The organism is uncultured Mobiluncus sp. (assembly GCF_902488535.1).
Classification (GTDB): domain Bacteria; phylum Actinomycetota; class Actinomycetes; order Actinomycetales; family Actinomycetaceae; genus Mobiluncus.
In genome coordinates this window covers 1-53513 of record NZ_CABTWO010000016.1, presented here as the reverse complement: position 1 = coordinate 53513, position 53513 = coordinate 1, and the positions used below count along the sequence as shown (strand labels likewise).

46 protein-coding genes are annotated in these 53513 nt (G+C 57.8%); 43 read left to right on the top strand and 3 right to left on the bottom strand.

From position 1 onward, the window contains the following. From RDL66_RS06855 to RDL66_RS06775, 17 genes are all read left to right on the top strand, one after another. Window positions 1–831, top strand: an 831-nt coding sequence (locus RDL66_RS06855) for a Rib/alpha-like domain-containing protein (RefSeq protein WP_308536100.1), incomplete at its 5' end; no start/stop codon positions are given. Between the two features lie 347 nt (window positions 832–1178). Further along, window positions 1179–3188 carry a threonine--tRNA ligase gene (gene thrS, locus RDL66_RS06850; protein WP_308536098.1) on the top strand — a complete coding sequence of 670 codons (2010 nt, stop codon included), beginning with the start codon at window positions 1179–1181 and terminating at the stop codon, window positions 3186–3188. A 1-nt stretch (window position 3189) separates the two neighbouring features. Then, window positions 3190–3747, top strand: coding sequence for an HIT domain-containing protein (locus RDL66_RS06845; protein ID WP_308536096.1), 558 nt, complete (start codon window positions 3190–3192; stop codon window positions 3745–3747). A 42-nt stretch (window positions 3748–3789) separates the two neighbouring features. Continuing rightward, complete coding sequence (gene ybaK, locus RDL66_RS06840; RefSeq protein WP_299293972.1) at window positions 3790–4263, top strand: Cys-tRNA(Pro) deacylase; 474 nt, start codon at window positions 3790–3792, stop codon at window positions 4261–4263. A 61-nt stretch (window positions 4264–4324) separates the two neighbouring features. Next, window positions 4325–5224, top strand: coding sequence for a pyridoxal 5'-phosphate synthase lyase subunit PdxS (gene pdxS, locus RDL66_RS06835; protein WP_282921644.1), 900 nt, complete (start codon window positions 4325–4327; stop codon window positions 5222–5224). 42 nt (window positions 5225–5266) lie between these two features. Then, window positions 5267–5893 (top strand): pyridoxal 5'-phosphate synthase glutaminase subunit PdxT, encoded by a 627-nt coding sequence (pdxT, locus tag RDL66_RS06830; protein ID WP_308536094.1) that lies wholly within the window; start codon window positions 5267–5269, stop codon window positions 5891–5893. 30 nt (window positions 5894–5923) lie between these two features. After that, window positions 5924–6556 (top strand): NUDIX domain-containing protein, encoded by a 633-nt coding sequence (locus RDL66_RS06825; RefSeq protein ID WP_308536092.1) that lies wholly within the window; start codon window positions 5924–5926, stop codon window positions 6554–6556. Window positions 6557–6736: 180 nt separating this feature from the next. Continuing rightward, on the top strand, window positions 6737–8176 hold the full coding sequence (locus tag RDL66_RS06820; protein WP_308536090.1) for an L-serine ammonia-lyase: 1440 nt from the start codon (window positions 6737–6739) through the stop codon (window positions 8174–8176). Window positions 8177–8325: 149 nt separating this feature from the next. Continuing rightward, window positions 8326–9087 carry a YebC/PmpR family DNA-binding transcriptional regulator gene (locus RDL66_RS06815; RefSeq protein WP_296183013.1) on the top strand — a complete coding sequence of 254 codons (762 nt, stop codon included), beginning with the start codon at window positions 8326–8328 and terminating at the stop codon, window positions 9085–9087. Between the two features lie 8 nt (window positions 9088–9095). Beyond that, entirely contained in the window at window positions 9096–9737 is a 642-nt protein-coding gene (gene ruvC, locus RDL66_RS06810; RefSeq protein ID WP_308536087.1) for a crossover junction endodeoxyribonuclease RuvC, read from the top strand. Window positions 9738–9773: 36 nt separating this feature from the next. Next, window positions 9774–10358: a Holliday junction branch migration protein RuvA gene (gene ruvA, locus RDL66_RS06805; RefSeq protein WP_308536086.1), complete on the top strand. Its 585-nt coding sequence runs from the start codon at window positions 9774–9776 to the stop codon at window positions 10356–10358. Then, window positions 10351–11388, top strand: a complete 1038-nt coding sequence (ruvB, locus tag RDL66_RS06800) for a Holliday junction branch migration DNA helicase RuvB (protein ID WP_299293991.1) — start codon at window positions 10351–10353, stop codon at window positions 11386–11388. The genes ruvA and ruvB overlap by 8 nt, the downstream gene beginning before the upstream one ends. A gap of 71 nt (window positions 11389–11459) precedes the next feature. Further along, window positions 11460–11948 (top strand): preprotein translocase subunit YajC, encoded by a 489-nt coding sequence (yajC, locus tag RDL66_RS06795; RefSeq protein WP_308536084.1) that lies wholly within the window; start codon window positions 11460–11462, stop codon window positions 11946–11948. Window positions 11949–12002: 54 nt separating this feature from the next. Continuing rightward, window positions 12003–14180 (top strand): protein translocase subunit SecD, encoded by a 2178-nt coding sequence (secD, locus tag RDL66_RS06790; protein WP_308536082.1) that lies wholly within the window; start codon window positions 12003–12005, stop codon window positions 14178–14180. Beyond that, complete coding sequence (gene secF / locus RDL66_RS06785) at window positions 14177–15292, top strand: protein translocase subunit SecF (protein ID WP_308536080.1); 1116 nt, start codon at window positions 14177–14179, stop codon at window positions 15290–15292. Before secD ends, secF begins: the two co-directional genes overlap by 4 nt. Next, window positions 15289–15834, top strand: coding sequence for an adenine phosphoribosyltransferase (locus RDL66_RS06780; protein WP_308536079.1), 546 nt, complete (start codon window positions 15289–15291; stop codon window positions 15832–15834). The genes secF and RDL66_RS06780 overlap by 4 nt, the downstream gene beginning before the upstream one ends. 129 nt (window positions 15835–15963) lie before the next feature. Next, a complete protein-coding gene (locus RDL66_RS06775; RefSeq protein WP_308536078.1) occupies window positions 15964–18306 on the top strand; it encodes a bifunctional (p)ppGpp synthetase/guanosine-3',5'-bis(diphosphate) 3'-pyrophosphohydrolase in 2343 nt (780 codons plus the stop codon). Window positions 18307–18355: 49 nt separating this feature from the next. Here RDL66_RS06775 and RDL66_RS06770 read toward each other — a convergent pair whose 3' ends face one another. Then, entirely contained in the window at window positions 18356–19906 is a 1551-nt protein-coding gene (locus tag RDL66_RS06770; protein WP_308536076.1) for a DUF349 domain-containing protein, read from the bottom strand. 150 nt (window positions 19907–20056) lie between these two features. On the opposite strand from RDL66_RS06770, the gene RDL66_RS06765 reads away from it, so the two are divergent. The 6 genes from RDL66_RS06765 (at window position 20057) to RDL66_RS06740 (ending at window position 28352) form a co-directional block, all read left to right on the top strand. After that, a complete protein-coding gene (locus RDL66_RS06765; protein WP_308536074.1) occupies window positions 20057–20767 on the top strand; it encodes an MBL fold metallo-hydrolase in 711 nt (236 codons plus the stop codon). A 19-nt stretch (window positions 20768–20786) separates the two neighbouring features. Further along, complete coding sequence (gene hisS / locus RDL66_RS06760; protein ID WP_308536072.1) at window positions 20787–22106, top strand: histidine--tRNA ligase; 1320 nt, start codon at window positions 20787–20789, stop codon at window positions 22104–22106. Beyond that, complete coding sequence (locus RDL66_RS06755) at window positions 22099–23793, top strand: dynamin family protein (protein ID WP_308536071.1); 1695 nt, start codon at window positions 22099–22101, stop codon at window positions 23791–23793. The genes hisS and RDL66_RS06755 overlap by 8 nt, the downstream gene beginning before the upstream one ends. Then, window positions 23793–25667 carry an ABC transporter gene (locus tag RDL66_RS06750; protein ID WP_308536070.1) on the top strand — a complete coding sequence of 625 codons (1875 nt, stop codon included), beginning with the start codon at window positions 23793–23795 and terminating at the stop codon, window positions 25665–25667. The genes RDL66_RS06755 and RDL66_RS06750 overlap by 1 nt, the downstream gene beginning before the upstream one ends. Window positions 25668–25810: 143 nt before the next feature. Continuing rightward, window positions 25811–27628, top strand: coding sequence for an aspartate--tRNA ligase (gene aspS, locus RDL66_RS06745; protein WP_308536069.1), 1818 nt, complete (start codon window positions 25811–25813; stop codon window positions 27626–27628). 100 nt (window positions 27629–27728) lie between these two features. Next, the gene (locus RDL66_RS06740) at window positions 27729–28352 is read left to right on the top strand and encodes an L-threonylcarbamoyladenylate synthase (RefSeq protein WP_308536068.1); all 624 of its coding nucleotides are present in this window, start codon (window positions 27729–27731) and stop codon (window positions 28350–28352) included. A gap of 1 nt (window position 28353) precedes the next feature. On the opposite strand, the gene RDL66_RS06735 is transcribed toward RDL66_RS06740, so the two are convergent. After that, window positions 28354–30705 (bottom strand): MMPL family transporter, encoded by a 2352-nt coding sequence (locus RDL66_RS06735; protein ID WP_308536066.1) that lies wholly within the window; start codon window positions 30703–30705, stop codon window positions 28354–28356. A 41-nt stretch (window positions 30706–30746) separates the two neighbouring features. On the opposite strand from RDL66_RS06735, the gene RDL66_RS06730 reads away from it, so the two are divergent. From RDL66_RS06730 to nusB, 14 genes are all read left to right on the top strand, one after another. Then, window positions 30747–32084: a replication-associated recombination protein A gene (locus RDL66_RS06730; RefSeq protein ID WP_308536064.1), complete on the top strand. Its 1338-nt coding sequence runs from the start codon at window positions 30747–30749 to the stop codon at window positions 32082–32084. A 139-nt stretch (window positions 32085–32223) separates the two neighbouring features. Continuing rightward, window positions 32224–32844 (top strand): 30S ribosomal protein S4, encoded by a 621-nt coding sequence (gene rpsD, locus RDL66_RS06725; RefSeq protein WP_299294023.1) that lies wholly within the window; start codon window positions 32224–32226, stop codon window positions 32842–32844. A gap of 117 nt (window positions 32845–32961) precedes the next feature. Beyond that, a complete protein-coding gene (locus RDL66_RS06720; RefSeq protein ID WP_308536062.1) occupies window positions 32962–33318 on the top strand; it encodes a DUF948 domain-containing protein in 357 nt (118 codons plus the stop codon). Between the two features lie 8 nt (window positions 33319–33326). Then, entirely contained in the window at window positions 33327–33620 is a 294-nt protein-coding gene (locus tag RDL66_RS06715) for a hypothetical protein (protein WP_308536061.1), read from the top strand. Between the two features lie 104 nt (window positions 33621–33724). Then, complete coding sequence (gene alaS, locus RDL66_RS06710) at window positions 33725–36412, top strand: alanine--tRNA ligase (RefSeq protein WP_308536060.1); 2688 nt, start codon at window positions 33725–33727, stop codon at window positions 36410–36412. 60 nt (window positions 36413–36472) lie between these two features. After that, window positions 36473–36934, top strand: a complete 462-nt coding sequence (gene ruvX / locus RDL66_RS06705) for a Holliday junction resolvase RuvX (RefSeq protein WP_308536058.1) — start codon at window positions 36473–36475, stop codon at window positions 36932–36934. A gap of 21 nt (window positions 36935–36955) precedes the next feature. Continuing rightward, the gene (gene mltG / locus RDL66_RS06700; RefSeq protein ID WP_308536057.1) at window positions 36956–38434 is read left to right on the top strand and encodes an endolytic transglycosylase MltG; all 1479 of its coding nucleotides are present in this window, start codon (window positions 36956–36958) and stop codon (window positions 38432–38434) included. 6 nt (window positions 38435–38440) lie between these two features. After that, window positions 38441–39283 (top strand): shikimate dehydrogenase, encoded by an 843-nt coding sequence (locus RDL66_RS06695; RefSeq protein WP_308536056.1) that lies wholly within the window; start codon window positions 38441–38443, stop codon window positions 39281–39283. A 78-nt stretch (window positions 39284–39361) separates the two neighbouring features. Then, the gene (locus RDL66_RS06690; RefSeq protein ID WP_308536055.1) at window positions 39362–40045 is read left to right on the top strand and encodes a prepilin peptidase; all 684 of its coding nucleotides are present in this window, start codon (window positions 39362–39364) and stop codon (window positions 40043–40045) included. Between the two features lie 71 nt (window positions 40046–40116). Next, window positions 40117–41361, top strand: coding sequence for a chorismate synthase (aroC, locus tag RDL66_RS06685; RefSeq protein ID WP_374042910.1), 1245 nt, complete (start codon window positions 40117–40119; stop codon window positions 41359–41361). After that, entirely contained in the window at window positions 41361–42971 is a 1611-nt protein-coding gene (aroB, locus tag RDL66_RS06680; RefSeq protein WP_308536054.1) for a 3-dehydroquinate synthase, read from the top strand. The genes aroC and aroB overlap by 1 nt, the downstream gene beginning before the upstream one ends. After that, window positions 42968–43414 carry a hypothetical protein gene (locus RDL66_RS06675; protein ID WP_308536053.1) on the top strand — a complete coding sequence of 149 codons (447 nt, stop codon included), beginning with the start codon at window positions 42968–42970 and terminating at the stop codon, window positions 43412–43414. The genes aroB and RDL66_RS06675 overlap by 4 nt, the downstream gene beginning before the upstream one ends. 70 nt (window positions 43415–43484) lie before the next feature. Further along, complete coding sequence (gene efp / locus RDL66_RS06670; RefSeq protein WP_308536051.1) at window positions 43485–44048, top strand: elongation factor P; 564 nt, start codon at window positions 43485–43487, stop codon at window positions 44046–44048. Between the two features lie 71 nt (window positions 44049–44119). Beyond that, on the top strand, window positions 44120–44695 hold the full coding sequence (gene nusB, locus RDL66_RS06665; protein ID WP_308536050.1) for a transcription antitermination factor NusB: 576 nt from the start codon (window positions 44120–44122) through the stop codon (window positions 44693–44695). A 9-nt stretch (window positions 44696–44704) separates the two neighbouring features. Here nusB and RDL66_RS06660 read toward each other — a convergent pair whose 3' ends face one another. Next, window positions 44705–44923 (bottom strand): hypothetical protein, encoded by a 219-nt coding sequence (locus RDL66_RS06660; RefSeq protein ID WP_299294046.1) that lies wholly within the window; start codon window positions 44921–44923, stop codon window positions 44705–44707. A 182-nt stretch (window positions 44924–45105) separates the two neighbouring features. Here RDL66_RS06660 and pyrR point away from each other — a divergent pair, with 182 nt between their 5' ends. The 6 genes from pyrR to pyrF all read left to right on the top strand — a co-directional run. Then, complete coding sequence (gene pyrR / locus RDL66_RS06655) at window positions 45106–45675, top strand: bifunctional pyr operon transcriptional regulator/uracil phosphoribosyltransferase PyrR (protein ID WP_374042909.1); 570 nt, start codon at window positions 45106–45108, stop codon at window positions 45673–45675. A gap of 5 nt (window positions 45676–45680) precedes the next feature. Next, window positions 45681–46649: an aspartate carbamoyltransferase catalytic subunit gene (locus RDL66_RS06650; RefSeq protein WP_299294050.1), complete on the top strand. Its 969-nt coding sequence runs from the start codon at window positions 45681–45683 to the stop codon at window positions 46647–46649. Next, complete coding sequence (locus RDL66_RS06645; protein ID WP_308536045.1) at window positions 46646–47956, top strand: dihydroorotase; 1311 nt, start codon at window positions 46646–46648, stop codon at window positions 47954–47956. Before RDL66_RS06650 ends, RDL66_RS06645 begins: the two co-directional genes overlap by 4 nt. 70 nt (window positions 47957–48026) lie before the next feature. Next, entirely contained in the window at window positions 48027–49232 is a 1206-nt protein-coding gene (gene carA, locus RDL66_RS06640; protein ID WP_308536101.1) for a glutamine-hydrolyzing carbamoyl-phosphate synthase small subunit, read from the top strand. Next, window positions 49232–52561: a carbamoyl-phosphate synthase large subunit gene (carB, locus tag RDL66_RS06635; RefSeq protein WP_308536043.1), complete on the top strand. Its 3330-nt coding sequence runs from the start codon at window positions 49232–49234 to the stop codon at window positions 52559–52561. Before carA ends, carB begins: the two co-directional genes overlap by 1 nt. Before the next feature lie 71 nt (window positions 52562–52632). Continuing rightward, window positions 52633–53513: orotidine-5'-phosphate decarboxylase (gene pyrF, locus RDL66_RS06630; RefSeq protein WP_308536042.1), on the top strand; the 881-nt coding region annotated here is incomplete at its 3' end.

Below are 53513 nucleotides of genomic sequence, written 5' to 3'. Positions count from 1 at the left end.
CCCGCCGGTACTGCTCCTGGCGATTATCCGGTGACGGTTAAGGTCACGTATCCGGACGGGACGACGGAGAACACCACGGTCACGATTCACGTGGCTCAGCAGAAAGAGGTGTATGACCCGAAGTATTCAGATCCGAAGCCTGGTGAGGCGGGGAAGACCCTCGTGGTTCCCGGACCGAAGAACAGTGACGGGAAACCGCTGCCGGGAGGCACTAAGTATTCTAAGGTCGACGGGCCTGATTGGGCGACGGTGGATCCCAATACGGGCGCGGTTACCGCTAATATTCCCGCCGATGCGACTCCCGGTGATTATCCGGTGACGGTTAAGGTCACGTATCCGGACGGGACGACGGATAACACCACGGTCACGATTCACGTGGCTAAACAGGACGTGGTTTACGATCCGAGGTACCGCAACCCGTCTCCGACCCCAGCTGGTGGGTCGGTAAAGATTCCTTCGCCTCAGGACTCTCACGGCGCACCCATTCCTGCAGGAACGACCTATACCAAGGTTCAAGGTCCCGATTGGGTTTCCGTGTCCGCTGACGGTTCGATTACCGCAAATATTCCGCTAAACGCCGCCCCCGGCAGCTATCGCGTTGGAATCAGGGTGGATTATCCGGACGGCACTTCCGAGACGATATATACCGATATCAAAGTGGGCGCTGTGAAAGCCAAAACCATAATTGGCATGCTGAGCAATACGGGCAGCAGCACCGCAGTCATCCTGCCCGCAGTCATGCTGTTGGTTCTGTGCGGAGCGTCTGCGATGGTGCTCTCGCGCCGGATGCGCAGGCTGGCTTCAGCCGGGAAGCATTGCCTAGCGTCCTAGGATATATTGGTCGGATTGGTGCAGGGTTATCCCGGCACCAATCCGATCTTTTTAGGTAGTGTGGCGGTTCGATTTGCCTCCTCAGATAGGAGGTTCTGTGACCCTGCTCGCTCGCAAGACGGTTGTGTGCTGGCGGCTTTATCCGAGGCCAAGGAAGTGGCGCGCAATTTTGCGGAGCAAAATTGCTGGCACTGCGGCGTGGCCTGCAAGCAAATTTGCGCGGTCTAATTCCCGAATTCCGTGTCTTTCCCGGTCATGTCGTTAGAGGACTGGAGCTAAATCTTTTTTCGTTTAATTCTCTCGCGTATAAGATTATCTCTGTAAACCCAGACTGAGAAAGGCGCAAAGTGTCCGAAATCAACGTCACTATTGACGGGAAAGCAACCCAAATTGAATCCACCATCACCGGCGAGGACCTGTACCGCGACCGCAAAGAAGTCATTGCTTACTTCATCAACGGTCAGGCCCGCGACCTGTATCGCGAACTTCACGACGGGGACACAGTCGAAGCCATCACTATTGAATCCGAGATGGGCTTGAACATTCTGCGCCACTCCTGCACTCACGTGATGGCCCAGGCCGTCAAGCAGGTTCGCCCGAACGTAAAGTACGGCATCGGCCCCTTCATTGAAAACGGCTTTTATTACGATTTCGGCGTCGATGAGCCTTTCACCCCGGAGGACTTGAAAGCCATTGAAAAATACATGGCGCGGATTTGTAAAGAAGACCAAAAGTTTGTGCGCCGGGTCGTCACCGAAGAGGAAGGTCGCCAGGAACTTGCCGATCAGCCTTACAAGCTGGAATTGATTGGCTTGAAAGGAACGGATGCAGATAATGACCAGGCTGCTGCCGGGGCTTCGGTGGAAGTCGGCGGCACCGAACTGACGATTTACGACAACGTGCGCAAGAACGGTGAGGTAGCCTGGAAGGACTTGTGCCGCGGCCCGCACGTACCTTCGACCCGACTGCTGAACGGGGTGTTTAAGCTGATGAAGGTGTCAGCCGCATACTGGCGCGCCGACCAGGCCAATGACTCCCTGCAACGCATCTACGGCACCGCTTGGGCGACCAAAGACGACCTGAAAGAATACGTGACCCGCATGGAGGAAGCCGCCAAACGCGACCATCGCCGGCTGGGCAATGAGCTCGACCTGTTCAGTTTCCCGGAGGAAATCGGTTCCGGCTTGGCCGTGTTCCACCCCAAGGGCGCGATGGTGCGCATGGAGATGGAAAACTATTCTCGGCGCCGCCACCTCGAGGAGGGGTACTCGTTCGTCTACACTCCGCACGTCACCAAGGGGCAACTGTTTGAAACGTCAGGGCACCTGGAATGGTACAAAGACGGCATGTTCCCGCCCATGCGTGTGGACGAGGAATGCGACGACCAGGGCAACGTTACGAAGGAAGGCTTCGACTACTACTTGAAGCCCATGAACTGCCCTATGCACAATCTCATCTATAAATCCCGTTCGCGTTCCTATCGAGAGCTGCCGCTACGTTTGTTCGAATTCGGGACCGTATACCGTTACGAAAAATCCGGTGTGGTTCACGGCCTGACCCGCGGACGCGGCTTTACCCAGGACGACAGTCACATCTATTGCACGCGCGAACAGATGAAAGACGAGTTGACGAAACTGTTGAACTTTGTGCTGGATTTGTTGAAGGACTACGGCCTGGACGATTTTTACCTGGAGCTGTCCACGAAAGATCCGCACAAGTTCGTGGGCACCGACGAGATCTGGGAGGAAGCGACCAATACGCTGGCCGAAGTCGCCACAGCCTCGGGCTTAGAGTTGGTGCCGGATCCCGAAGGGGCGGCGTTCTACGGTCCCAAGATTTCCGTGCAAGCTCGCGACGCGATTGGGCGGACCTGGCAGATGTCGACCATTCAGCTGGACTTCAACCTGCCCGAGCGTTTCGATTTGGAATACACCGCAGCCGATGGCACCCGGCAGCGTCCCGTCATGATTCACCGCGCTTTGTTCGGTTCTATCGAGCGCTTCTTTGGGGTGCTCACCGAACACTACGCCGGAGCGTTCCCGGCTTGGCTGGCGCCGGTGCAGGTACGTTTGGTGCCGGTGGCAGAGGCGTTCAACGACTACTGCGACGACATTGCGAACCGGCTGCGGGCGGAAAATGTGCGAGTCGAAGTCGATGAGACAGACGATCGCTTCGGCAAGAAGATCCGCAACGCCGCCAAGGACAAGATTCCTTTCACCCTCATTGCCGGCGGGGAGGACGCCCAGGCGAACGCAGTGTCCTTTAGGTACCGCGGTGGCGAGCAAAAGAACGGTGTCCCGATTGACCAGGCGATAGCGGAAATCCTGGAGGCCATCCGCAGCCGCAGGAACGATTAACATGACTGACTTACCCGCGGAATCAAGCGAAAACTTCGGTGCGCAAACTGACGGGCTGGAGCGCTTGTGGACCCCTCATCGGATGGTGTACATCGACGATGGGCCACATCGTGACGTGAAAGCGTGCCCGTTTTGCGAGGGCCCGAAAGGTGATGACGAACAGAACCTGATTGTGTATCGGGGCAAGACTTGCTTCGTGGTGATGAACCTGTTTCCCTACAATCCCGGCCATGTTCTGGTTTTGCCTTACCGTCACGTTCCTGACTACACCGATTTGGACTTTGCTGAACGCATCGAATTCGGTGAGCTGACCGCGCATACGATGGAGGTCATTCGCCAGGTCAAAGCGCCGCAAGGCTTTAACCTGGGGATGAATCAGGGCGCGGTCGCGGGTGCCGGAATCGCGGGACACCTGCATCAACACATCGTGCCGCGCTGGGCGGGGGACGCGAATTTCTTTCCCATCGTGGCGCGCACGAAAGCTGTCCCGGAACTGTTGGGCCAGACTCGCCAGGTCCTGGCTGAGGCGTTCGGCGACTGGCAGCCGCGCGAAATCTGAAATCTCCCGCTACGGGACTTGAGAAACTGTAGCTCAATCACGATGAAAACCACCAAGACCAACGCGATGCGACTGCTGGACGGCGCCGGGGTAGCCTATGAAACCTCAAGCTACCCGACGGACGGGGATATCGGTGCACTGCATACCGCCGAAGTCTTGGGGATCTCCGCCGAACTCATCTACAAGACCCTGGTGCTGGAGGACGGGCAGGGCGGACACTACGTCGCGGTCGTTCCTGCCGATGCTGAGCTGGATTTGAAAAAGACGGCCGCGCATTTCGGCGTGAAACATGTCCAGCTCATCAACTGGCGGACACTGCGGGACGTGACGGGGTACATCCGCGGGGGATGCTCCCCGTTGGGGATGAAAAAATTGTTCCCCACCGTCATCGAAGAAACCGCCGTTTTGCACGATAAGTTCTATGTTTCGGCAGGGTTGCGTGGTCGGCAAATTGTGGTCAATCCTCAGGATTTGGCACAAGTGGTGTCGGCCGGTTTCGCCGATATCGTGCAGTAATCGCTAAAATAGGGACGACTGAGAAATCGTAACCAGAATTTGAACAAGGAAAGAAGGCAAAATGTCTGATCAACTGGCGCAAGGAACCGGGACTGATTTGGTGAAGCGGGGCATGGCTCAAATGCTCAAGGGCGGTGTCATTATGGATGTCGTCAACGCGGAGCAGGCCAAGATTGCCCAAGATGCCGGTGCCGTGGCGGTGATGGCTTTGGAGCGTGTTCCGGCGGATATTCGCGCCGAAGGCGGCGTCGCGCGGATGAGCGACCCTGATCTGATTGACGGCATCATCAACGCGGTGTCTATTCCCGTGATGGCAAAAGCCCGGATTGGCCATTTTGCGGAAGCTCAGGTGTTGCAGAGCCTGGGGGTGGACTACATCGATGAGTCCGAAGTTTTGACCCCGGCCGACTACAAGCATCACATCAACAAGTGGGATTTCACCGTGCCTTTCGTGTGCGGAGCCACTAACCTCGGTGAGGCTTTGCGCCGTATCAGTGAGGGCGCGGCCATGATTCGTTCCAAGGGCGAAGCCGGTACCGGGGACGTGTCCAATGCGGTAACCCATATGCGCACCATGACTTCGCAAATCAACCGCCTGACCACCATGCGTCCCGATGAACTGTTTGACGCCGCCAAGGAATTGCAGGCTCCCTATCCGCTGGTCAAAGAGGTTGCGGAAACCGGGAAGCTGCCGGTCGTGCTGTTTACCGCGGGCGGTATCGCCACTCCTGCTGACGCAGCGTTGATGATGCAGCTGGGTTCCGAAGGCGTGTTCGTGGGTTCCGGCATCTTTAAGTCAGGTGATCCGGCGAAGCGCGCGGCGGCGATTGTCAAGGCCACAGCTCGCTACAACGAACCGGAAGTCGTCGCTGAGGTATCCCGTTCCTTGGGCGAAGCCATGGTCGGCATCAACGTTCACGATATTCCTGACGACGCGCGCTTGGCTCAGCGCGGCTGGTAATCCTCGGTATCGCTGAGTTTTGCCGAAACACCAGAGAAAAGGATGACTTTGGAGCAAAATCAATGGCGCGTGGGCGTCTTAGCTCTGCAAGGTTCGGTGGTTGAGCACGTGCGGGCTTTGCACGCGCTGGGAGCCGTACCGGTGGAGGTAAAAGTTCCCTCCCACCTGCAGGATTTGGATGGTTTGATTATTCCCGGCGGGGAATCGACCACCATGTACAAGTTGGCGCGCGCCTTCGATTTATTCGACCCGTTGAAAGCCTTCGTCCACAGCGGAAAAGCCATTTATGGTAGCTGCGCGGGCATGATTATGCTGGCGGACCACATTGTTGACGGGATAGACGGCCAAGAAACTCTGGGGGGATTGGACGTGGTCGTGCGGCGTAACGCGTTTGGCCGGCAAGTCGATTCGGCGCAAAGCTTCGTCGACCCCGGTTCTTTTGGTGGTGACCAGCCCCTCCCAGCTGTGTTCATTCGCGCCCCCTGGGTGGAATCGGTCGGAGCGGGGGTGGAAGTGCTCTCGACTTGGCAGCAGACCCCAAACTCGGCTCCGCGGGTGGTGGCGGTGCGCCAAGGCCCCTTGCTAGCGACGTCATTCCATCCCGAAGTCACCGACGACCTGCGCGTACACCGCTACTTCCTGGACCTTGTGAAAGCCCAAGCCAACTGAGACGACACCGAAAGGGCGAGGGAACAGGTCATGGACGAGGTTTTTCACTCCGGCGGGCACGGCGAAACTGCGCCGAGCACTAGGCCCGACAACGACACCGAAACCTCTATTGACGACTATTTTCTGCGGGAATGGCCCCGGGACGAGGCCGGCTATTATCATCGCCAAGCGGCGCGAGTCGTGGCTTTCAACAGCCACGATGAACTGCTGTTGCTGCGCGGACATGACTTTTCAGACTTCGAGCACTGGTGGTGGTTTACCGTCGGGGGCGGTCTGGAAGCGGGGGAGGACCCGCGAGACGGAGCCGTGCGGGAGTTCTTTGAAGAAACGGGCTACCGCCTCAGTCCAGATGCGCTGGTTGGACCGGTGCTGCGCCGTCACGCCACCTTCGACTTTCACGCCTTGACCTGCCGTCAGGACGAACTTTTCTTTCTCACAGGGCTTCCCGGGTCGCCCGTGTTTGTGCGTGACGGGTTCACCGCGGTTGAACGGGAAGTTTTAGATGAACTGAAATGGTGGGACGTCGACGCTTTACAGCGTGAAATAGCTGGCGGGGCAGTGGTTTACCCGCTGGATTTGGTTTCCCTGGCTCGCGGATGGGTGCGAGGCTGGGACGGGACCTGCCCAGAAATCAGCGAAGGTACCGTCGGGAAACGCCACTGATCCGGTTAAACGTTTGGTGCCCGGCCAAAGACCAGAACTTGCGGTTCATAGTCACGACGTATTTCTGAACGTAGTTCATCAGTCTGACTGGCGATAGAGGCGTGCGCCTGACGTCGCCAGATTAGCAATCGACCGAGTGGTGCTATCCCCGGGGCAGGTTTCGGGCTAAAATTGATGTTTATGCTCGCTTCCTCGCTTTCCGTGTTTGATGTTATCCAAGTCGGTGTCGGCCCTTCCGCTTCGCACACCGTCGGGCCGATGCGGGCCGGTGCGGATTTCGCGGCGCTGTTGCTTGATTCCGGGCAGCCTTTCCAGCGTTTAGAGATTGAGCTCCAGGGTTCTTTGGGTGCCACCGGCCGCGGCCACCTCAGCGATGGCGCAGTGCTGTGTGGGCTCTCCGGCTTCGTTCCGGCTACGGTCCAACCTGGAGTGGTGGCACGTCTGTTAGCTGCGGTGACTCCCGAGGGGTCACTAGTCTTGCCGGGCGGGTTGACGGTTCCTTTCTGTTTTGAACGGGATTTGCTTTTTCGACCGCAGACAATAGCCCCGTTCCACGCGAATTCTTTGGTGATTCGAGCCTACGACGACACCCAGGTCACCTTTTCGAAACGCTACTACTCGATTGGCGGAGGTTTCGTCACCCGTGACGAGGCAGATTTCGGGGAACCCGGGGAGCTGACCTCGCTGGATGAAAGTACCGCCGCAACTACCGTGCCTTACCCGTACAACTCTATGGACGACCTTCTGCAACTGGCGCAAAGCGAGGGCAAATCCCTCGGCGACCTGGTGCGTGCCAACGAGTTAAGCCGCATGACCCGTGCAGAGTTGGGACACGGGCTGGACAATTTGCGCAAGATGATGAACAAATGCATCGATAACGGCTGCGCGAACAAGGAAACCATCCTGCCGGGCGGGTTGTCCGTGCCGCGCCGAGCCCACCGGCTGTTCACTCACTTGCGAGCTCGTGACGGCAAGCCCGGAACTCCCGCCATTTGGCGTAGTTTCGCCCAAGATCCCATGCGGGCGATGGATTGGGTGAACCTGTGGGCGCTGTCGGTGAACGAGGAAAACGCGGCTGGCGGAATGGTGGTGCGAGCCCCCACGAACGGCTCGGCGGGTATCGTGGCCGCGGTGGGACGCTATCTGCAGTGGTTTTGTCCCGAAGTGGAAACGAAATGCGGCCCGGCACAACGGGACTACCTGACGGTAGCCGGAGCTGTGGGCGGAATCATTAAAACGAACGCTTCCGTGGCCGGGGCGGAAGTCGGCTGCCAAGGCGAAGTCGGATCCGCGGCGGCGATGGCTGCGGGAGGTTTGGCGGCGGCTCTGGGGGGCAGTCCCCATCAGATTGAAAACGCGGCTGAAATCGCGATGGAGCATAATCTGGGCCTGACCTGCGATCCTATCGGGGGACTGGTGCAGGTGCCCTGTATCGAGCGCAATGCCATCGCCGCAGTTCACGCCATCAACGCCGCCCGGATGAGCCTGTGGGGAGACGGAACACATCGGGTCAGCTTTGACGAAGTCATCGAAACTATGTACGAAACCGGCTTGGATATGAGCTCGAAATACAAAGAAACCGCCACTGGGGGACTGGCGGTCAACGTTGTGGAATGCTGAGAAAGTTCCGCTCGGGGGGCGAAATTTGGATTTGTCACGATTGAGGTTCGGGAATTGAGTCGGATTTGCGGTAACCTCAGTTAGACGATTCGAGGAATGTTTTATTAAAATGTCTTCGTTATAGGCGAGAAGTTTAAGGAGATACATCAATGTCGGGTCACTCAAAATGGGCCACCACAAAACATAAGAAAGCCGCCATCGACGCCAAGCGCGGCAAGCTGTTTGCACGCCTGATTAAGAACATCGAAGTGGCGGCGCGTACCGGCGGAGGCGATCCTGCCGGCAATCCGACCCTTTTTGACGCGATTCAGAAAGCTAAGAAATCCTCCGTTCCCGCGGATAACATCGATCGCGCGGTGAAGCGCGGTTCCGGCGCTGAATCGGGCGGTGCCGACTGGCAGTCCATCACTTATGAAGGTTACGGCCCCAGCGGGGTGGGCTTTATCGTGGAATGCCTGACCGATAACAAGAATCGCGCTGTTTCCGAAGTGCGTACCATCTTTAGCCGTAACGGCGGCAACATGGCAGATTCCGGCTCGGTGTCCTACCAGTTTGCCCGCCGTGGAGTCATCGAAGTTGCCAAAGTTGACGGCTTGGACGAGGACAAGATTCTTGACGCGGTACTGGCCGCCGGTGCCGATGACGTGGAAGATGCCGGTGAACTCTTTATTATCGAGACCGAACCGGCGGACTTGGTGGCGGTGCGCACCGCTTTGCAAGACGCGGGGATTGACTACGATTCGGCCGAATCCCAGTTCGTTCCCTCGGTTAAGGTCGACCTTGATTTAGAGGCCTATCGCAAGGTCATGCGCCTGTTTGACGCCCTTGACGACAGCGACGACGTTCAGAACGTGTTTATGAACGGCGACGCCTCCGACGACGTCATCGCGCAATACGAAGCTGAAGAGTAAACAACTTCATGAGAGTTTTGGGCATCGACCCCGGTATCACCAGGTGTGGTATCGGGGTCGTTGACTTTGACACGAGTCGGCAGTGTACCTTGGTTTATGTGGACGTCGTGCGCAGCGACCCGAACACCGCTACTCAGTTTCGGCTGTTGAAAATTTCGCAAGGCATAGCGGAGGCTATCACCCGGTTTCAGCCGGACATTGTCGCTTTGGAGCGTCCTTTCGCGAAAGAAAATCGTCAATCCGTGGCTACCACTATGCAGGCTATGGGCATCGCGATGGTCGAGGCTGCCCGCCAGGGTCTGCCCGTGGCGGTGCACACTCCTTCGGAGGTGAAAGCGGCTGTGAGCGGCAACGGAAGTGCCTCGAAAGCGCAGGTGCAAGCCATGGTGGCGCGGATCCTGCGGTTGGATAAACCTCCGAAACCCGCCGACGCGGCGGACGCGTTGGCCATTGCCATCACCCAAGCTTGGCGCGGCACGGGGATTCTCGGTGCCGGGTCAGACGGAGACTTTAGCGTCAGTCTGAGCGGAAAAGTGAAAACTCCGGCCGGAACCCACTTGACCGCCGCCCAACGCTTGTGGGCGGAAGCGGAAGCAAAAACTCGACGTTCCGGCGCGGTGGATCCGCGGCGGCAGCAGAAACCGCTATAGTACAAGTGTTCGAATTTATAACCGCGAGGACAACCAGTGATTTCGATAATTAAAGGGGAAGTCGTCTCTAAGAAGCTCGACCGCGCCACGGTGCTGGCGGGGGGACTGGGACTGGAATTTTTTGCCACCCCCAATACTCTGGCCGCTTTGGTTCCCGAAACGGTCGCCACAGTGCAAACCTACCTGGTGGTTCGCGAAGACTCCCTCACCCTCTATGGATTCGCCACCGCCTCGGAACGTGATACTTTCGCGACTTTGATGCAGGTAAAGGGGATAGGTCCCAAGCTCGGTCTGGCCGCCCTGTCAGTTTTGAGCCCCGAGGCTTTGGCGGCGGCGGTAGCTAACAGTGACGTGGCCACCTTGCAAAGTATTCCCGGAGTGGGCAAGAAATCTGCCGAACGGATGATTCTGGAAATCGGGGACAAGCTCGGCGGCGTTCCCGGCGTGGCGGCGCCCGCGGGGACGGCATCCGGATTCAATACCTCCACAGTCGTCGAAGCACTGAGCAATCTAGGCTACAGTCAAGGCTTAGCGGCTGAAGCCGTCAGCGCGGTGCAGGCCAGCGACGCCCCAACCGCGTTGCGGGAAGCTTTGAAGTACCTGGGGAGTAAACGTGGCTGAAGATACAGATTTTTCCTACGAACAGCGGTTGGTCGATTCCTCCGCTCCCGATGCGGAACGTGCTGCGGAAGCGGCTTTGCGACCGAAAACACTCAGCGATTTTATCGGTCAGGAAACCGTCAAGACCCAGTTGCAGCTGGTTCTTTCGGCTGCCAAAGAACGCGGCGAGGCCGCTGACCATGTTCTGTTAGCGGGTCCTCCCGGGCTGGGTAAGACGACTTTGGCGATGATTATCGCCGCGGAAATGTCGTCTTCGCTGCGCCTGACTTCCGGGCCAGCTATCGGTCACGCCGGGGATTTAGCGGCAATACTGTCCTCCCTGCAAGAGGGCGACGTGTTGTTTATCGACGAGATTCACCGGTTGGCGCGTCCCGCCGAAGAAATGCTTTACCTGGCGATGGAAGATTTCCGGGTCGACGTCGTGGTGGGCAAGGGCCCGGGAGCAACTTCGATTCCTCTAACTCTGCCGCCCTTTACGCTGGTCGGAGCCACGACTCGGGCGGGTCTACTGCCTGCCCCGCTGCGTGACCGTTTCGGTTTTACCGCGCATCTGGAACCCTACCAGCCCCCCGATTTGGCTCTCATCGTGAAACGTTCGGCCAGTTTGCTGGGTGCTGAAATTACCGAGGACGCGGCCGGCGAAATCGCCAGTCGCTCCCGCGGTACCCCCCGGGTGGCAAACCGTTTGCTGCGTCGAGTCATCGACTTTGCCCTGGTCCACGACCATCCTCGCTGTGACCTGGAGTCGGCGCGCCGTGCATTGGAACTCTTTGAAGTCGACGAACTCGGCTTGGACCGCTTGGACCGCAGTGTTTTGCGGGCGGTAATAGAGAGGTTTGCCGGTGGGCCGGTCGGGTTGCACACCCTTGCGGTGTCGGTCGGGGAGGAACCGGAGACGATTGAAGAAGTCGTGGAACCATTCCTAGTTCGAGAGGGACTTCTGGTGCGTACCAACCGCGGACGCGCCATCACCCCGAAAGGCTGCGAGCACCTCGGGGTCACCCCGCCGGCCGAGAATGCCTTGTTTTAGTGGGTATATTTTCCGTTTTTAACCCGCAGGCTTTAGACTTGGACGGTCGCCTATTTAAGGAAGGTTTATCTGTGCTGCCATTTCAAAATGCTGCCACCAACGCCCAAAATCCCATCATTACCTGGGGGATACTAGGTCTCGCGTTCCTGTTGATGATTGTCTTTATGCGCCGCTCCGGTCAGAAACGCGCGTCTCAGATGGAGGAACAGCGCAAGAGTATGGAACAGATGATGACTCCGGGAACCTGGGTGCGTACCACTTCCGGGTTCTTCGGTAAAGTCGTCGAAGTCAGCGGGGAAGTCATTACCTTGTCGAATCTGACCGGCGAGGAAACCCTGTGGGATATCCGAGCCATCGCCAAAGTGGAGAATCCGAACTTCGGGACAGTCAATGACTCGGATGCTGGTGTGCAGACAGCTGTGGAGTCGTCGGATTCGGAGGGACATTCCGCTCCGCAAGCCCTTGAAACTAAGTCGGACGACTCCGGTTTTGGCTCGAACGAGGACGAAGATTCCCCCCACGGCGAGGACACCGAAACCGACGAGGGTCACACCTACTGACCCCAAAGATTCTTTAGAGAAAACATTGCAAGTTAGATAAAAGAAGGAAAATCTGTGGCTGCCAAAAAGACTAAGAACAGGGCGTTGCGCACACTTATATTTTTCATCGTGATTGTGGTGGCTCTGGCCGGGACTTTGGTTGGTTCGACCATTTTCTCAAACGGCTCGTTCGCCCCGAAGCTGGCAATCGACCTTGAAGGCGGAACCCAGCTGATTCTCACCCCGAAGAATACAGAAGCTAAGGCCAAGGCCATCTCAGACGCTGATATTGAACAGGCTATTGAGGTTATTCGCCAGCGTATCGACGCCTCCGGCGTGGCCGAAGCAGAGATTGCCCGTAACGGTCAGGAAAACATTTCGGTTGGTATTCCAGGCAACCCCAGTGAAGAAACTTTGGCTTTGATTCAGCAGTCCGCGGTTATGCGTTTCCGTACCGTCCTCCTCAGCGCTCCGGGTAACGCCACGAACAATGAAGATCCCCAAGCTCTCTTGGGGCAGCTGACCGGCGCCGCGGCTCCTGCCGGGCAAAACCAGCCGGCGGCGGGTGCAGCTGGTGGCCAAGAGATTCAGACCAAGGTCGGCGAAGGCAATAACACGGTGACAATTCCGCCGTCTGCACCAGCTGAGAAGGGTCAGACGCAGTCTTTGGTGTTCAACTCTACGGATCCCAACGCCACGCCCACGCCGAGCGCCCCGAATGAGACTGCTCCCGCTATCGCCCCGGCCGCTAAGCAACCGTCCTCCGCGGCGATTCCTTTCGATGAACTCATGAAAGAGGCGGAAAAATATCCCGATACCCCGGCTGGTCAGTCCAATGTCATTAACGACCGGAAACACATCACCGTGCGGGATATGTTCATCTTTAACCACCTGGATTGTACCGACCCGGCCTCCCTCAAGGGCGGCTCGTTGGACGATCCGAAAAAGAACCTGGTGGCCTGTTCTAAGGAAGGCTACGAGAAATACATCTTGGGTCCTGAAGTCCTCTCCGGTACCGACTTGGTTTCTGCGTCTTCCGGGATGGGAACCAACCAGCAGGGTAACGCCACCGGTCAGTGGGAAGTCGCGCTGAAACTCAATGCCGATGGGGCTAAGAAATTCGACGAAGTTGCTAAGGTGTTGTACCCCAACCAAACCCAGGGGAGCAACCGCAATCCTGACAACAACCGTTTCGCGATTGTGCTGGACTCTTTGGTCGTTAGCGCCCCGGGGGTCAACGCCCCGGCATTTGGCGGCTCAGCATCTATTTCCGGTTCTTTGACGCGGGAATCTTCCGCCACTTTGGCGAACCAGCTCCAGTTTGGTTCTCTGCCTTTGAACTTTGAACAGCAGTCCAAGCAGTCCATCTCGGCGACCTTGGGCGGCGAACACCTGAAAGTCGGGTTCTATGCCGCTATTGTCGGTTTGATTCTGGTCGTGCTGTACCTGCTGCAGCAGTACCACGCTTTGGCAGGCTTGGCGACGGCCTCCCTGTTCCTCGCGGGCGGCATCGTGTACCTAGCTGTGGCAATCCTGTCGTGGTCGATGGGATACCGTCTGTCTCTAGCGGGCGTGGTCGGTTTGATTGTGGCAGTCGGCGTGACCATGGACTCGTTCATCATCTATTTCGAACGTATCCGAGACGAGGTGCGTGACGGCAAGCCCCTGGCCACCGCGGTTGAAACCGGCTGGAATCGGGCAAAGCGCACCATCGTGGTGTCCGATATTGTGAACATCGTGGCTGCGGTGGTTCTCTATGTTCTGGCTGTCGGCGGCGTGCAGGGCTTCGCGTTTACCTTGGGCTTGACCACTTTGGTGGACTTGGGAATCATCTTCCTGTTTACCCACCCGATGATGTCGTTGCTAATCAAGACCCGTTACTTTGGTGAAGGCCGGAAGTTTAGCGGTCTGGACCCGCTGCACCTCGGTGCCAGTAGTGACCGCATCTATATGCAGTCTGCCTCGACGACGTCTTCGCCCCGCAAAAAGAAATCTGCACAAAAGGTCGCCGCTCCAACCATATCTCTGGCTCGCCAAAAGGCTGGTCTGCCTCAGGTGGATGAGGAGGAGGCAGAAGAGACTTCTGCGACCCCGGCTGAGGACACCACGCCGGAAACTCCCGCGAAAGAGCCTGCACCGGACGCGTCCCCGAAAGACCCGGAAGACCTCACTTCTGAAACAGCGGAAGCTGCTGAAAGCGAGGACACCGCCTCGAAAGACGAACCCGCCCAGGGAGAGGAGGACGCGAAATGATGAGTTACGCCCAGTGGGGTAATGCGCTTTACTCCGGAAAAAAGTCTTACCGAATCATTCAGAAACGCCGGATTCCGCTCACGGTCGGGGCTATTCTGATGACCATTTCTGTCATCGGTATCGCGATTTTCGGGTTGAATCCGTCTATTGAGTTCACCGGCGGCGCCGAGTTTGTGGTTACGAACACGGCACCGAATCCGCCCCAGCAACCTGCTTACAACGCGGTGAAGGCTGCCGGGCTCAACGAACAGACCAAGGTTGCCCAGATGGGCACTAACGGTTTGCGGGTCCAAACCAGTCAGCAGCCCACCGACGTGGAGCTAAAGATTCAAAAGGAGCTGGCCAAAGCTTACAACGTGGACATTAAGAAAGTCTCTAAGACGTCGATTGGTCCGTCTTGGGGTGCGTCGGTGTCCAAGCAGGCTTTGGTTGGTTTGCTGGTCTTTATGGGCATGATTGCGCTGTTGCTGATGGCGTACTTCCGCACCTGGACCATGTCATTCTCCGCACTATTTGCGTTGATGCATGACTTCCTGATTACTCTGGGGGTTTTTGCCTACACACAGATTGAGATTACCCCGGCAACGATTATCGGTTTGCTGACCATCTTGGGTTACTCTCTGTACGACACGGTGGTGGTTTTCGATAAAATCCGTGAAAACACCCGTGATATGTTCAACCAGTCGCGTTCCAAGTACAACGAGCTGGCGAACCTCTCCATTAACCAAACCATGGTGCGTTCCATCAACACCTCCATCACCGGTATTCTGCCGGTATCGGCGATTCTGTTCCTGGGGGCGGCGCTCCTGGGAACATCCACCCTGCTAGATATCTCGATGCCGCTGTTTATCGGCATGATTGTCGGTACTTTCAGTTCCATCTTTATCGCTACACCGATGCTGACGCTGATTCGGGGTCGTTCGCAAGTCATCAAGGACCACAACGCCAAGGTTGACAAGGCGCGCGCCGCCGCTGTGGAATCTGGTGCCGCCACCCTCAACGAGGACGGCTCGTTCAAGGAGGTCACGCCCGCCGTGGTGGCCGCTCCCATGGTTCCCGGGCACCATAAGGGGCAGGCTGCGCAACCGAAACGGAAGAAGACTAAGAAATGAATACCGCTGTCGACATAGACCCGCGGCTCGGCGAGATTATTGCCGCGCACCTGACTTCGATTCCTGATTTTCCCCGGCCCGGTATTCTGTTTCGGGATTTTTCCCCGTTGCTCGCTTCGGGGGAGCCTTTCCGGGAACTCATTTCGGGGATTGCCGAATACTATCGGGGACGTGTCAACGCGGTCGCCGGTCTGGAGTCGCGCGGTTTTATCCTGTCCTCGCCTCTGGCAGTCGAGTTGAGCGTGCCGATGATTATGGTGCGTAAGGCTGGAAAACTGCCCGGTAAGGTAATTAGCGAATCCTACGATTTGGAATACGGCTCTGCTTCCATTCAGGTCCAGCCGGAAACAGTGAATGGCTTTGACAACATTTTGGTGGTTGACGACCTGTTGGCGACGGGAGGCACCGCGGCTGCGTCCGTGAAGCTGTTGGAAAATGCCGGGGGGCACGTGTCGGAAATCCTGGTACTGATGGAGCTAAAGGCTTTGAACGGACGTGCTCTCCTGGGCGACACCCCGTTCCAGTCGTTGTTGGAACTGTAGGTGTGTTTTTCGCGACCGTTAGGGTTTCCTGCTTGGGCCGTTGTTGACGTGGCGGCTGATTTTGGAAAAAAATCCAGGTCACGCCCGGTGCGACTAACGCTTATCGGGTAAAACAATTAGAATCTCTGTATGGAGCAAGCGCCGGAGATTGTCAACGAGCCCAGTGAGAATACTGGCGCTTTGCGGGGGTCCTTGTTCCGTTTAACCCGCACCCGCGGTTCGTACCGTGAACTGGAGCCCGTGTTGCGGGCTGTCAAGGAAAACCACCCGAAAGCGGATTTTGCCCTGTTGGAGCGGGCTTATGTGACTGCTGAACGCCGCCACCGGGGTCAGTTTCGCAAATCGGGGGAGCCCTACATTACGCATCCGGTTGCGGTCGCGACAATCCTCGCTGAACTAGGCATGTCGGAAACGACGGTAGCCGCGGGGCTGTTACACGATACGGTTGAGGATACCGATTATTCTTTGGAGCAATGCCGGCGTGATTTTGGTGAGGACATCGCCGCTTTGGTCGATGGGGTTACCAAGCTCGACAAAGTGAAGTACGGTGATTCTGCCCCAGCCGAAACTATCCGAAAAATGCTGGTCGCGATGGCAAAAGACATCCGGGTCCTGCTCATCAAACTCTCTGACCGTCTGCATAATGCGCGTACTTGGCGCTATGTCAGTAAAGAAAGCGCGGCGCGTAAGGCTAAGGAAACTCTGGAAATTTATGCTCCGCTGGCACACCGGATGGGACTCAATGCCATTAAATGGGAGCTGGAGGATTTGGCTTTTAAAACCCTCTATCCTCAGATTTATCAAGAAATCGACAAGCTTATTCAAGAGGCCGCGCCCCGGCGAGAGGAACAGCTCAGCGCCATCATCCAGACTATTGAAGGCGACTTACGCGAAGCGAAGATCAAGGGCACAGTGACCGGGCGCCCGAAACACCACTATTCGATTTATCAAAAGATGATTGTGCGCGGCCGCGACTTCAACGATATTTATGACTTGGTGGCGGTGCGCGTGCTGGTGGAATCCGTGCGGGATTGTTACGCCGTGCTAGGGCTGATGCACTCGCGGTGGTCTCCGATGCTGGGCCGGTTCAAAGACTATATCGCGATGCCAAAATACAACCTGTACCAGTCGCTGCACACCACGGTCATTGGTCCCAAAGGAAAACCGGTAGAGATTCAGATTCGCACCTATGAAATGCACCGCCGAGCCGAATTCGGGATTGCCGCCCACTGGAAATACAAGGAAAACCCCAATGCCAAATCGCTGAAAAAGTCCGAGGGTGGCAAAGTCTTAGACCTGGAAAATGAGATGGGCTGGCTGCGCCAATTGGTTGACTGGCAAAAGCAAACCCAAGACTCAGGGGAGTTCCTGGACTCGCTGCGTTACGAAATCAACTCTGCGCAGGTATATGTTTTCACCCCGAAAGGCCAAGTCGTGGTGCTGGCTGCCGGATCCACCCCGGTGGATTTCGCCTATTCTGTACACACCGAAGTGGGAAACAAGACAGTCGGTGCCAAAGTCAATGGCAAGCTGGTGCCGCTGGAGTCGAAACTGGAAAACGGCGACACGGTGGAAATTTTCACCTCCAAGTCTCCCGGTGCGTCCCCCAGTCGGGATTGGTTGTCTTTCGTAGCCACTCCGCGCGCGAAATCAAAGATTAAAGCCTGGTTCTCAAAGGAGCGCCGCGAGGAGTCCATCGATAAAGGTCGCGAAATTCTGGCGAAGGAAATTCGCAAACAGAAACTGCCGATTCACCAAATCGCCAGCCACGAATTTTTGGAATCGGTGGCAAACCAGTTGGGATTGCCCAACGTCGATACCCTTTATGCGACCATCGGAGACGCCCACGTCAGTGCACAAAACGTGGTGGAACGCCTGCTGAACTTTACGGGCTCCCTGACGGTAGACGATGACGAGGAAGTGTTAGCGGAGGAAGAAGCCGTCCCCACCCACACACCTACGACTGAATCTCGAGCCGGGGGTTCCGGAGTGTTGGTTGACGGTCAGGACGCTGATGACCTGTGGGTTAAGCTGGCAAAGTGCTGCACCCCGGTTCCCGGAGACGACATCATGGGATTTGTCACGCGGGGTCACGGGGTTTCCGTACACCGTGTGGACTGCGTGAATGCCAAGAATCTCAGTGAGGCCCAACCAGAACGCGTCACCGCCGTCACGTGGGCGCAACACGCCAAGACCCCGTTCCTGGTACAGGTGCAAATCGAGGCTTTGGACCGCGGGGGGCTGTTGAGCGACGTAACCCGGGTCCTCACCGACAATCACGTGAACATTCTCTCGGGCAATATTTCCACCACCCGCGACCGGGTGGCGTATTCGCGGTGGTCTTTTGAGCTGGCTGAGCCTTCCCACCTGCAAGACATTCTCAATGATCTGGGACGCATCTCAGGAGTTTATTCCGCGACCCGCGTGACTCCCGGAAAAAACGGCGCCTTAGAACCGACCTCGCAGTCTTAGACGGCGGGGGAAACTCAGAAAAATACTGGCCTAAGGTACAGCGGGGGCGCTACTCCGCCGCGGCTTTCCGAGCCTGGTCAAGCCAGCCCTTCCGGGCCTGCAGATCTTCTTCCAGTTTCTTGGTGTCTTTACCGCTCTGTTTCGCGGCGGCAATTTCGGCTTCAAGTTTGGTGATTTTCTCTTCGAGCTGACCCACTAGCCCCTCAGCGCGAGCTTTCGTTTCCGGATTGGACTTGACCCACGCCTCATTTTCGGCTTTTGCAATCGCCTGTTCCACGGAACGCAACCCGTTTTCCAAGCGCTGCATATCGCCGCGGGGGACCCGCCCAGCTTCGTCCCATTTATCCAACAGGTCGCGGAACTTCGCCTTGGCGGTTTCCAAGTCTTTCACCGGCATGAGGGCTTTCGCCTGTTCCAGCAGCTTTTCCTTGACCTCAAGGTTGGCTTGTTCTTCCGTGCTGGTCTTTGCGTTGTCAGCGCTACGGGCGTCAAAAAAGACTTGCTGAGCCGCGCGGAAACGCTCCCACAGAGCGTCGTCGTCTTTCCGGGAAGCACGTCCGGCCGCTTTCCATTCCGCCATCAAGTCGCGATAAGCCGCGGAGGTTCGCGCCCAGTCAGTCGAGTTAGCGAGTTCCTCGGCGCGTTTAATCAGGGCTTCCTTGGCGTTTCGAACTTCCGCCCGCTTGGCGTCGAGCTGTGAAAAGAATGACTTGCGGTGCCGGTCAAAAGACGTGCGGGCTGCCGAGAAACGTTTCCACAAGGCGTCCTCGGTGGCGCGGTCGATACGCGGTCCCTTGCGTTGGGAATCTTTCCACGATTCCAGCAGTTCGCGCAGGCGTTCACCGGATTGCTTCCACTGGGTGCGTTCCGGGTCTTGGGCGGCAATTTTTTCGGCGGCCTCCACAATCTTGTTGCGCGTCTCGAGGGCTTGTGCCTTGGCGACTTCGCGTTCCTCAGCCAACTGTTCCTTGCGTGCCGTGCCCAGCTCCCGCAGTTTTTCAATGCGAGCACGCAGCCCAGCCAGGTTGCCCACCACCATCGGGGACTCCATTGCCTTGTCCAAAGACTTCAACGTGGCATCAATGTCATGCGCCTTTAACGTGGCCAAACGTGCTTGAGCCAAATCGACCTGGGCTTGCAAATCCAGAAAACGGCGCACGTAAAGGGCAAAAGGCTGTTCAGGAATGCCGTCCGCGTATTGGCCGACTTCCCGTTCCGTATCTCCGTCCTTGACGAAAACGCGCCCCTCCGCGTCGATACGTCCATATTGGGCAGCCTCATCCATAGCGATTTTCTCAACAGGTCCCACGGGTTTGTTTTGATTGGTACTCTCAAGGTGTACCGGGGTGATCTGCGCGGTTTTTTCAGTAGCTTGGGGCGCGGATGCCCCGGGAGTTTCATTAGCAGGGGTTGGTTCGGGAGCTGCGGGAGTTTCCTTGGTCAGGGCAGGTTCGGGAGCCGGTGCCGCTGGCGTTTCGTTCTGGGGTTCGCCGCCTGTTTCAGCTGCAGTCTGGGCAGGTCCGGTTGAGGTTTCACCAGGTTGGTTTTCCTGCGGTTCCTTGATTTCGCTGGTGTTAGATTCCTGTTCAGACGTGGCCATGAATTTTTCCTCCTGACGGGGTTGGTGCCGCGGCACGTTCCGTTCGCGTTGGTAAGTATATTTCCAGGATTACTTTACTTGAAAAGACACGCATTCGGGAAACTGGGCGAAAGAAAATTCGTGATGCAAAAAATCAGTTAGCCTTGAACTATGGATGTGTTACGGATTGTTTCGCCGATTTACGGTGAAAATTGCTATGTTGTGGTCACTGCGAACAAATCCGCTTTAGTTATTGATCCCGGCGCGAAAACCGCCGTGCGTATCAAAGAACTTCTGACTCAGCTTGATGCTGAACTGGCAGGGGTCTTGCTGACTCACGGCCATGCCGACCACCTGTGGAACACCGCTCAGGTGGTTGCCTATAACCCTCAGGCTCCTATTTATCTGGCGAAACCGGATCACTTCTGGATGGATGCTCCCGGTCCGGGGGTTCAACTGGGGGTAGACAAATACTTCACTGAAATGGACGGGGCGTGGGAGCCCGTCACGGTACAGGCCCCGCCAGATGCACTGTTCTCTGGCGGGGGAGCGCAAATTATTCCCGATCTAATGCTGCGTGCCCTGCCGGCTCCGGGTCACTCGCCCGGATGCACGATGTTCTTTGGCGCCGCGAAAGGCGAAGATCACGGTCAGGGACTCGGTTTTGACGGCAGCGACAACCAGGCATTTTGCTTCTCTGGGGACGTGGTTTTCAAAGGCTCGATTGGCCGCACCGACCTACCTCATTCCGACCCTGAAGTGATGACGGAAACCTTGCGAACCCTCAAAATCAGCGTCAACCCCGACACGCTGCTGCTGCCCGGTCACGGGGAGACAACCACCTGGGCGGCGGAGCTCGCGAACAACCCATTTCTGAGATGACTTGGGAAAATGAGAGAATATGCCCATGATGACATCACTGTCAGGTTTTCCTGAGTTCACCCCGGAGGAAAAAATCCTTGAGGACGAGTTAATTTCTCGTTTAACCAGGGTGTTTGAACTGCACGGTTTTTCTCACTTAGAGACGCGTGCCATCGAACCTCTCAGTGAGCTGGAACGCAAGGGAGAAACCTCCAAAGAGGTCTACGTACTGTCTCGGCTGCAGGACAAGGAAGGCAAAGAGGACCGCAAGAACGGGCTGCACTTTGACTTAACGGTGCCGTTGGCCCGTTACGTGCTGGAAAATTCTCACCTGTTGCGCTTCCCGTTTAAGCGTTACCAAATTCAAAAGGTGTGGCGCGGCGAGCGTCCCCAGGAGGGTCGCTTCCGCGAGTTCGTTCAGGCCGATATCGATATGGTGGCCGCGGAAACATTACCGCCCCAGTTTGAGATTGAAGCCCCGCTGATTATGGCGCAAGCTTTGGAATCCCTGCCGATTCCCACCCCGGTGGTACACGTGAATTCCCGCAAGATTTTGCAGGGCGCCTGCAACGCCCTGGGCATTTCGCAAGTTGACGAGGTTCTGCAAGTCATCGATAAACACGACAAGGTGCGTCCCGAAGACTTTACACAAATGCTGAGTGAACTCGGGCTCGATACGTCCCAGGTGCAGACTCTGGTGAGCTTGGCGGACATTTGCGGTGCCGATGAACAAGTTATCCAGCAAGTACGCGACCTGGGACTGCAAGACGACATGTTAGAGGAAGGCCTGGCGGACGTGGCGCGAATGCTGCGTAGCGTTCCCGACCACGAGCGCGGCAACGTGGTAGCGGACTTTAAGATTGCCCGCGGGCTCGATTACTACACCGGCATGGTTTACGAAACGTTTATCACGGGAGCTGAATCTTACGGTTCTATCTGTTCCGGGGGCCGCTACGATAACTTGGTTTCCCAAGGTAAGCGCCACTTTCCCGGGGTGGGGATGTCTATCGGTTTGACCCGGCTCATCTCGATTATTCTGGCTAATGATTGGGCGAAAGTGTCCCGCCCGGTTCCGACCTGTGTATTGGTCGCGGTGGATAGCGAGGAAACCAGGGGACAAGCTGAGGCGGTGGCTTGGCAGCTGCGGGCCCGCGGTATCAACACGGAAGTCAGCCCCACCGCCGCCAAGTACGGCAAACAAATCAAATACGCCGTGACTCGCGGCATCCCTTACGTGTGGTTTGTGGAATCCGGGGAAGTTAAGAACCTGATTAACGAAACCCAGGAAAGTGCCCAAGCCGACACGTTCACGCCCGCCCCCGACCTTCTGAAACCGCAGGTGATTGCCAACTATGAGTGAATCGCCGGCGGTATCTTTGGATGAGTTGGCTGGGCAGCTGGAGGACCTGAAATTTGGTTTTCCAGCGGCGCAGGCTGATGCCATCAAGCTGCGAAAAACGGCGATTTCCCGACTGCGTGAACATCTCAGCGCGCGGGGTACCGATTTGGACGGCCCTCTCGTGGCGGTGCTGGCGGGCTCCACCGGGGTGGGTAAATCCACCATTCTTAACTCTTTGGTCGGTGCCCAAGTACCGACTTCCGTGAGGCGTCCCACAACTCTCACCCCGGTACTGGTGTACCATCCCGACGACGAGTTATGGCTGTCGGCAGACCGTATTTTGGGAGGATTTGAAAAGATCCGCCTACTAGACGACGACACATGGGACGACCCTGCGGCCACGTCTGTCGTGCCGGAACGGGCCTCCGCGGGCGAGGATACCGATACGACACCGCAGCCGCAGCTCATTTTGCGTTCGACTGCAAAAATGACTCCGGGGATGTGCCTTATTGACTGTCCCGATTTGGATTCCTATCTGGACACGAACCGAGATTTAGCCCAACACCTGTTGGAAGTCGCTGACCTGTGGATTTTCGTGACTACCGCTAACCGCTACCGGGACGAGCCGGGGCTGGAGTTGCTGCGGAAAGCCGCTCGGCGCGATGTCGCTATTGGCGCGGTGCTGAACCGGGTCTCGCAAGGCTCCCTCTTGGCGGCAAAACAGGATCTCAGCGCGGAAATCGCCGACAGCACCCTCGAAGACGTCCCGATTTTTGCCATTATGGAAACCCAAATCGCCGACGGAGAACTGCCTGCCGAAGATTTAGTACCCCTGCGCAACTGGCTCGATAACCTGGCTGGTGACGCCTTGATGCATTCCGCTATGGCGCGCCAGACCCTGTTTGGTTCCCTGCAAGAAGTCTTGGATTTGAGCGAAACAGTGTTCGATGCTGCCGCCGCTGAAACGCAACTGTGCCACGAAATACAGCAAACTGTGGACCAGTTGGAACAGCAACTGCTGGATTTCGTTGAGGCCCAGATTGCGGCATCCACCTGGTTCCAAGGTGAGCCTGCTGACCTTTTGGAACCCTGCGTGCGTCGCCAACTTGAGGAACGCCGGGCTGAAAACAGCTGGATACGCCAGCGGTTGAAATGGAAAAATGCGTGGCTCAATCAGCGGGTGCGCCCGGATTTGGCGCTGGATGCTGTACAACGGTCGGTGTCCAGCAGCGTGTCGAACCTGGACTTTCAGATGGAACAAATCATTGCTGCGGGTATCCATGACTCCGCGCTACCCGACTCTGGCCGCTTTTCAGACGAAACTGCGCCGCCCCTGGACGGCAGCGAACTCATGGAACAGTGGTCCTTAACCCCTGCGGAATGCTGCCGCCAAGCTGGATGGAATCGGGACCAGGAACTCTCAACAGACGAGTCCCAGACGCTTTTCCTAGCGGTCCTTTTTGCTGGGGTCGCCTCGCCTGAAACTTGTCAGTTCACCGGTGCTGACGAGCTGTTGGGAGCTTTTTTTGACGCCTCGAAGCGTTTGCGGCTGCGGTCATGGAGCCGGTCTGCGCTGCGCAGCGGACTGCACGGTCGGGTCTCCCAGCGTATCGCTGCGCTACGGCAAAGCATTCCCAATCCAGACAACTCTGAACTGATTGCCGCGGGACGAAAAACGTTGCGTATCTTGCGAGAGGAGTGGTCCTAGTGCCTCGGAACAATCCCGAACAACGCAAAAATCGGATGCAAACCGCCCTGCACCGCGCGGTGGAGTGTCTCGATGCCGCTCAGGTCACGTCCGGCTCTGAGGCATTCCTAGCTCAGGCTCTCGAAGATTTGCGACGGTTAGAGAATCAGCTGGAACGCCGGGATGCCCTGGACCCCCGAGTCACCGTGGTGGCGGTAGCCGGACCTAGCGGCACCGGTAAATCCACGGTAGTGAATACTTTGGCTCGTCGTAACAGCTTGGTGCTGACCGGGACGCACCGGCCGACCACGACGGAGCTGGTCGCCCATGTTGACGCGGACGTGGCGGCTGCACCGTTTTTAGAGCTGAGCGGTATTACGCGCAGTGTCAGCGTGGAGTTTTGCTCTGGTGGGTCCACCCCGTTTGGGGAAAGCTTGGAGGCTGCAGGCGAGAGTTACCAGATTCGTTCAGCGCCTTCGGCGCAGTGTGGTCACCCGATTGTGGTGGAGGTTCCCGACACGTTGCTGGTACCGGAACTGGCCGCGGCCACGGCGCAGGTCTTGGAAACAGCGGATGTAATTTTGTGGACCACAGATTCCCAAAAATATGCCGATGCCGCTTTTCACAGCCAAATTTCGGCGTTTCCCCGTCACCGCAATTCGTACTTTGTCCTGACTCACACCGAGGGTTTGACTGAGACTCAGGTGCAAACCCTGCACCAAGAGCTCGCCACCATCGCCGCACGGTTGGGGGTCAGTCCCGAAATCTTGCAGATTTCAGTTTACGATGATTCGAGTTTGGCTAGATTCCGCGAAACCGTAGCTGGGTTGACCCACGCGCCGGAAGCCCGCTGGAGGGGCGAACAGGCTGCAATTCATCATGCTGCCACGCGGCTGAGCCAGGACTTGGAACTGGCGGGAGAGGAGCCTGCAAAGCAGCCCGGTCAGGCCCAGTCCGTTTCCGCATCACCAGCCGAAACCACCCTGGTGGATAAGGTGGCTCAGGTCAGTGGTCTCGCGGCTGCGCAAGCGAGCTTTTCCAAACAATACCTGCACGCTGGAGGCTTTTGGACGCTGTGGCCGGTGCTGAACTGGTTGGCGGGAATCAAGCCGCTGGCACCCTCCAGTCAAGATTCTGCAATCGCCGGGGGTGAAACTGCTGTGGACGAAGCCGCCGAGGACAAACTCGTTGCTCACTCGACTGCCCCTTCCCCAGAAAAAACGGCAGACGATAGCGCGACCCCAGCCGTAGCTGACTCCTCGACAGACACCACCCACACTTCTGTACAGACAGCCCCGCAAACCGACACGCGCAACCAGTTTTCCGCCCACGTCAACGCGGCGGGAATCACCAGCGCGGCTCGTGCTTACGCGGTGGCTGCCAGTGCGCAGCGTCCACCTAAATGGGTGGATTTTGCCCAGCTCAAGGCGGTGGAGCTGTCCGGCAACCTGGTCAGCGCCCTCAACCTAGCTTTGGAATCGTGGAAATTCCCGGCTCGTCCCCTCCGAGCCTGGTGGCGGGTATGGCGGTACGGACACTGGTTTTGGTTAGCGGCATTGCTGGTGGGGCTGCTGTGGAGCCTCGTCGCGGGGGTCGCGTGCCTCGGCGGAGCCGGCACCAGTGCGGCCGTGTGGATGGTCGGGCCCGTACCGTTCCCCCTCGTGGTGTTCGCTGCGGCCATCGCAGGCACACTGGTGTGGAGCCTGGTGGGAGCCAAAATGCTGCATCGCGGGGCGCAAAACTACGGGAAAGAGTGCGCCGACAAATTCCGTTCGCTCATCCTGGAAGTGACTCGTCAGGCTTTCCTGGTCAAAATGAATCAGAATTTAGATTTGTATCCGCAACTGTCTGAACTGGTTTCTGAAATGCGTTTGCGGGACCCGGAATCCCGGTGACTTTCATCTGACGCCCGGTCGGGGTGTACTTCCAGGGTTTTCTCAAAGCTCAGATAGGCGTTAAACTTGAGAGAGCCCACTTTCTGGGTGCGGGGTATTGCGCCCCGATTGACTTGAGACGAACTTTCAAAGGAAGGCATAAGTTGCTGCGAACTCACAAATGTGCGGAATTGAACCTGAACCACGATGGTCAGACCGTCACCCTCTGCGGTTGGGTGGATCGGCGCCGAGACCACGGTGGGGTAGCTTTCATGGATTTGCGTGATGCCTCCGGGATTGTCCAGTTGGTCGTCAGTGAAGAAGTGGTGCGGGAAGTCCGTAACGAATACGTGCTCAAGGTCACAGGCAAAGTGCGGAAGCGTCCCGAAGGCAACGAAAACCCCGAAATTGCCACCGGCGATATCGAAGTCATGGCCGATGATGTCGAGATTTTGAATACCTGTGCGACCCTGCCATTCCAAGTTTCTGAACACGCCGAGGACTCCAATGTCGGGGAAGACATCCGGCTGCGTTACCGTTTCGTCGATTTGCGCCGCCGTCAGCTGCACGACAACTTGGTGCTGCGTTCGCAGATTTCTCAGATTGCCCGGCGGGTTATGGAAGAACACGAATTCATCGAGATTGAAACCCCGACTCTGACGCGTTCTACCCCGGAAGGGGCGCGCGACTTCGTGGTTCCGGCGCGGATTCGTCCCGGCTCGTGGTACGCCCTGCCGCAGTCGCCACAGCTGTTCAAGCAACTGTTGATGGTCGGCGGTATGGAGCGTTACTTCCAGTTGGCTCGTTGCTACCGCGACGAAGATTCCCGCGCCGATCGCCAACCCGAATTCACGCAGCTCGATCTGGAAATGAGTTTCGTCGACCAAGACGATGTCATCGAGGTAACTGAACACCTGCTGAAAGAGATTTGGAAAGTCATCGGCTATGACCTGACCACTCCGATTCCGCGGATGCCTTTCCAGGAAGCCATGGATCGCTTCGGTTCGGACAAACCGGATCTGCGCTTCGGCTATGAACTCGTTGATTTGACCGAATTTTTCAAAGACACTCCGTTTAAGATTTTCCAGGCTCCTTACGTGGGGGCAGTAGTCATGCCCGGTGGCGGTTCCCAGCCGCGCCGCACTTTTGACAAGTGGCAGGAATGGGCCAAAGCCCGCGGCGCGAAGGGTCTGGCCTACGTGACATTGAATGAAAATGGCGAAACTGCCGGCCCGGTGGCCAAAAATATTTCTGACGCGGAAAAGGCCGGTTTGGCCGCTGCCACAGGAGCCCAGCCGGGGGATTGCATTTTCTTTGCCGCCGGAGACAAGACCGCTTCACAAACGTTGTTGGGGGCAGCTCGCCTAGAGATTGGCAAACGCTGCGACCTCATCGATGAAAAAGCGTGGGCTTTCACCTGGGTGGTCGACGCGCCGCTGTTTAAGCCCTCCGGCGAGGCAGAAGCGGAAGGCGATGTGGCGCTGGGCCACTCCGCTTGGACCGCTGTCCACCATGCGTTTACTTCGCCGAAGCCAGAATGCCTCGATACTTTCGATACCGACCCGGGCAGCGCTTTAGCTTACGCATATGACATCGTGTGCAACGGAGTTGAACTCGGAGGCGGTTCCATCCGTATCCATCGTCGTGACATCCAGGAACGGGTGTTTAAAGTCATGGGCTTCTCGCAGGAGGAGGCGCAGGCACGCTTTGGGTTCCTGCTCGACGCTTTCAAGTACGGCGCTCCGCCGCACGGCGGCCTGGCTCTGGGATGGGACCGCATCGCCGGAATGCTGACGGGTTCCCCGTCTATTCGCGACGTTATCGCTTTCCCGAAGGCTGGCGACGGTTTAGATCCGCTCACCGGTGCGCCCGCCCCGATTACGGACGAACAGCGCAAAGAAACCGGCGTGGACTACGTGCCGGAGGACGACGAAGATGGTGAGGACGCTGAGGAAGCCGAAGACAGCGAAAAAACGCTGTAAAACCCTTCTGAGGAAAAATTACCGATAGTTTTATCTACACAGCCGACTGTCCCCTCTAAAATAGATGGGACAGTCGGTAGCGTTTCACCAAGGGGGAACTATGAACGCAAAAATTTTTGAACTGCACCCGGATAATCCACAGGCTCGTTCGTTGAACCAGATTGTAGAGATTATCCAGGACGGTGGCATTATGGCGTATCCCACAGATTCGGGATATGCGCTGGGCTGTGCGTTGGCAAACGGGGCTGGTCTGGAACGTATCCGGAAAATCCGCCAGCTCGATGATAAACACCATTTCACCCTGGTGTGCCACGATTTCGCCCAGTTGGGTCAGCTGGTGATGGTGTCGAATTCTCAATACCGGATGATTAAATCGCTGACTCCGGGGCCGTACACGTTTATTTTGAAAGGCACCAAGGAAGTCCCGCGCGCCACGCTGAACAAAAAGAAGCACACCGTAGGCGTGCGGATTCCCGCGCACAAGGTCGCGTTATCGCTGGTAGAAGCCCTGGGGGAGGCTATCTTGTCCTGCACCTTGCTGCTGCCCGGCGAGACGGAACCGCTGAGTGATCCGGTTGAGGTTATCGCCAAGCTGGGGCACCTGTTGGATGTTATCGTCGACGCCCCGATTGGCTCGGACCAGGCGACTACTGTCATCAACATGGAGGACGATGTTCCGGTGGTGACCCGGGAGGGCGCCGGTCCGGTTGATTTCTTGCAGTAGGTTATTCGCTAGCGTTCCCGGCGGTTTCACTGTGCTGAGGTTGCGCAAGCGCGGGTGAGCCGTCTGTTGCGCTGGGATTGGTCGGGTTTGGAATATCGTCGGTCCACACCAAATCAGGGTCTTGCGATTTTTGGTCCGGGTAAGGCTCCAGCAGGGGAGAGAGGAACAGCCGGCTGAACAGCACGTTGAGCAGCACCACAATAACCAGAGCAAAAGCCGACTGTTTCACGGGCATAGCGTTCATCGGCAGGAAAGCCAGGAAAATCGCCAGGTAGACCACAGAGCGGGTCCATAGCGCACCGCGGGTTTGCGTCAACTCGTTCAGCAGTGGGTCGTCGTCCAGGTTCGCGAGTTCCTCCGGCAGATGGTGTTTCGATTTGTTCATGGCATAGAACTGGTAATCCAGGGATAGGGCGAAACCGAAGCCTGCCAGCAGAACTGCCACGTTAGGGTCGACCCCTCCGGAACGCGCCAGTTTGGGCAGGAAAGCGCCCCAACCGTCTTGGAACACTAAAGCCGTCAGTCCCAAAGCTACCAGCAGGTTCAAGGAGTTCAGCAAAGTCGCCCACAGCGCTGCCCAGGCACGCCTGGTGGCTCGCAAAATGACCAGGAAAGTCGCCAACACCATAACTCCAGCCAGCAGGGGTACGAACCTGATTAGCTGGGCGGCAAAGTCAACTTGGTTGGCGGCCTGGCCAGTAATCCATTTCGGAAAATCCGAAGACAGCTCGCGGATAGTTTTCACGATTCCGCCGGCTTGACGGTTGGTAACGCCAGGTTTCAAATCCACGTCCAAAACGCTATAGTCCCCGGCGATTTCGGTGTTTCCAGCAGTCATAGCTGCCACACCGGGGATTTTACCCACCGCCACCGACCAGCTTTGCATATTCGCGGCGGTAGTTTTCCCTAAAACCCGGATATCCGGGGTGGCCGCGGTGGTGCCGTAGTGGGCGGCGCGCAGGGCTTCAAATTTCGCCGCATTCGTACCCGGAGGAAAAGTCGTTTGTCCCGAGGTGTGCCAGGTAATTCCGAAGGTAGGAATGGCCAGCACCACCAGAACGACCACCAGGACTCCGGTCAAAATCGGTTTGGCACGTTTCCGTGAGGCAAAAGGTGTCTGCAGGCGGGCGCCTAGAGAATGCAGCCGGGAGGAAATCACGGCGAAAGCCTGCCGATGCCATTCTGGACGGGGGTATTCCAGCCATCTGATACCGAGGTACAGCAACGGGGGAATCATCGTAGTCCCGATAGCGAAGCATCCCAGAATGGAGAACATGCTGACTAAAGCCACCCAGCGCAGGCTACTGGCCGGGAATATGGCTACCATAATCAGACCCAGCACAATTAGTGCCGTGGAAATGAGCATGGCCGGAGCCGAATGGGTAAAAACTTCGTCTAGAGGCGTGAGAGAGTCGCGGCGCTTGCGCAATCGGCGTTCGCGAGGCTTGGAAACACGTGGAATCTCGGTGGTGTATTTCACCACTGCTAAACGGGAGCGGCTGCGACTGATGAGGAACACCGCGTAACCCGTCACCACCCCTAGTGAAAGCATGGTGACCAGGGCAGAGTCGCCGGGAGCGGGCTTGACGATGAGGGAAGCCAGAGTGGCGATAGTCCGCGTCACGATCCATCCGCAAAAGCTTGGGATGAAAGCGAGCAAAGCCAGGCGTAGGCGTCCCGTCGCCCCGAACAGCACTGCGAAAACCACCAGCAAAGCAATGAGATTCGCTTTGAGAGAATCTTGACGAGCGCTCGCGGCAACTTCTTGGTTATTCAGATCCTCATCTGTGACGATGCCTGTGGCGTGAGGCGCAAAAGAGCGCATATCGCCGGCAATTTCACTCAAGGCATCCTCGGTCATGGCGCGAATATCGTCGGCGCGCTGGGGGAACTGGGTCAGGTCCAGCAGCACCACCATCATGAAACCGTGTTTATCCGTGGCGATAAACTGGTCCATCAAAGTTTTCGCATCGGGGTTATTAACATCATCGCCTTTCGCGAACGGATACAGCACCCCTGCCGGAATAACGCCGGGAACCTCGCTGAAACTCGCCGCCGCTGAGTCCAGCACGTTCTTAACTTCCTTGCGCTGTTTATCCATGTCCACCCCGGTGACGATGAGGTAAGCCTGATAGTTGGAACTGCGGCTGTCATTCAAGATTTGTGACGCGACGTAGGATTCCGAACCGGGGATAGAGACCAGACGGTTTTCCACACGGTTCCACATACTTCCAAAACCAAAGCCGGTCAAAGCAAAGGCTGCACAGATGACTATCACCAAAGCCCAAATCAGCACCGTGGGCAGCGGGCGTCGATTCAGACGGCGATATAGTTTCAGGAACATGTTATGCATTGTCTCATACACCTTAGGGCATTTTTCACTAGGGTGGTCTCATGGACTTGTTTGATTCCTTGAGTGACACCGGCAGGGGGGGTCCGGAGTTTCGCCCGGACGCCCCTTTGGCGGTACGGATGCGTCCGCGCAGCGTAGAAGAACTGGTGGGGCAGTCACACCTGTTGGCACCCAATTCGCCGTTACAGCGGCTGCTGCGGGCAGACACCGAGATGACTTCGTCTGTGATTCTCTACGGTCCGCCCGGAACCGGCAAAACGACCTTGGCATATCTGGTGGCGCAGGCAGGCGGCAGAGAATATGCCCAGCTTTCCGCCATCAATGCGGGAGTGAAAGAAGTCCGAGAGGTCATTAACGCGGCGAAACGACGACTGAGCCTGAGCGGTCAAGAAACCATTTTGTTTTTAGACGAAGTCCATCGGTTTTCTAAATCGCAGCAGGACTCGCTACTGCCGGCAGTCGAAAACCGGTGGGTTATCCTGGTGGCCGCCACCACGGAAAATCCAGCTTTTTCCGTCATTTCTCCGCTGTTGTCTCGGTCCCTGCTGCTGACGCTGAAACCTCTCACGAACCAGGACATCGAAACCATCACGGACCGGGCTTTGGCGGACGAGCGCGGACTGGACGGAAAATACACCCTGACCCCGGACGCTAGGGACAGCCTCATCAGATTAGCCGGAGCGGACGGGCGCAAAGTCCTGACCCTGTTGGAGGCGGCGGCCGGGGGAGCCGATTCCCGCGAGGCCAGCGAGATTACCGAAGACGATGTTGCGGCGGCGGCAGACACGGCCGTGGTGCGTTATGGCATTGACGAGCATTATGATGTGGCTTCGGCATTTATCAAGTCGATGCGCGGCTCTGATCCCGATGCCGCCCTGCATTATTTGGCGCGGATGATTAAAGCCGGGGAAGATCCGCGGTTCATTGCCCGCCGAGTCGTGATTGCGGCGGCGGAAGATGTCGGGTTGGCTGACCCCAGCGTGCTGCCCCTCGCGGTTGCGGCCGCACAAGCGGTGCAGTTGATTGGGATGCCGGAAGGACGGATTCCGCTGGCTGAGGCGGTGGTCGCAGTGGCGACGGCACCGAAGTCGAATCGGGCGTATGTCGGTATCAATACCGCGTTGGCTGACGTGGAGGCCGGCAATATCGGCACAGTGCCGACCTATCTGCGCGACCAGCATTATCCCGGGGCCAGTGCCGATAGGAAAGCTCTGGGCACCTATCAATATCCCCACGACGACACCCGCGGCATAGTCGCGCAACAATACCTGCCTGACCCGCTGAAGGACAAGATTTATTACGAGCCCTCCGCCCACGGGTGGGAAGTAACGCTGGGTGAGAGGCTGGCAAAAATACGCAAGATTCAAAAAATGCGGTAAGATAGCCAAGTTGCCCGGAATCATGACCAACCCTCGGTTGGCTCATGCCCGGACACCTGGGGTCTTAGCCAATAAGGTGACCCCTCCCCGCCGAGATGCCCTCGCGGGGTGACTTTGAAATAAGACAGGAAGAATATAAATGGCAAACCGTTCTCGGAAAATGGTGCGTTTGTCGCGCGCCTTGGGGATGCCGCTGACCCCGAAAGCTAAGCGGTACTTTGAACGTCGTCCCTACGGACCTGGTGAACACGGCCGCGCCCGTCGCCGCAGCGAATCTGACTACGCGGTGCGTTTGAAAGAAAAGCAGCGTTTGCGTGCCCAGTACGCAATCCGCGAGGCTCAGCTAGTCAAAACCTTCCAGGAGGCACGCCGCATGGAAGGCCAGACTGGTGACAACCTGGTGGAATTGCTGGAGACCCGGCTTGATGCTCTGGTGTTGCGGGCCGGTTTTGGCCGCACCATGTTCCAGGCTCGTCAGGCGGTAACTCACCGTCACATCTTGGTTGACGGCAAGATTGTGGACCGTCCCTCTTACAAGGTGCGTCCCGGTCAAACCGTCCAGGTCAAGCCGTCCTCTCAGGTAAAGGACCCCTTCGTGGTGGCTGCCCGCGGTTCTCACCGCGATGTGCTGCCTCCCGTTCCTGACTACATTAAGGTCGATTTGGAAAAGCTGCGCTTTACCTTGGATCGCAAGCCTAAGCGTGAAGAAGTCCCGATTCAGTGTGAGGTGCAACTGGTCGTGGAGCACTATTCCCGCTAAAACTTTCAGTGGCCCCGGGATTTTCCCGGGGTCAATTGTTTAAAGTTAGAATATCTACGGTGTGTTTCGTGCAAACAGCTCGGAAAATGGGTCACTACACCGGGACAGGAGAATGACATGATTGGTGAAATTGCCGGGATTATTGCCGCCGTAGCTTTCGCGGTATTGGTGCTATTTTTAGCTGTGCCGCTATGGAAACTGGGCGGGGTGTTTTCCCAACTGGAGCAATCCATCAAAACTGTCACCGACGAAGCGGTGGTGGCGGTCAAACAGGGACAGACGTCTTTGGACCAGGTCAACAATCAGTTGGTACGGGTCGATTCCATGACTTCGGCGGCGAATCGCTCCGTCGAGGATCTCTCGGCGCTGACGACCTTGTTTACCGCGACGCTGGGCCGGCCGCTCATTAAGGTCGCGGCTTTTAACTACGCGGTGCGTAAAGCCATGGGTATCGACAGGAAGAAAGCAAAGTAGGGGGAGAGATGTCGAATACAGCGAAAGCGGTCGGGACGACGCTGCTCCTTTCCGCGGGGGCGGCTTTGGCCGCGTACTTTACCGTTACCCCGTTCCGTCAGACTGTCGATCAGATGACCCAGCGGTTCCGTGCGGATATGTCACAGCGCGAGGGGGAACTTATCGAGGCTCTGAGCTCCAGTGATTCAGAAATCGAGCAGGCCCGCGACACTTGGAACGCTCGGAAGGACGATGGTGCGGGGTTCAGAGTCGGACGCGGACGTCACCGTGATTCCGTTGTGGAAGACGACCTGGAATTTTAGCGAAGTTCACCGATAATCAGCGAAAACCGCCCGGAACAAACTGACCGGGGGACCAGGACAGATAAACCGGGAGCAGCCCGGATACGAAGGAAAGATACATATAGATGCGTACTGCGGAAGTTCGTCAGCGTTGGCTGGATTTTTTTGCAAAGAACGGTCATGAGGTTCGCCCCTCGGTACCGCTCATTTCGCCCGACCCCTCGATTTTGTTCACCATTGCGGGCATGGTTCCGTTCATTCCCTACATCGTAGGAACCGAGCCGGCGCCGTGGCCGCGAGCCACCTCGGTGCAAAAGTGTATCCGCACCAACGACATTGACGAGGTCGGGAAAACCACTCGTCACGGTACTTTCTTTCAGATGTGCGGGAACTTTTCCTTCGGCGACTACTTTAAGGAAGGCGCGTCTCATTATGCTTGGGACCTGCTGACCGGCAGTCAGAAGGACGGTGGCTACGGCCTGGACGGTGACAAGCTCTGGGTCACGATTTGGGAGCAAGACGAAGCCGCTTGGGACATCTGGACCCAGCAAATCGGTCTGGATCCCGCCCACGTCCAGAAACTTCCGCGCGAAGAAATCTTTTGGGATACCGGCCAACCCGGCCCGGCCGGCCCTTGTGCGGAAATTCACCTGGACCGCGGTCCGCAATACGGCCCCGAGGGCGGTCCGGAAGTTGACACGCAAGGCGACCGCTACCTGGAACTGTGGAACCTGGTTTTTGATGAATTCCTGCGCGGCGAAGGCTCCGGCAAAGACTACCCGCTGTTGGGCAAGCTCGACCAGACCGCTATCGATACGGGCTTGGGACTGGAACGTCTGGCCTTTGTCCTCCAGGGCAAAGACAATATGTACGAAATTGACGAGGTGTTCCCCGTCATCGAAGTCGCTCAGGAAATGTCCGGGCGCCGCTACACTTCCGGCCCCGATCCGATGGATGTGCATTTCCGTATCGTGGCTGACCACGTGCGTTCCAGCCTGATGCTGATTGGCGATGGAGTTCGTCCCAGCAATGAGGGACGGGGCTATGTGTTGCGCCGCCTCATGCGCCGCGCGGTGCGTTCTATGCGGCTGTTGGGTGTGTCAGAGGCGGTCATGCCGCAGTTGCTGCCGGCCTCGATGAACGTAATGAAAGCCTCCTATCCCGAGCTGGAAAAGGACTGGGACACCATTTCCGACGTCGCTTACGCTGAAGAGGATGCTTTCCGCCGCACCCTCGACACCGGAACCGTCATCTTGGATACCGCGGTGACGAAAGCGAAACAGTCCGGCGCGGCTCTGAGCGGCGACGACGCCTTCCAACTGCACGACACCTACGGTTTCCCCCTTTCCCTGACGCTGGAAATCGCGGCGGAGGCCGGGGTGAAGGTGGACGAAAAACGTTTCACCGAGTTGATGAACGAACAAAAGCAGCGCGCCCGGGCGGACGCGGTGGCCAAGAAAACCGGACACGTCGACGCTCACGTCTACCATGAACTGGCGGCAAAACTTGGTGAGAGCAATACGGTAGAGTTCCTGGGATACACCGAAACCAGCGCTCCGGCGCGGGTGGTCGGTATTTTGCAGGACGGCAAACCGGTACCGGTCGCGACGGCTCCGGCTACCGTTGAGGTCCTGCTGGACCGAACCCCGTTCTATGCAGAAGCCGGCGGGCAGCTGGCTGACCAAGGACAGGTGACTTTCGCGGGAGGCGGAGTGCTAGATGTGGCTGATGTGCAGGCTCCAGTGAAGGGACTGCCCATGCATCGGGGGACTTTGACGGAAGGCCAGGTCGCCCTCGGTGAGGACGCCCAAGCTACGATTGATGTGGAGCGCCGCGGTGCGATTGCCCGAGCTCACACGTCAACCCACGTCATTCACCAGATTCTGTTGGATTCCTTGGGGCAGGGGGCGACCCAAGCCGGGTCGGAAAATGCTCCGTGGCACGTTCGTTTTGATTTCCGCAACGCGAGCGCTTTGCCGGATTCTTTGGTGGCGGACATCGAGGCGGAAGCTAACGAACGGGTCCAGACCAATATGACCGTTTCTGATTACCAGATGCCCATTGAGGAGGCGCGAAAGACCGGCGCCCAGGCCATTTTCGGGGAAAAGTACGGCAAGATTGTGCGCATCGTTGATATTGGCGACGGCTGGTCTCGGGAGTTTTGCGGCGGCACCCACGTACCGCTGACCGGGCATATCGGCTCTATTGCGGTGCTGGGAGAATCCTCGATTGGTTCCGGCGTGCGCCGTATCGAAGCCCTGGTGGGAAATGGCGCTTCGGGATTCCAAGCCAAAGAACACGCGTTGGTGTCTCAGGTCACCCAGCTGGTCGGAGCCAAGCCGGAAACCTTGGTGGAACGCATTACGTCCCTGATGGAGCGGCTCAAGACCGCGGAAAAAGAACTCGAAAAGACCCGCTTGGCCGCATTGTTGTCCAATCTGGACGACTACGTTAGATCCGCCGAAACGCTGGGCGGTGTGCAGGTCATTCACCAGGTCGTCCAGGCGGGTTCTGTGGACGATTTGCGTCAGGCGGCTACCACTTTGTGCGGGCGGTTCTCTAACGCAGATCCGGTGGTGGTCGCTCTAGCGGCCGTTATCGGTGAAAAACCGATGCTGGTTGTGGCCAGCAACGAAGCTGCTCGTGACAAGGGTGTGAAAGCCGGGGCATTGGTGAAGGCCGGTGCCGCAGCCATGGGAGGCGGCGGGGGCGGCAAGGACGACTTGGCGCAAGGCGGCGGAGCTCCCGCGGGGAAACCCGAAACCGGTTTGAACGCCGTGGTGGCCGCCTTGCAGTCAGTACTCGCGAAGTAAACAAAGAGCCGGTTTGGGCTTTGCGCCGGGCCGACTCGCTAAGAGGGGATAGCGCACAGGATGGTTGCCGGAAACTTTCTCGCCATAGACGTGGGTAAGGCACGCGTGGGTGTCGCCCGCTCGGTGGCGGGGACTTCCCTGGCGTTGCCGGTGGAAACTCTGCAGGTACGGCCGGACGGTTCCGAGCTGGATGAACTGGTGGACATCATTGCTGAAAGCGATCCCAGGGCTGTATTCGTGGGCTTGCCGAAACTGATGAGCGGTAAAGAGGGTGAGGCTGCCCGAATGGCGCGGTCTTACGCCCGGCGTCTGGTCAGGCGGCTGGGTACGCTGCCGGTGTGTCTCATCGATGAACGATTGAGCTCGGCTGATGCGCACGCCAAGCTGCATGAGGCCGGAGTGAGCACGCGCCGCCAAAAGCAGATGGTTGACCAAATCGCCGCCGTGACCATCCTCACGCGAGCTTTAGAAACTTTGACTCAAACAGGGAACTTACCTGGCGAGTTGGTTATCATGGATTAAATCACCTAACAAGGGAAGTACATGGCAGACACTGAAGACCTCGAATCGATGGGACCGCGGCGCCGACGTCGGTATTTAGCTCAACAAGCTCAGGCTGCGTTGAGTTCGGCTGACTCTCAGGCTCCCTCGACACCGGAACTTCCCCAAGATGCGCCACTCCCACAGACCCCTACTCCCGCGTCAGTCCAGGTCACGCCCCCGAATGTAGTGGTTGAACCGACCCCGCGCGCCCTTCCCAGCCGCCGCAGCCGCAACGAGGAATCTGACACCCCGTCTTTCCCCCGTGTGGACTCGGGTGTACCCCAAGCCGCAGACGCGACCTGGGAATCCCTGCTGCAGGACACACAGGTAGCCCCCGCCGAGCAACCCGAAGTTACCTTGAGTGAAAATCGTCGGCGCGACAAACGTTCTCGAATTCGGCGCCGCAAAACCATGCGCAATCGCACGTTTGTCATCCTGGCGATCGTGGTCGCACTACTGGTGGTGGCCATCGTTTTTGGCGCGATTATTTTCAATCGTTGGCTCAGCGCCAAGGGTGCCGACTATGAGGGCAGCGGCACCGGCAAGGTGATGGTGACCGTTCCCGAGGGAGCCCTAGGCTCTGATATTGGCAATATTTTGGTAAATGCGCAGGTCGTAGCATCTTCGCAGGCATTCTTTAATGCGTGCCGGGATCAAGAAGCGGCCTGTTCCGCGATTCAGCCCGGAACCTATGCGATGGCCAAACACATGTCTGCCGTCAATGCTTTGTCAATCTTGATTGACAAAGCGAACCGGGTCGACGATCAGATTACAATCGGTCCGGGTCTGACAAAGTGGCAGGTCAAAGAGCAACTGGTGACTACTGCCGGTTTCAGTGACGCTGACGTTGAGGCGGCTTTTGCCAACGCTCCGGGACTGCCCAAGGTCGCCGGCGGAGATATCGAGGGATGGTTAGCTCCGGGAACTTACCTGGTGGGCCCCGGTCAGGACGCGACCGAAACGATCCGCCAGATGGTAGCCGCCAGTGTGAAGCGGCTGCGGGACGCGGGAATTCCCGAGGCTCAGTGGGAGACGTTCCTGACCAAGGCGTCTATCGTGCAGCGTGAGGGCAGTGACCTGCGAAAACAGGACTACGGAAAGATTGCTCGAGTGCTGGAAAACCGGATGGACGCCAGCAAGGAAACCGTCGGATTTTTGAATATGGATTCCACGGTTATCTACGGTTTGGGCGAAGCCTCGAAGTCACGGAAAATTCCGACCGCTGCCGAGGTCGCTGACGCTTCGAATCCGTACAATACCTACCGCCACAAGGGGCTGCCGCCTAGTCCTATTGGGGTCGTGGGGCAGGATGCTTTTGACGGCACCCGCAACCCGCCGTCGGGCGACTGGCTGTACTTCACCACGGTGGATTTGAACACGGGAGAGACACGTTTCAGCGCGACCATGGAGGAACAGGAAGCTAACGTGGAGTTGTTGAAGCAGTTCTGTAAGGATCACCCCGATATTTGTAAAGGGTAGCGGGTCGTGTCGTACTGTTTGGTTTTGGGTGACCCGATTTCGCATTCTTTGTCTCCCGTTATCCACTTGGCGGCGTATCGTGAACTAGGCTTGAACTGGGATTTTCGCCGCCAGCGTGTTCGGTTGGGAACGCTCAAGGCATTTCTGGCCGCGGCAGATTCTCAGTTGCGCGGCTTGGCGGTGACTATGCCTTTGAAACCGGAGGCACTGCAGGCTGCGACTTTTGCTGACGGCCTGGCCAAAGTCACCGGCGCGGTGAACACCCTGGTCCCCGCCGCGGGCGGAGATTGGACCGGATTCAATACTGATGTCCGGGGCATTGTCGAGGCATTCCGCCACGCGGTAGCGGCAAACTTAGAGACCGGGTCCAGCGCGGTTATTTTCGGGTCAGGCTCCACAGCGGCTTCGGCTCTGGCGGCTTTCACGGAGCTGGGGTCCACAGAGCTGACAGTGATATCGCGAACCACCACCCAAACGGGCGCGGCTTTTCAGGCGGCCCAACGAATGGGCTTGAGCGTCGGGGCGGTGGCGTGGCACCAGGCTGAGGATGTCGACCGGGCGCTAAGCTCGGCAGGCCTGGTGATGAGTACTGTTCCCGCCCCATTCCAAGACGCCTTGCCCTTGGCGCAACTGCGGATTAATCCGCACGCGGCGTTCCTAGACGCGGCCTATGCGCCGTGGCCAACCCCCCTTGCCAGCTGGGCGGGAGCTTGTGGAGCCCAGGTCATTCCGGGATGGGAGATGCTGCTGCACCAGGGTGTCGCGCAGGTAAAGCTGTTTACCGGACAGGAAATCAACGTCGCAATTTTGCGTCCCGCTTTGCTGAAGTACGTCAACTCGGCGGACTAGAATGATGTCGGCACAAATTGTCTTAACATTTGCCGGCTCCCTATCAAGTCACAGTGTCGTCACAGGAGGGGGGAAGTTATGCTCTGGCACGTTCTGGCGTGGATTGTTAGCGGAATTTGGGGTTTTGCGGTGGGTGCAGCCACGACCAAGATTCTGCGCCAGCGTCACATCGAACTGCCGGATTTGTTTTACCTCCCGTTTTCGCTGTGCCTGACCTTGGCTACGGTCCTCCTCAATGTTATCCAGTGGCTCATCCTTAACTATTTTTCTCACGGTCTGTGCTTCACCCATTTCCTCCTCACACTTCCGGTGTACTTGGGTACCGCCCCTTTCTGCGCGTTGTTCCTGACTGACGCCCGCTACCGGCTGCTGCCTAACCATTTGTTGGAGTTGGGGGCTGCGATGCTTCTGCCTGTGCTGACTATTGTCGCCCTGATTCTGCATAGCCCCGAAGCACTGGCGCGGGTCTGGGGTTTGGGGCTAGCCATGGGGTTGGGTCTGATTCTCGCCACGAATATCGGTTTAGGGATGGGAGACGTCAAGCTCGCGGCTCTGCTCAGCGCATGGCTAGGTCTTTATGGCTGGTTTGCGCCTCTGACTATGCTGCTGCTGGCGTCCCTTTTGGGCGGTGTATTTGCCCTAATCCTGGTTATCTCTAAGAAGCTCGACTTAGACCATGACATTGCTTTCAGTCCGTGGCTCATCACGGGCGCCTTCATCACTTGGGTGGTGCACCTACCCTCGATAATGGTCGGCATCTAGCCGGGATTTGCCACCACGAGGACGGAGCTGTCCAGTTCGGGATGTGTGGTGAAATGTGGCAAGATGAACTCATGTTGGAATGTGTCACTGCCGGGGAATCACACGGTGCCGCCCTGATTGCCGTACTCAGCGGCCTGCCGGCAGGGATTGAAATCACCACCGATACCCTGACCCAAACCCTGGCCCAGCGGCGAAAAGGATACGGCCGGGGAACACGTCAAAACTTCGAGCAAGACGCAGTAACCATCCTTTCGGGGCTGCGCCACGGCAAAACGCTGGGTTCCCCGATCGCTGTTGAGATTAAAAACACAGAATGGCCTAAGTGGCAGACGGTCATGAGTCCCGACCCGGTACCTCGTCAGGCGCTGCTGCGAGACGCGGGTCGTGGCGACGAGCGCGAAGTGGCGCGAAACATGCAGCTTACTAAACCGCGGCCGGGACACGCCGACTTTGCCGGCATGATGAAGTACGGATTCACTGACGCCCGTAACGTGTTGGAACGTTCCTCCGCTCGGGAAACGGCCGCTCGAGTGGCGCTGGGGGCTTTCGCACAAGCGTTGTTGGATCAGGTCGCGGGGATTCGTTTAGTGTCTCATGTGACCTCCGTTGGTTCAGTTTCGGTTCCCCTGGACGCGCCGATGCCGCAGCCGGAAGATGCGGATTATCTTGACAATGACCCGGTACGTTGCCTGGATGCGCATACGGCGGAACAGATGGTGCAGGCTATTGACCACGCGCAACACACGGGCGACACCTTAGGGGGAGTAGTCCAGGTCATCGCCTACGGGGTGCCTATCGGTTTAGGGTCTCACGTGAGCCGAGCCCGCCGGCTGGACGCGCGTCTGGCCGCCGCCCTGGTCTCTATTCAAGCCGTAAAAGGGGTGGAAATCGGCGCGGCTTTCCTGCAAGCCTCCCTGCCGGGCAGTCAAGCCCACGACCCCCTATACCGCGGTGACCAGCCAGCCGACGCAAACACGGGCTTGGGCACGGTAATGCGACCGACTAACCTGGCTGGTGGCATCGAAGGTGGGATGTCCAACGGCAATCCGATCGTGGTTTCCGCCGCTGTGAAACCTATCTCTACCGTGCCCCACGCCCTGCCGACCCTGGATTTGGCTGATGGCAGCGTGGCGACCGGGCTGCACCAGCGTTCGGATACGACCGCGGTAGTGCCGGCTGCCGTCATCGCCCAAGCCGAGGTCGCGCTGGTGTTGGCTGACGCTCTACTGGAAAAAACCGGCGGGGACTCGGTGGCGGAATGTTCACGAAACTTACGCGCCTACCTCGATGAAGTGACGCAAAGGACAACTTTCTGATGACGCGCAAAATCGTTCTGATGGGATTGCCTACTTCGGGCAAATCGAAAACCGCCGGGATTCTGGCTCAAATTTTGCACACCACCTGGATTGATACCGACCTGGAAATTCAGCAGCGTTTCGGTCAATCCATCCCCTGGATTTTTAAAGAACTCGGAGAACAGGGCTTTCGCGCCCTCGAATACACGGTGGTTCGCGACGCGCTGCGGGGCTCAGCCCGGATTGTTTCCCTGGGAGGCGGCGCTCCGACCTACGCCCCGACTCGCGAACTGCTGAGCGAACACACCGTTTACTACCTGAAAGCGGACCCGGACTTCCTGGTGAACCGCCAGATTCAACGTTCCGAGCGTTCCGGTCAAAAGAAAGACGCCCAAGTTCGTCCCCTGTTGGCGGGAGACCTGCGAGAACGGATGCATGAGCTGTATCGGGAGCGGAAAGACATCTATGAAAGCACCGCCACGGTCATTATCGATGCGCAGAGTAAACGCAGCGAATTGGCTGGGGAAATCATTGCTTATGAAGAACGCCAGGGTGACTGTATCTGGGTGTCCACCCCCGGCCAGCCCTATGCCGTGAGCTTCGGGCGGGACCTAAACGCACAGGTCGCGGCCTTGATGAAGGCGCACACGAAAAAAGTCTTGCTGCTCAGTGCGCCCCCGGTGGCCCCGGCGGCGAACAGTTTGGCGCAGCACTTGGATTCATTGGGTAAACAAACCATGGTGAAAGTGCTGCCTGACGGAGAAGCCGCGAAGCAGCTCCCGGTGCTTTCCGAGGTTTGGGAGGCGGCCGCTAGCGCGGGTTTGGAACGCCGCGATGCGATTGTGGCTCTAGGCGGGGGAGCCACCACTGATCTGGGAGGTTTCGCCGCGGCGACCTGGCTACGCGGCATTGACCTCATCACGGTGCCGACCACTTTGCTGGCGATGGTTGACGCTGCTATCGGAGGCAAGACCGGCATTGACTGGAGCACCGGGAAAAACTTGGTCGGGGCGTTTTATCCTCCTATCGGGGTGGCGGTGGATTTCACGACTTTGCGAACCCTTTCGCCAGACCACCTGCGAGAGGGGCTGGCAGAGGCTCTGAAGTGCGGGTTTATCCGCGACCAACAGATTTTGGACATTGCTCGGGACAACGCATCGGCGCTGCTGGACCCGGATTCCTCCTCGCTGCGAGACATTATTCGCCGGGCCGTCACGGTGAAATCCGACGTAGTTTCCGCCGATTTGTATGAGTCGGGCCAGCGGGAATACTTGAACTTCGGGCATACTCTGGCACACGCCATAGAACGGGTAGAGAACTACCGTTTCCCGCACGGTTTAGCGGTTTCTATCGGGATGGTGTTTGCAGCGAACCTCGCCGCGGTGCTGGGGCGGGGGCCAAAAAATCTGGCCGCGCGCCTGCGTGACCAACTGGAAGCAGTTGGCCTGCCCACCACCTATAGTGACCACGCTTTTGCGGAACTGTTACCCATCATGTTTAGCGACAAAAAAGTTCGCGGCGGGCAGCTGCGGTTTGTCCTGCTGGAAGATTGGGGCAAGCCCGTGGTTGTTCCCGTCGCCGATGTCTATGCTTTGTCCAAAGCCGCCCAAATGACGGGAATTCCTCAGTGAAACTGCACTGTTCGTTGGCTTTAGTGTCCCTGCCGGGAGCCCGTCTGAGCCAGTTGGCGCAAACGATTTCACCGGACGTTGGCCTACCTGTCGCTTCCGGTTCGGGTCTCGATGCTTGGTCGCCGAGCTGCGCTCCCGCCATTTTTGTGTTGCCCTCTGACGTGCTCGAGACCGGTTCATCCGCACCTGTAGAGAACTTTCGACAGGCCGGGAATCCGGTATTTTTTCTTGATTTGCCCTGGGAGCAGTCGTGGCAGGCCGTGAACCCGGAAAAACTCAGCGACCCTAACGGCCTGCCTTGGCGTGCTGCCTATCGCCGCCTGGCCAAAGACCGCCGGGAGGACCTAATGGCACACAGTGATTACACGGTGCCAACCGAGGGAACCTTAACAGAACTGGCGCAAAGACTGTTGAAAGTTATCGCTGAAAACGGCTGCAGTTAGCCAACGGCCCGCTTTTTCGGTAGACTGTTTGAGCTGATTTGCTAACTGTTAAGACTGTGAAGGATGAAACGTGGCAACGACTAATGATTTGAAAAACGGTTTGGTGATGAAGATTGACAACCAGTTGTGGCAGGGTGTCGAATTCCAACATGTGAAGCCCGGCAAGGGGCCGGCTTTCGTGCGCACCAAGATTAAGAACATCCTTTCGGGCAAAATCGTTGACCGGACCTTTAACGCGGGACTAAAGATTGAAACCGCCACCGTGGATCGCCGCGACATGACCTACTCGTACAACGACGGTACCGACTACATGTTCATGGACGAAAAGACCTTTGAAATGGTCAGCGTCACTCCCGAAATCGTCGGGGACGCCGCGCACTTCCTGTTGGAAAACCAGAAATGCATCCTGGCTTTCAACGAGGGCAATGTTTTGTTTATTGAGCTGCCGGCCTCGGTTGTGTTAGAGATTTCGCACACCGAGCCAGGCTTGCAGGGCGACCGCTCCAATGCGGGCACCAAGCCGGCCACCCTCGAGACGGGCTGGGACATTCAGGTGCCGCTGTTCTTAAATATTGGCGACAAGGTGAAGGTCGATACCCGCACCGGCGAATACATCTCGCGGGTTACCGATTAATACTGCAGTGGACGCGAGTCGGGGCGCAGGCTTCCGGCTCGCGTCACTCATTTTTGCGAGGGGACGAGACAGTGGGACATAAATTGCCGCGGCGCACGCGGGAGCGGGTTCGAGCCGTTGATGTGCTTTATGAGGCGCATGTGCGGGGTTGGGACACTCCTGAAGGCATATTTTCTCTGGCGCAGCTACGTCAGGACGAGACTACCGCGCAGACCCCGCTGCCGGCCTATGCTGTCGAAATTTTGGAGGGTGTGGCCGAGCATTTAGAGCGGATTGATGCGGCTTTGGCGACATATTCAAAAGCGTGGCCGCTGCAGCGGATGCCCGAGGTGGACCTAGCTATTATGCGGGTCGCAGCTTGGGAGATTCTGTTCAATCCCGACGTGGAGGGAGCCGTAGCCATCACCGCCGCTATGCAAATCGCGGAGGAACGTTCCACTGATGAGTCACCGAAGTTTATCAACGGTCTGTTGGGAGCTATCAACGATATGAAAGATGCGTTGAGCAAAACCGAGGCCGACCAAACTTTGAGCGGCGAGGCGATTGCGAAACTTGAGTCTTCGGTACCGCAGAGCTTTGATACCGCGGCAAAAACCGCCGCAGCGGGCGGCGTTTTGGAACAGATTGACTTAGACACCCTGGAATAGAGTCTGCAGTTAATCCCGATTCATCATTTCGCGCAGGATATCTGCGGATTTTTCCGAATTGTCCAGAGTTTCGTTGATGGTTTGGGCTTTCTGTTGTGCCTTGGCCCACTTTTGGAAACGAGCAGCGGCCTCTGGCGAGTTGTCGGGTTGCGTGACCTCTTGGCTCAGCCCCGGCGTGTCCTCGTTGCCGAATAGAAGCTGCATTAACAGCTCGCGTTTTTCGTCCATGTCTTTATTATCGGCGATTTTGCCAGGAGTTTAGCCTGAAAACGCTCGATGTTGAAAATTTCGCATCTTTCTGAATTTCCCCCGAGAGTTCCAGCATTCCCGACCCGTTTTGCACCGGCACGGGCGGGGGATTCGGAGGCTTGGGAAAAAACGTGTACTATGGAGTCGCTATAAAACCTTTAATTTTGCCCCGTGAGGCAGAAAGGAAAAATATGGAAAAAACAGTGTTGGGCAGTGCTGACATTGCCCGTTCGCTGAAACGACTGGCCTTCGAGATTATGGAGAAAAACCAGGGTCTTGAAGATGTCGTTCTGTTAGGAATCCCCACCCGTGGCGTTGAGCTAGCCAATCGGTTGGGGAATTTTTTAAAGGAAAATAATCCCGATACAGACGTCCCGGTTGGCACCCTGGACATCACCCTGTACCGCGATGATCTTTCCCGTCAACCGATACGCGTACCGAAACCCACCGTGATGCCTAAAACCGGCATTGACGGTAAAACGGTCATCCTCGTCGACGACGTGCTCTATTCCGGACGAACCATCCGGGCTGCGCTCGATGCGTTGAACGATCACGGCCGCCCTGCCCAAGTGCAGTTAGCCGTGCTGGTGGACCGCGGTCACCGCGAACTTCCGATTCGCGCTGACTACATCGGAAAGAATCTGCCCACTTCACGGGCGGAACAGGTACTCGTAAAACTTCAAGACAGTGACGGCGAAGACGCCGTGATTATTGCAGACGGGAAGGAATAAAAATCATGCGACATTTGCTCTCTGCGGCTGATTTGAGCCACGAAGATGTCCTGAAAATTTTGGATACTGCCGAAGCCATGGCGATGACCCAGGCTCAAAAGGTGAAAAAACTGCCGACCTTGCGCGGCAAAACCGTGGTCAACCTCTTTTTTGAGAACTCCACCCGGACGCGGATTTCTTTTGAAACCGCGGCCAAGCGCCTCAGCGCGGACGTCATCAACTTTTCTGCGAAAGGTTCCTCGGTTGCGAAAGGCGAATCCCTGAAAGATACGGCCTTGACCCTGCAGGCCATGCGGGTTGACGGCATCGTTATCCGCCATTCCTCCTCCGGGGCGGCCTACCGGTTGGCCAACGCCGGCTGGTCTGACGTGCCCGTCCTCAACGCTGGTGACGGCGAACATCAACACCCCACCCAGGCTCTGCTCGACGCGATGACTCTGCGCCGGCACTACCTCGGTTTGAGTGGCGGCGACCTTGCAGGTAAAGACCTAAATGGCGCCCACGTAGTCATCGTAGGCGATATCCTGCACTCTCGTGTTGCTCGCTCCAACGTGGACTTGATGTCGACCTTGGGCGCCCACGTGACCCTGGTCGGTCCGCCGACCCTGATGCCGGTTGGGGTAGAAAACTGGAAGTGTGACGTGTCCTACGACTTGGATGTGGCCTTGGCTACCAATCCTGATGCGGTGATGATGCTGCGGGTGCAGCGCGAGCGTATGAGTTCTGCCGGCGGGGGCTACTTCCCGTCTGTGGTCGAATATCACCGGGCTTACGGTTTGAACAACACCCGTTTCACTAACCTGCCCGAACGCACGGTTATCATGCACCCCGGTCCGATGAACCGCGGTATGGAAATCTGCGCCCAAGCCGCAGATTCCGCAAAGTCTGTCATTGTTGAACAAGTTGGAAACGGCGTGAGTGTCCGGATGGCTGCTCTCTACCTTTTGCTCGCGCCGGAAGGAGGCCTGCTGTGAAGGAATATTTGATTAAGAACGTAACCCTGCCGAACGGTCAGGGGGCTGACATTGCTGTCAAGGACGGCGTTTTCGCGGGTGTAGGTGCCGACGCGGCGGACGCTGTTTCTGCCGGTGCCACGACCATAGATGGCAACGGCTTGGTGGCTTTGCCGGGCCTGGTCGATATGCACACTCACCTGCGCGAACCCGGCGGTGAGGATGCGGAAACGGTCGCTTCCGGCACGCTCTCGGCTGCTTACGGCGGCTACACCTGCGTCCACGCGATGGCAAACACCACTCCTGTCCAAGACAACGCCGGTATCGTAGAGCAGGTCGTGCACTTGGGGAATCTGGCGGGCTGGGTGCAGGTGTGCCCAGTCGGTGCCGTTTCCGCCGGTCTGCAAGGTGAACACCTGGCGGACTTAGGGTCCATGAACCGTTCGGACGCACACGTTTCGGTGTTCTCTGACGATGGAAAATGCGTCTCTGACCCGGTGTTGATGCGCCGCGCTCTGGAATATGTAAAGACCTTTGATGGTGTGGTCGCTCAGCACGCTCAAGACCCGCGTCTGACGGAAAATGCGCAGATGAACGAGTCTCCGCTGTCAGCTGTAATGGGTATGCCCGGATGGCCGGCGGTCGCGGAAGAAGCCATTATCCTGCGCGATATTCAGTTGGCTTCTCACGTGGGTTCACGAGTCCACATCTGTCACGTGTCCACCGCGGGCTCGGTAGACATTGTGCGGTGGGCCAAGAGCCGCGGCATTGCCGTGACTGCCGAAGCCACCCCGCACCACATCTTGCTGACCGAAGACATGGCCAAGACTTACGACCCGCGTTACAAGGTCAACCCGCCGCTGCGTACTGCTGCGGACACCGAAGCCGTGGTAGCCGGCCTGATGGACGGCACCATCGACTGTATTGGTACCGACCACGCGCCCCATCCTTTGGAGGAAAAGGACTGCGAGTGGCAAGCCGGGGCTTTCGGCATGATTGGTTTGGAAACCGCTCTGCCGGTGGTTCAGAAAGTCATGGTCGATTCCGGCAAGTTCACGTGGGAGGACGTGGCGCGAGTTATGTCCACCGCGCCGGCGCACATCGGGCGGGTCAAGGAACAGGGCCAGGGCATCGTCACCGGAAAACCGGCGAACCTGACCTTGTGGGATCCCTCCACGCGCCGCACTATTGACCTGGACTCGCAGCATTCCCTGTCTACGAACACCCCCTACCTGGGCATGGAACTGCCCGGTCAGGCGCGGTACACCATGTGGAAGGGCGAGTTCACGATTAAGGACGCCACGGCTATCCCGCTCGATCAGCGCTGAGAACCGAACCATGACGGAAATGCTCAGTCAAAGCAATAATCCGCAAGGTTTTGCCCATCCCGCGCTCCCGATGGATCGGGCGGACGCGGTGCTGGTTCTGGAGGACGGTTTTGCCCTAGCGGGCAAGGCCTTCGGAGCCAGCGGGCGAACCTTGGGTGAAGTCGTGTTTTCCACTGGAATGACCGGCTATCAAGAATCTCTCACGGATCCTTCCTATCATCGGCAAATCTTGGTCATGACCGCGCCACACATCGGTAACACCGGCATGAACACGACCGACCCGGAATCTAACCAGATTTGGGTGGCGGGTTATGTTGTGCGCGATCCGGCCCGCCGAGCCTCGAACTGGCGTGCCGAAAGCGACCTGGAAGAGGAGCTGGTGCGTCACGGCATCGTGGGGATTAGCGATGTGGATACGCGGGCTTTGACTTTGCATATTCGTCAAGCCGGTGCCTTGCGGGGAGGCATTTTTTCGGGCGACGCCCTGCCGGTCGGCGCCGAAAATCTGGAACCCCATGCGGTAGCGGCTTTGCGTTCCATCATTCAAGACTCCCCGCGTATGGCGGGGGCGGCGCTCAGCGCCGAAGTCTCTACCAAAACCCCCTACGTGATTGCTCCCACCGGTGAATTCACCGGTGGGAGCCCACGGGCGGTGTTAGCGGCATTGGACTTGGGGGTCAAGTCTCGCACCCCGGAAATTTTGGCTTCCCTGGGCGTGGAAATTCACGTGTTTCCCGCGGACTCGACCCTGAAAGACCTGCAGTCCATCAACCCGGACGGGGTGTTTTTCTCAAACGGGCCCGGCGACCCTAGCGCGGCCACCCATGAAATCGAGTTGCTGCGCGAAGTGTTGGACGCGGGACTGCCGTATTTCGGAATCTGTTTCGGCAATCAGCTGTTGGGTCGCGCCCTGGGATACGGAACGTACAAGCTGGTTTACGGTCACCGAGGAGTGAACCAGCCGGTATTGGATCGACGCACCGGCAAAGTCGAAATTACCGCCCACAACCACGGTTTCGCGGTAGATATGCCGCTGGGAGAAGTCTCGGTAACGCCCTTTTGCAACGGAAAATACGGCCGAGCGGAAGTCACCCACATCGGACTGAACGACAATATCGTGGAAGGTCTGAGATGTTTGGACATTCCGGCCTTTTCCGTGCAATATCACCCCGAAGCTGCCGCCGGTCCCCACGACGCGTCGCACCTGTTCAACGACTTTTTACAGATGATGTTGCAACATCGCTCTGAAAATACCACCGGGAAGGCGGAGGCCTGATGCCGCTGCGTCAAGATTTACATTCTGTTATGGTCATCGGCTCCGGGCCGATTGTCATCGGTCAGGCGGCCGAGTTTGACTATTCGGGTACTCAAGCCTGTCGAGTGCTGCGTAACGAGGGCTTAAAAGTCATCCTGGTCAACTCCAACCCCGCCACGATTATGACCGACCCGGAGGTCGCCGACTGCACCTATATCGAACCGATTACCACCGAATTTTTGGAATCGATTATCGCCAAGGAACGCCCCGACGCGCTGCTGCCCACCCTGGGCGGACAAACGGCCTTGAACGCGGCGATTAACTTGAGTGAAACCGGGATTTTAGACAAATACCAGGTCGAGCTCATTGGTGCCAACGCCGCAGCCATCAACGCGGGTGAGGACCGGGAAGAATTTAAGAAAGTCGTGGAACGCTGCGGCGCAGAAGTGGCGCGGTCTTTCATTGCCCATTCCCTAGAGGAGGTCAACGCGGCGGTCGCGCAGCTCGGTTTTCCCGTCGTGGTGCGCCCGTCGTTTACCATGGGGGGCCTGGGCTCCGGGATTGCCTATAATCAGCAGGATTTGGAGCGGATTGCCTTGGCTGGCCTGTCCGACTCGCTGACGAACGAAGTTCTGTTGGAAGAAGCCATCATTGGATGGAAAGAATACGAGCTCGAACTGATGCGGGATCGTGCCGATAACGTAGTGGTGGTGTGTTCTATCGAGAACCTCGACCCGGTGGGGGTGCATACGGGGGATTCCATCACGGTGGCACCCGCCATGACTTTGACTGATCGGGAAATGCAGCGGCTGCGCGATATCGGGATTGCCGTCATTCGCGAGGTCGGTGTGGACACGGGCGGGTGTAATATCCAGTTCGCCGTCCACCCCCAGACCGGTCGGATTATCGTTATTGAAATGAACCCGCGGGTGTCGCGTTCTTCGGCCCTGGCGTCAAAAGCAACGGGGTTCCCGATTGCAAAAATCGCCGCTCGGCTGGCAGTGGGTTACACCTTGGACGAGATTCCCAACGACATCACGCTGTCCACCCCGGCGTCCTTCGAGCCCACCTTGGATTATGTGGTGGTGAAAGCGCCGCGGTTTGCTTTTGAAAAGTTTCCCGCGGCTGACCCGACACTGACCACCACCATGAAGTCGGTGGGCGAAGCGATGGCCATCGGCAGAAACTTTACCGAGGCTCTGCAAAAGGCGTTGCGTTCCTTGGATAAGCGCGGGTCCAGCTTTGACTTCGCCCAGCCCGCTCCAAGTCCGGAACAAACCGCGCAGCTGCTGGAACAAATGGCTACCCCCACAGAGCGACGCTTGACCCAAGTGGTGCAGGCAATGCGCGGGGGAGCGTCGGCTGCCGACATCTATGCCGCAACTAAGATAGATCCGTGGTTTATCGACCAGCTGTTTATCCTCTGTGAGGTGGCGAAGCGCCTGCGGGAAGCTCCCGCTTTGCAGCCCCAGCTGCTGCGCGAAGCGAAACGTCACGGATTCTCAGACCTGCAAATCGCCCAGATTAGGGGCATTTCTGAGGACACCGTGCGGGAAGTGCGCGACGCCTTTGGCCTGCATCCGGTGTACAAGAAAGTCGACACTTGCGCCGGCGAATTCGGTGCCAACACGCCTTATCATTATTCGTCCTACGACCTCAGCACCGAAGTACAGCCGCGTGAGAAACCGGCGGTCATTATTTTGGGTTCCGGGCCGAACCGTATCGGGCAGGGTATCGAATTCGACTACTCTTGCGTGCACGCCGCCCTGACGCTGAAAGACGACTACGACACGATCATGGTCAACTGCAACCCTGAGACCGTGTCGACCGATTATGACATCGCGTCTCGGCTGTACTTTGAGCCCTTGACCTTTGAAGACGTCTATGAGGTGTACCGGGCAGAACTGGCTTGCGGTCCGGTAGCGGGGATGATTGTCCAGTTGGGAGGCCAAACCCCGCTGTCTCTGGCGCGGCGCCTCACCGATGCCGGAGTGCCAATTTTGGGCACCCAGGCGCGTGCGATTGACCTGGCCGAGGACCGGCAAGAGTTCGAACGGGTCTATACCGCCGCCGGGGTGGCCGCACCCGCTCACGGCACCGCCACCACGAACGCCGGAGCGCGAGACATCGCCGCCGAGATTGGGTTCCCTCTGCTGGCTCGCCCCTCCTATGTGCTGGGGGGACGCGGCATGGAAATCATTTTCAACGCCGACCATTTCGAGGATTACCTCAGTCGATTGGGGCCGGACTCGGCCGGAGTCGGCGCCGGACCGCTGCTCATTGACCATTTCATGGACGACGCCATCGAAATCGATGTGGACGCGCTCTATGACGGTCACGAGCTGTACCTGGCTGGCGTGATGGAGCACATCGAAGAGGCGGGCATTCACTCCGGCGACTCGGCTTGCGTGCTGCCTCCCGCCACGCTCTCGGGCACGATAATTAACCAGATACGCGCCGCGACCGAGTCCATTGCCCAAGGCGTGGGCACTGTCGGGCTCATCAACATTCAGTTCGCGCTGGCGGCGGGAGTGCTCAATATTATCGAAGCAAACCCCAGAGCGTCGCGGACGGTTCCGTTCGTGGCGAAAGCGACCGGAGTTCCCCTGGCGAAGGCGGCCGCCAAAGTCATGACCGGCACCACCATCGCCCAGTTGCGCCAGTGCGGGATGCTGCCCGGTGTGGACTTTGCCCAGTGGAGTAACTATCCCGACATTGCCGTCAAGGAAGTCGTCCTTCCGTTCAAGCGTTTCCGCACCTTTAGCGGCACGATGGTCGATACGATTCTGGGACCGGAAATGCGCTCGACCGGCGAGGCAATGGGCTTGGGTGTGAACCTGCCGATGGCCTATGCCAAGTCGGAGCTGGCAACGGTCGGGGCACTGCCCAAACCGGGCACGACTATTGTGGTGACGGTATCTGACCGGGACAAACGCCACATTATTTTGCCCTGTTCGCGCCTGCACCAGCTGGGCTACAAGCTGGTGGCTACCGAGGGGACAGCATCGGTCCTGGAACGCAACGGGATTCCGGTTACCCGAGTGGAAAAGGACCGTCAGCTCACCGACGGGTCAGCCGACACGGCCTTCAGCTCTTTCGTAAAATCCGAGGAAGTCGGCATGGTCGTCAACACTCCGGAACGCGGCAAGGGCACTCGTGAAGCGGGATACCGGATTCGTACCGCGGCTGCCACCGCCAACAAGGTCATCATCACGACTATGCGGACCCTGCAAGTCGCCGTGCAGGTGATGGATTTCTTAAGTCAGGGACAGACCTTTACGGTGCGGTCTTTGCAGGAACGTCAAATTGAGATGGAGAAGTCCGGTACCCGCACGCCCGGTAAGGCATAAAATGACTTTTCAGGAAGCTCGGGTTTTGTCTCTCCGAGCGGTTTCCTGATGTCACTTGAGAAAGGGAAGTCATGAGCGCTGCGCCAGAAGCTAATCCGGTTGAACCATTCGGGAAACGTTGCCAGGAAACCATAGCGAACCAGGGACCCTTGTGCGTGGGGATTGATCCTCACCCGGAGTTGCTGGAGGCTTGGGGGTTACCGCGCAGTGGGGCGGGAGTATGGGATTTTTCCATGCGAGTGCTGGATGCGCTGGGCGATTTGTGCGGATTCTTTAAACCGCAATCGGCTCTGTTTGAGGAATATGGCTCGTCCGGGATTTCCGCGCTCACCGCCACTCTGCGGGCGATTCACGATGTTGGGGCACTCAGCATTGTGGACGTGAAGCGTGGCGACATCGGTTCCACTATGAGCGCTTACGCGAGGGCGTACCTGTCAGAAGGGCCGCTGGAGGCTGACGCGATGACGCTGAGTCCGTTCTTGGGATTTGAGTCCCTGCGTCCCGCACTGGACCTGGCGAAACAGAACGGCAAGGGGACGTTCGTTTTGGCTTTGACTTCCAACCCGGAGTCCGCCTCGATTCAGTCGGCGATGATTATGGACGACGGTGAAACACCGGTGAGGTCCCTAGCCGCGGATATTATGCAACGTGCGGGTGCGGAAAATCGTGAGGCGGCACAAGCGGGGTACTGGGGCCACGTGGGGTTGGTCGTCGGAGCCACTGTGGGGGAGCGTATGCGCGGTTTGGAGTCGCTGCTGGATGCTGCGAATGCGCCCCTGCTGGTGCCCGGTTTTGGCGCTCAGGGTGGAAACGCTGAAAGTGTCGCCAAAGTCTTTGGGAAAGCCGCAGACCGGATTATTGTGTCGAGTTCTCGAGGGATTTTGCGCCGCGGCCCTGAGCCGGGCGCACTGCAAGCCGCCTTTGGAGAAAATTTAGAATCCCTTAAATCCCT

Coding starts and splice junctions, on each gene's coding strand:
- RDL66_RS06715 (WP_308536061.1), top strand. CDS start 33,327: ATGTCGAATACAGCGAAAGCGGTCGGGACGACGCTGCTCCTTTCCGCG.
- RDL66_RS06765 (WP_308536074.1), top strand. CDS start 20,057: ATGGATGTGTTACGGATTGTTTCGCCGATTTACGGTGAAAATTGCTAT.
- mltG (WP_308536057.1), top strand. CDS start 36,956: ATGGCAGACACTGAAGACCTCGAATCGATGGGACCGCGGCGCCGACGT.
- RDL66_RS06815 (WP_296183013.1), top strand. CDS start 8,326: ATGTCGGGTCACTCAAAATGGGCCACCACAAAACATAAGAAAGCCGCC.
- hisS (WP_308536072.1), top strand. CDS start 20,787: ATGCCCATGATGACATCACTGTCAGGTTTTCCTGAGTTCACCCCGGAG.
- RDL66_RS06775 (WP_308536078.1), top strand. CDS start 15,964: ATGGAGCAAGCGCCGGAGATTGTCAACGAGCCCAGTGAGAATACTGGC.
- RDL66_RS06690 (WP_308536055.1), top strand. CDS start 39,362: ATGCTCTGGCACGTTCTGGCGTGGATTGTTAGCGGAATTTGGGGTTTT.
- RDL66_RS06755 (WP_308536071.1), top strand. CDS start 22,099: ATGAGTGAATCGCCGGCGGTATCTTTGGATGAGTTGGCTGGGCAGCTG.
- RDL66_RS06730 (WP_308536064.1), top strand. CDS start 30,747: ATGGACTTGTTTGATTCCTTGAGTGACACCGGCAGGGGGGGTCCGGAG.
- RDL66_RS06780 (WP_308536079.1), top strand. CDS start 15,289: ATGAATACCGCTGTCGACATAGACCCGCGGCTCGGCGAGATTATTGCC.
- RDL66_RS06770 (WP_308536076.1), bottom strand. CDS start 19,906: ATGGCCACGTCTGAACAGGAATCTAACACCAGCGAAATCAAGGAACCG.
- ruvX (WP_308536058.1), top strand. CDS start 36,473: ATGGTTGCCGGAAACTTTCTCGCCATAGACGTGGGTAAGGCACGCGTG.
- RDL66_RS06650 (WP_299294050.1), top strand. CDS start 45,681: ATGCGACATTTGCTCTCTGCGGCTGATTTGAGCCACGAAGATGTCCTG.
- carA (WP_308536101.1), top strand. CDS start 48,027: ATGGATCGGGCGGACGCGGTGCTGGTTCTGGAGGACGGTTTTGCCCTA.
- ruvC (WP_308536087.1), top strand. CDS start 9,096: ATGAGAGTTTTGGGCATCGACCCCGGTATCACCAGGTGTGGTATCGGG.
- rpsD (WP_299294023.1), top strand. CDS start 32,224: ATGGCAAACCGTTCTCGGAAAATGGTGCGTTTGTCGCGCGCCTTGGGG.
- pdxT (WP_308536094.1), top strand. CDS start 5,267: ATGACTTTGGAGCAAAATCAATGGCGCGTGGGCGTCTTAGCTCTGCAA.
- alaS (WP_308536060.1), top strand. CDS start 33,725: ATGCGTACTGCGGAAGTTCGTCAGCGTTGGCTGGATTTTTTTGCAAAG.
- RDL66_RS06825 (WP_308536092.1), top strand. CDS start 5,924: ATGGACGAGGTTTTTCACTCCGGCGGGCACGGCGAAACTGCGCCGAGC.
- aroB (WP_308536054.1), top strand. CDS start 41,361: ATGACGCGCAAAATCGTTCTGATGGGATTGCCTACTTCGGGCAAATCG.
- RDL66_RS06820 (WP_308536090.1), top strand. CDS start 6,737: ATGCTCGCTTCCTCGCTTTCCGTGTTTGATGTTATCCAAGTCGGTGTC.
- pdxS (WP_282921644.1), top strand. CDS start 4,325: ATGTCTGATCAACTGGCGCAAGGAACCGGGACTGATTTGGTGAAGCGG.
- RDL66_RS06735 (WP_308536066.1), bottom strand. CDS start 30,705: ATGCATAACATGTTCCTGAAACTATATCGCCGTCTGAATCGACGCCCG.
- RDL66_RS06845 (WP_308536096.1), top strand. CDS start 3,190: ATGACTGACTTACCCGCGGAATCAAGCGAAAACTTCGGTGCGCAAACT.
- carB (WP_308536043.1), top strand. CDS start 49,232: ATGCCGCTGCGTCAAGATTTACATTCTGTTATGGTCATCGGCTCCGGG.
- secF (WP_308536080.1), top strand. CDS start 14,177: ATGATGAGTTACGCCCAGTGGGGTAATGCGCTTTACTCCGGAAAAAAG.
- ybaK (WP_299293972.1), top strand. CDS start 3,790: ATGAAAACCACCAAGACCAACGCGATGCGACTGCTGGACGGCGCCGGG.
- aroC (WP_374042910.1), top strand. CDS start 40,117: ATGTTGGAATGTGTCACTGCCGGGGAATCACACGGTGCCGCCCTGATT.
- RDL66_RS06660 (WP_299294046.1), bottom strand. CDS start 44,923: ATGGACGAAAAACGCGAGCTGTTAATGCAGCTTCTATTCGGCAACGAG.
- RDL66_RS06740 (WP_308536068.1), top strand. CDS start 27,729: ATGAACGCAAAAATTTTTGAACTGCACCCGGATAATCCACAGGCTCGT.
- RDL66_RS06720 (WP_308536062.1), top strand. CDS start 32,962: ATGATTGGTGAAATTGCCGGGATTATTGCCGCCGTAGCTTTCGCGGTA.